The sequence below is a fragment of the Enterobacter sp. CFEC122 genome, from assembly GCF_052983755.1.
Window position 1 is genome coordinate 1 of sequence record NZ_JBRIQR010000004.1, and the last position, 55,316, is coordinate 55,316.

Here is a 55,316-nt window from a genome sequence, read left to right on the forward strand (position 1 = left end):
CGGCCAATGACTAATACGTCGCCGCCTTCTAAGGTGGCGTGGTCGTAATTAATATTCTCGTCGCCGAAATACTTAATAAAATCGCCGTCGGCAAACGCCGGGTGCCAGCGATATATTGCCCGCAGGTTATTGGTTTCACGCTGACGCGCCGGTTTGGCCATTGGGTTAATAGAGACGCCGTTATAGATCCAGCAGGAGGTATCGCGGGTAAATAAATGGTTCGGCAGTGGCTTCATAATAAAATCATTCGCCGTGTGGGTATCCACCACCATATTTTTAATGGCTGCCGGAATTTCACCGTAGGTTAATCCGCCGCTCAGCCTGCGCGCCAGTTCCCGGTGCGGCATATCCGCCAGCCAGCCGCGCACGTCGCCAGCAAAGGTTGGGCCGAGGCGGTAGTCAGAGATTTGCGTCTCCAGCAGCCAGGCTTTCGCCTCAGCGATATCAAGGGTTTGTGTCAGCAGGTCGGTCAGCAGCAGGACTTCCACCCCCTGCTCACGCAGCGTGTTGGCGAAGATGTCATGCTCCTCACCCGCCCGCTCAACCGAGAGCACGTCATCAAATAGCAGCTCCTGACAGTTTGAGGGGGTTAACCGTTTCAGACTTAAATTTGGGCGGTGCAGCATAACGCTACGCAATTGACCAATTTCAGAACCGACGTAATGCTTTTCCATAATTATTCCTTTAACTGTTTTTCAGAATAAAAAGGGCATGCGCCATGTCATGTATTTAATTGCATGGCGGCTAAGCTCAATTGATTTCGTGGTTCATACTAGGCAGTTAAATAATCCGTATTGTGATATTGCTCACGCGAAAATGGATATTAAGCGGTTTGTTTTCATTTGCATGATTCGCATCAGATAATGATTAATTGGCTATTCTGGCGAGGTGAATAGCTAAGCACTATCCGTTGTCATTATTTGCAGTTGTTAGTGTTTTGTAGAATTTAATGCTTTGAAATATTTTGTTAAGATATTGATTTTAAATGTCTTTGTGGTTTTCGTGGAATGACTATGCAATATTGCTAATTAACTATTTTTGGCTTAAGGAAAATCAATAAATATTTATTGAATTTAATAGCAAATTATCAAAGTGCTAAAATGTGAAGCGGTAGCCAGTTTTGTTGTTAAGGCCTGACGATCAATGAGTTAGCGCAAGGGCGGGATAACGAAGAGCTGAAGATATGCATAATGACTGCATAAATGCCTGCGAGGGCTTAACAGCAAATTAACACCATTCCCGATAAACATGCGTTCGCGCAAAACCCGTCTAAAAAGCGCTGGTATGGCAGTCGGGATTCTCGTATAAAAGATAAAAATGAAACGATGTTTTATATCGAGGGTTTTCTGATGATTATCGGCAACATCCACCATCTGCACTCCTGGCTGCCTGACGAGCTGCGACAGGCCATTGAGCACGTTAAAACTCACGTCACCGACACCACGCCGCTCGGCAAGCACGACGTCAACGACAGCAGCCTGTTTTATCTGGTCTCTGAAGATACAACCCAGCCGTTCGCCGAGCGTCGCGCCGAGTACCACGCGCGCTATCTGGATATTCAGATCGTGATGAAGGGACAGGAAGGGATGACATTCAGCACCCTGCCGCCCGGCACGCCGGACACCGACTGGCTGGCGGACAAAGACATCGCGTTCCTGCCGGAAGGCGAGCAGGAGAAAACCGTGGTGCTGAGCGAAGGGGATTTTGTGGTGTTCTGGCCGGGTGAGGTGCACAAGCCGCTGTGCGCGGTGGGGGCACCTGCTAAGGTCAGGAAAGTGGTGGTGAAGATGCTTGTAGAGTAACCCCTCTCCCAAGGGGAGAGGGTGTAAAAGTCCCCTCTCCCTGTGGGAGAGGGTTAGGGTGAGGGCATCAGGCCGCACCTTCCAATTTGTGATCCAGCTTAAATTTCCCGCACTCCCTCTCCATCTCTCATTTACCTGCGCTTTTCCTGCGTCATAGTATGATCGTTAATTTAACGAACACAGTTCTATAATGTAGAACAAAATGATTCAGCAAGGAGATCTCATGCCGCAGTCCGCGTTGTTCACGGGAATCATTCCCCCTGTCTCCACCATTTTTACCGCCGACGGCCAGCTCGATAAGCCGGGCACCGCCGCGCTGATCGACGATCTCATCAAAGCAGGCGTTGACGGCCTGTTCTTCCTGGGCAGCGGCGGCGAGTTCTCCCAGCTCGGCGCCGAAGAGCGTAAAACCATTGCCCAATTTGCGATCGATTATGTCGATCGTCGCGTGCCGGTCCTGATCGGCACCGGCGGCACCAACGCCCGTGAAACCATTGCGCTCAGCCAGCACGCGCAGCAGGCGGGGGCGGACGGCATCGTGGTGATCAACCCTTACTACTGGAAAGTGTCGGAAGCGAACCTGATCCGCTATTTCGAGCAGGTGGCGGACAGCGTCACGCTGCCGGTGATGCTCTATAACTTCCCGGCGCTGACCGGGCAGGATCTGACCCCGGCGCTGGTGAAAACCCTGGCCGATTCGCGCAGCAACATCGTCGGCATTAAAGACACTATCGACTCCGTCGCCCACCTGCGCAGCATGATCCACACCGTCAAAGCCGCCCATCCGCACTTCACCGTGCTGTGTGGCTACGACGATCATCTGTTTAATACCCTGCTGCTCGGCGGCGACGGGGCGATTTCGGCGAGCGGCAACTTTGCCCCGCAGGTGTCGGTGAATCTTCTGAAAGCCTGGCGGGATAAAGACGTGGCGAAAGCGGCTGAGTATCATCAGACCTTACTGCAAATACCGCAGATGTATCAGCTGGATACGCCGTTTGTGAACGTTATTAAAGAGGCGATTGTGCTCTGCGGCCGCCCGATTTCCACGCACGTGCTGCCGCCCGCCTCTGCGCTGGACGAACCGCGTAAGGCGCAGCTGAAAACCCTGCTGCAACAGCTCAAGCTCTGCTGAGCCGGACGATAACCATGACCATCGAGAAAATTTTCACCCCGCAGGACGAGGCGTTTTATGCCGTCATCACCCACGCGGCGGGGCCGCAGGGCGCGCTGCCGCTGACCCCGCAGATGCTGATGGAATCCCCCAGCGGCAACCTGTTCGGCATGACGCAGAACGCCGGAATGGGCTGGGATGCCAACAAGCTGACCGGCAAAGAGGTGCTGATTATCGGCACCCAGGGCGGCATTCGCGCCGGGGACGGACGCCCGGTTGCGCTGGGCTACCACACCGGCCACTGGGAGATCGGCATGCAGATGCAGGCGGCGGCGAAGGAGATCACCCGCAACGGCGGGATCCCGTTTGCGGCCTTCGTCAGCGATCCCTGCGACGGCCGTTCTCAGGGCACGCACGGCATGTTCGACTCCCTGCCGTACCGCAACGACGCGGCGATCGTGTTTCGCCGTCTGATCCGTTCCCTCCCGACGCGCCGGGCGGTAATAGGCGTGGCAACCTGCGATAAAGGGCTGCCCGCCACCATGATTGCCCTGGCCGCGATGCACGACCTGCCGACCATTCTGGTGCCGGGCGGGGCGACGCTGCCGCCGACCGTGGGGGAAGATGCGGGCAAGGTGCAGACCATCGGCGCGCGCTTTGCCAACCACGAACTCTCCCTGCAGGAGGCCGCCGAGCTGGGCTGTCGCGCCTGCGCCTCGCCGGGCGGCGGGTGTCAGTTCCTCGGCACGGCGGGCACCTCGCAGGTGGTCGCGGAAGCGCTGGGCCTGGCGCTGCCGCACTCCGCGCTGGCGCCGTCCGGGCAGGCGGTGTGGCTGGAGATCGCCCGCCAGTCGGCGCGGGCGGTGAGCGAGCTGGATAACCGGGGCATCACCACGCGCGACATCCTGACTGACAAAGCCATCGAAAACGCCATGGTGATCCACGCGGCGTTCGGCGGCTCGACGAATTTACTGCTGCACATTCCGGCCATCGCCCACGCGGCGGGCTGCACGATCCCGGACGTTGAACACTGGACGCGCGTCAACCGCAGGGTGCCGCGCCTGGTCAGCGTGCTGCCCAACGGCCCGGACTATCACCCGACCGTGCGCGCCTTCCTCGCGGGCGGCGTGCCGGAGGTGATGCTCCACCTGCGCGATCTCGGTCTGCTGCACCTGGACGCCATGACCGTCACCGGCCAGACGGTGGGCGAGAACCTCGACTGGTGGCAGGCCTCCGAGCGCCGTGAGCGCTTCCGCCAGTGCCTGCGCGAGCAGGATGGCGTGGATCCGGATGACGTGATCCTGCCGCCGGAGAAGGCAAAAGCGAAAGGGCTGACCTCAACGGTTTGCTTCCCGACGGGCAACATCGCGCCGGAAGGCTCGGTGATCAAGGCCACGGCGATCGACCCGTCGGTCGTCGGTGAAGATGGCGTTTACCGCCACACCGGCCGGGCGCGGGTGTTTGTCTCGGAAGCGCAAGCGATCAAGGCCATCAAGCGGGAAGAGATCAAGCAGGGCGATATCATGGTGGTGATCGGCGGCGGGCCGTCCGGCACCGGCATGGAAGAGACCTACCAGCTCACCTCCGCGCTGAAGCATATCTCGTGGGGCAAGACGGTGTCGCTCATCACCGATGCGCGCTTCTCGGGCGTGTCGACGGGCGCCTGCTTCGGCCACGTGTCGCCGGAGGCGCTGGCGGGCGGGCCGATTGGCAAGCTGCGCGATAACGACATCATCGAGATAGCCGTCGACCGACTGACATTAACGGGCAGCGTGAACTTTATCGGCACCGCGGATAACCCGCTGACGCCGGAGGAGGGGGCACGCGAGCTGGCAATGCGGCAGACGCACCCGGACCTGCACGCCCACGACTTTTTGCCGGACGATACCCGGCTGTGGGCAGCATTACAGTCCGTCAGCGGCGGCACCTGGAAAGGCTGTATTTATGACACCGATAAAATTATCGAGGTAATTAACGCCGGTAAAAAAGCGCTCGGCATTTAATTATTTTCTGAGATAAAACCGTCTGCGGGAAATATTCCGCGGGCGGTTTTTGCGTGTCTTTATTTTATCAATTTAAACAATAAGTTGCGATATATCGTTGGCGTCACAAAAGCAAAATAACGTAATTCGGAAATAAGATATGACCATTGCTGGTTAATTGAACAGCTCATTACACTCCATTAACACGATGTTGTAATTCAGCACACTACATAAGGGTGTAATTCTGATGACGCAATTAACCATGAAAGACAAAATTGGCTACGGGCTGGGTGACACCGCCTGCGGCTTCGTCTGGCAGGCTACCATGTTCCTGCTGGCCTACTTCTACACCGACGTCTTCGGCCTGTCGGCGGGCATTATGGGGACGCTGTTTTTAATCTCCCGCGTGCTCGACGCCGTGACCGACCCGCTGATGGGGCTGCTGGTCGACCGCACCCGCACGCGGCACGGCCAGTTCCGCCCGTTCCTGCGGTGGGGCGCCATCCCGTTTGGCATCGTCTGCGTGCTTACCTTCTACACGCCGGACTTCTCCGCGCAGGGCAAAATCATCTACGCCTGCGTGACCTACATTCTCCTGACCCTGGTCTACACCTTCGTTAACGTGCCGTACTGTGCCATGCCGGGCGTCATTACCGCCGACCCGAAAGAGCGTCACGCCCTGCAGTCGTGGCGTTTCTTCCTGGCGGCGGCGGGATCGCTCGCCATCAGCGGCATTGCCCTGCCGCTGGTAAGCATCATCGGCAAAGGGGACGAGCAGGTGGGCTATTTCGGCGCCATGTGCGTGCTGGGCCTGACCGGCGTGGTGCTGCTCTACGTCTGCTTCTTTACCACCAAAGAGCGCTACACCTTTGAGGTGCAGCCGGGCTCGTCGGTGGCGAAAGATCTCAAGCTGCTGCTCGGCAACGGCCAGTGGCGGATCATGTGCGCGTTCAAGATGATGGCGACCTGTTCCAACGTGGTGCGCGGCGGGGCGACGCTCTACTTCGTCAAATACGTGATGGATCACCCGGAGATGGCGACCCAGTTTTTACTCTACGGCAGCCTCGCCACCATGTTTGGCTCGCTCTGCTCGTCTCGTCTGCTGGGCCGCTTCGACCGCGTCACCGCCTTCAAGTGGATCATCGTCGCCTACTCGCTCATCAGCCTGCTGATTTTCGTCACCCCGGCGGAGCACATCGCGCTGATTTTCGCCCTCAACATCCTGTTCCTGTTCGTCTTTAACACCACCACGCCGCTGCAGTGGCTGATGGCCTCTGACGTGGTGGACTACGAGGAGAGCCGCAGCGGGCGACGCCTGGACGGGCTGGTGTTCTCCACCTACCTGTTCAGCCTGAAGATTGGCCTGGCGATTGGCGGGGCGGTGGTGGGCTGGATCCTGGCGTACGTCAACTACTCCGCCAGCAGCAGCGTGCAGCCGGTAGAGGTGCTGACCACCATCAAAATTCTGTTCTGCGTGGTGCCGGTGGTGCTCTACGCGGGCATGTTCATCATGCTGTCGTTCTACAATCTCACCGACGCGCGCGTGGAGGCCATCAGCCAGCAGCTGATCAAGCACCGCGCGGCGCAGGGCGAGGCCGTTCCTGACGCTGCGACAGCCGCATCCCATTAACCGGAGGCACTATGCAAATCACCAACCCGATACTCACCGGCTTTAACCCGGATCCGTCCCTGTGCCGCCAGGGCGAGGACTACTACATCGCCACCTCGACCTTCGAGTGGTTCCCGGGCGTGCGCATCTACCACTCCCGCGACCTGAAAAACTGGTCGCTGGTCAGCACGCCGCTGGACCGCGTGTCGATGCTGGACATGAAGGGCAACCCGGACTCCGGCGGCATCTGGGCGCCGTGCCTGAGCTACGCCGACGGCAGGTTCTGGCTGCTCTACACCGACGTGAAGATTGTCGACTCGCCGTGGAAAAACGGCCGCAACTTCCTGGTTACCGCGCCGTCCATCGAAGGGCCGTGGAGCGAGCCGATCCCGATGGGCAACGGCGGGTTTGACCCGTCCCTGTTCCATGACGACGATGGCCGCAAGTATTACCTCTACCGCCCGTGGGGGCCGCGCCACCACAGCAACCCGCACAACACCATCGTCATGCAGGCGTTTGACCCGCAGACCGGCACGCTCTCGCCCGAGCGTAAAGCCCTGTTTACCGGCACGCCGCTCTGCTACACCGAGGGCGCGCACCTGTATCGCCACGCGGGATGGTACTACCTGATGGTTGCCGAGGGCGGCACCAGCTACGAGCACGCCGTCGTGGTGCTGCGTTCAAAAACAATCGACGGGCCGTACGAGCTGCACCCGGACGTGACGATGATGACCAGCTGGCACCTGCCGGAGAACCCGCTGCAGAAGAGCGGCCACGGCTCGCTGCTGCAGACCCACACCGGGGAGTGGTACATGGCCTACCTCACCAGCCGCCCGCTGCGTCTGCCCGGCGTGCCGCTGCTGGCCTCCGGCGGACGCGGCTACTGCCCGCTGGGACGCGAGACTGGCATCGCCCGCATTGAGTGGCGCGACGGCTGGCCGTACGTGGAAGGCGGCAAGCACGCGCAGCTGACCGTGAAAGGCCCGCAGGTGGCCGAGCAGCCTCGCGCCGCTCAGGGTAGCTGGCGAGAGGACTTCGACGGCAGCACGCTTGACCCTGAATTGCAGACCCTGCGCATTCCGTTCGACGACACCCTCGGCTCGCTCACCGCGCGCCCTGGCTACTTACGGCTCTATGGCAACGACTCGCTCAACTCGACATTCACCCAGTCGACCGTGGCGCGCCGCTGGCAGCACTTTGCCTTCCGGGCGGAGACGCGGATGCAGTTCTCGCCGGTCCACTTCCAGCAGAGCGCGGGGCTGACCTGCTACTACAACAGTAAAAACTGGAGCTACTGCTTTGTGGACTACGAGGAGGAACAGGGGAGAACCATCAAGGTTATTCAGCTCGACCACAACGTGCCGTCATGGCCGCTGCATGAGCAGCCGATTCCGGTGCCGGAACATGCAGAGAGCGTCTGGCTGCGGGTGGACGTGGATACGCTGGTCTACCGCTACAGCTATTCGTTCGACGGCGAGACGTGGCACGCCGTGCCGGTCACCTATGAAGCGTGGAAGCTGTCGGATGACTACATCGGCGGGCGCGGCTTCTTCACCGGCGCGTTTGTGGGGCTGCACTGCGAGGACATCAGCGGCGACGGCTGCCACGCGGACTTCGACTACTTCACCTACGAGCCGGCCTAACGGCTCAGGCCGGGTAGCCCAGCGCGCGTGAGAGCTGGAGCCCGGCCTGCTGAAGCTGCTCGCGGAAATCAGCCAGTTCTGCGTCGTCCACGCGGGAGGTCAGGGTCGACAGGCTCAGGGCGGCTATGACGCGGGATTCATGGTTCCACACCGGCACCGCCACGCAGCGCACGCCCTGCTCGTTCTCTTCGCTATCCAGGGCATAGCCCTGCTCGCGGGTCTGCGCCAGGGCGGCCATTAATGCTTCGCGAGAGGCGAGGGTGGAAGGGGTGTAGGTGGTGTAGTGATAGCCCTCCAGCAGGGCATTCAGCTCGGCTTCGCCCAGCCAGGCAATCAACACCTTGCCGATGGCGGTGGCGTGAACCGGCAGACGGCGGCCAATGCGCGAATAGGCGATGGCGGCCAGCTTGCCTTCAATCTTCTCGATATAGACCCCTTCACGCCCGTCCAGGATCCCCAGATGGGTGGTCTGCCCGGTACGCTGGGACAGCTCCGTCAGCCAGCCTTTCGCCTTCTGCCGAATATCCATCGAGCCCACGACAAAATGGCCGCGCTCGACCAGCTTCATGCCGAGGCGATATTTGCCGTTCTCCGGGTTCTGATCGATATAGCCGTGTAGCTGCAGGGTTTTCAGCAGCGAGTGGAGGGTACTCTTGCTCAGCCCCATCAGTTTGCTGATGTCGGTGATCTTAAGCTCGGTGGCCTGCTCGTTGAACAGGTCGAGGATCTGCAACGCACGTTCAACAGACTGAATAATCGGCATAATGCTGGCATGTCCACGCTGGAATTAAGGCGAAAACGTACCTTTTTCGGGGTGAAAAATCAATGAAATGGAGCTGGCCTGATTCGCCCGGCGGCGCTACGCTTGCACGGGCCTACGGGTTGTGTAGGCCGGGTCAGCGCAGCGCCACCCGGCAAGAAGAGCGCGCAGTATCAATATCATTGCCGGTACGTCGTTTGGCTCAGTTCGGTATAGTCAGGTTTCTTGAAAATTCAACAGCAGAAACTGACTGTACCTTCCATAAGTTGTCTTCTTTAACCATGCAGTCTATGACTATGTGGTCCTGCTTTTTACCGAATGCAATGTATACGTTGACACAGACTGGATCGGTATCCCCGGCTATGGCTGTTACATTCTGCGGCCAGTCATCGCCGATGTATTGCGCTTTTAAAAATATATCGGCCTCGTAAAACTCTTCGTCTGCATAGTGAGGATCCTGCGCGTGACGGAGTTTTTTCATTGTTGATGCTGTGACATATTTATCTATTTCGTTTCCATCAGTAATGGGAAATACGTCTTTGTTGATTTGATTTACGTACCAGCTGTTAAATTTTACAGCACGCTCAATCGGGTCAGAATGGCCGGCCATAGCAGAGAAAGAAAACAGGCAGCAAAGAAGTAAGGTGCTTTTCATATTAGTAGTGCCTGTAAAAGGTGATTTTTGGCTGTATCTTCCGATATCTCTGGCCGGGATAAAGACTATTCTGTTTAAAATCTGAATACCAGGTACCCGAACCGTCATAGATGCATGCATGCCCGTTCTGATGCGCACCAGGCAATGCGTCAATGACTGCAACATCACCCTCAATGAGGGTGCCGTACACCTTGCTGAATCCTGCTTTCTCAAGAGAGCGCCAGAAGTTTTTTGCATCAGCGCCATTAATTTCTAATCCTCCGGCGCGGATAGCCGCGGCTACGGCGCGAGCGCAGTAACCCGTGCTGTAATGGTGCGCGTGGCTGCGAGCATAAGACACAGCCTCGTGCTTATTCCATGACATAAAATCATCCTTATTAATGAAATGAAGTAATAAGGAAATATTACGCCGATAATATACGGTGTTTTGTAATTGATAATGACCTGATATTAACCATTATCTACTCAGTAAATAATGGTTAATAAAAATATAAATATCTATTATGGTTAATGCGTATCTGAGAAAACATCACTAAAATGAATTTTTCTGCCCGACGATAACGCTGTTGTCGTTTTTAGGGTTTTCTCCCTCTCCCCGTGGGAGAGGGCACCAGACCGCAGAGGAGTCAATCACTCCCCAAGCGTCGCCACCATCACCGCCTTAATCGTATGCATCCGGTTTTCAGCCTGGTCGAACACGATGCTCGCCGCCGACTCAAACACCTCGTCCGTCACTTCCATCCCGCCGTGCAGATCGAACTCTTTCGCCATCTGCTTGCCGAGCGTGGTCTGGTCGTCATGAAACGCCGGCAGACAGTGCAGGAACTTCACGTCCGGATTCCCGGTGAGCGCCATCATCTGCGCGTTCACCTGGTACCCGCGCAGCAGCGCAATCCGCTCCGCCCACTTCTCTTTGGCTTCGCCCATCGACACCCACACGTCGGTATAGATAAAGTCCGCCCCCTTCACGCCCGCCGCCACGTCTTCCGTCAGGGTGATTTTCCCGCCGTGCTTTTCCGCCAGCGCGCTGCACTCTGCCACCAGGCTCTCTTCCGGCCAGCAGGCCTTCGGGGCCACCAGGCGCAGATCCAGCCCGGTCAGCGCCGCCGCTTCCAGCATCGAGTTGCCCATGTTGTTGCGCGCGTCGCCCGCGTAGACCAGCGTCATCTCGTTAAACGCCTTGCCCGGCAGGTGCTCCTGCATGGTCAGCAGGTCCGCCAGCAGCTGCGTCGGGTGGAAATCGTTGGTCAGCCCGTTCCACACCGGCACGCCCGCGTACTGCGCCAGCGTCTCGACCACTTCCTGGCCGTGGCCGCGATACTGAATGCCGTCGTACATCCGCCCGAGCACGCGCGCGGTGTCCTTAATTGATTCTTTATGCCCAATCTGGCTGCCGCTCGGCCCTAAATAGGTAACGCGCGCACCCTGGTCAAATGCGGCAACTTCGAAAGAGCAACGGGTACGGGTCGAGTCTTTTTCGAAGATGAGCGCGATGTTTTTACCGGTAAGCTTTTGTACTTCCTTGCCCTTTTTTTTATCGGCCTTGAGCTGTGCGGCAAGGGTCAGCAGAGAAGTGAACTGTGCAGGGGTAAAGTCGAGCAATTTCAGAAAGTGTTTCTTGTACAGATCAGACATTTTATCCTCACATGGTGAACGCCACTTATTGAATTAAAATTCACTTTATATGTGTAATTATTCATTTGCAACCCCGTTTCACAAATCTTTCCAACAAAGGTGGAGGCAAACCCGTCCGTGTGTGAAAATAGAAGTATCTGCCGCACTTTAAAGAGGATTGAGCCATGGCAAACCCGGAATTACTGGAAGAGCAACGCGAAGAGACGCGTCTGATTATTGAAGAGCTGCTGGAAGACGGTAGCGATCCGGACGCGCTGTACACCATCGAGCACCATTTCTCTGCGGATGATTTCGACGCGCTGGAAAAAATGGCCGTGGAAGCCTTCAAGCTGGGCTACGAAGTGACCGAGCCGGAAGAGCTGGAAGTGGAAGAGGGCGACACCGTCATCTGCTGCGACATCCTGAGCGAAGGCGCGCTGAAGGCGGAGCTGATCGACGCGCAGGTCGAACAGCTGATGAACCTGGCCGAGAAGTTTGATGTGGAATACGACGGCTGGGGAACCTACTTCGAAGATCCGAACGGTGAAGACGGCGAAGAAGGTGACGACGAAGATTACGTCGACGAAGACGACGACGGCGTGCGTCACTAAGCGTTTCAGGCGGTGGCGCGCGCCACCGCTTTTTCAAGGCAGAACCATGGATTACCCGCAGATACTCGCCCCCGTACTCAACTTCCTCCAGTGCCCGACCCCGCAAGCATGGATTGATAAAGCCCGCGACCCGGCAAACCTGCCGCTGCTGCTCACCGACCACATGGTGTGCGAGCTCAAGGCCGCCCAGACCGCGCTGCTGCTGGTGCGTAAATACGTCGCCGACGAAAGCGGTGCCGACGCGCTGCTCGACTGGCTCAAACCCTACGAACAGTTCACCTTCCGCGACGGCCCGGAGCCTGACTTCATCGCCCTGCACAGGCAGATTGGCAAAAGCGTGATGCCCAAAACCGACGACCCGTGGGGCCAGGCGCTCATCGACAGCATGGTGCTGCTGATTAAAGAGGAGCTGCACCACTTCTGGCAGGTGCGCGAGGCGATGCTGGCCCGCAACATTCCGTACGTCAAAATCACCGCCAGCCGCTACGCCAAAGGGATGCTGAAGGAAGTGCGCACCCACGAACCGCTGACGCTGATCGACAAGCTCATCTGCGGCGCCTACATCGAAGCCCGCTCCTGCGAACGCTTCGCCGCGCTGGCCCCGTTCCTCGACGACGACCTGCAGAAGTTTTATCTCTCGCTGCTGCGCTCGGAAGCGCGCCACTATCAGGACTACCTGACGCTGGCCCAGCAGGTGAGCGACGACGATATCTCACCGCGCATACAGCTTTTTGGCGAAATTGAAGCCACACTTATCTCGACACCGGACAACGAGTTTCGCTTCCACAGCGGCGTGCCGGTATAAACCGGCATAACTCAAGGATAAGGATGCGAGATGAATAAAACGTGGACCCGTATTGTGATTGTCGTCGTCGCGGCCGCCGCCGTGGCGTTCTGGGTATTCTTCGATAAGCAGCGTGCCCCCGAACACCAGATTGATACCACCCTCAACGCGATGCCCGCCTGGCAGGTGATTAAGGAGCAGGAGCCCGCGCTGCATCAGCGCATCCTCGACCAGATGGCCGCCCTGCAAAAAGCGGGCGAGCCGGAGCAGCACATTATCGACACCATCCAGCCGCAGATCCTGCATCTGCAGATGACGCGCCTGCAGAACGCCCCGGACGCCAACGTGGTGAACTACATGACCATCAATATGGAGCAGACCGCCGCCATCCAGAAGGTGAGCGACGACGCCTGCTTCCGCTTCCTTTACCCGATGGTGAAGGGTGGCATCAACCCGATGCGTATGCTGGATAAAGACCTGATGGCGCGGCGCATGCAGGCCGACGCCGACATGATGCGCGCGGCCTACGGAAAAAATCGCCACACCGTGACCCCGGCCGAACGCGAGGCGGCTGTCGAAGACGTGCGGCCGATTATGAAGGAACTTGCCGATAAGTACGGCGAGGACATCCAGCTGCTGCAGATGCCGGAAAAGGCGGCGGGCAAAGAGAAGCTCTCCTGCGATATGGTGCAGGAGATGTGGGCCAAGGTGCTGGCGCTGCCGGAGCAGAAGGCGGCGAGGGTGATTCGGCTGGCGGTGTCTGAGCTGGACTGACGAAGGGCGCTGGTTTTTTGGGCACTTAGCGCGGGTTTCGCGCGTCGTCGCTTGCATGGCGGCGCGCGACAGGTATAATCCACAACGTTTCCGCATCCCCTTCAGTGCCGAAGTGGCGAAATCGGTAGACGCAGTTGATTCAAAATCAACCGTAGAAATACGTGCCGGTTCGAGTCCGGCCTTCGGCACCATTAGTACTTCCCAGACCATCCGAGAAAGTCCATCAAACCCTTTAAAATCAACGTTTGCAGCGATTTTACGTCCTGAGTTGTCCGAGGTAGTCCGTTGAAATCCGGATGTCATTGGGGGCATAATTGGGGGCATCTTAACTTCGATAAAAAATGTGCCCCCAGATGAAGCTCAACGCCAGACAGGTCGAGACCGCAAAGCCAAAAGACAAAACCTACAAAATGGCCGATGGCGGCGGTTTGTATCTTGAGGTTTCGGCCAAGGGTTCTAAATACTGGCGCATGAAATACAGACGCCCCTCTGACAAAAAAGAGGATCGCCTTGCCTTTGGTGTTTGGCCTACGGTGACGCTTGCTCAGGCAAGAGCAAAGCGTGACGAGGCTAAAAAGCTCTTAGTACAGGGCATTGACCCAAAAGCCGAACAGAAAGAAGCTCAGGCTGAGAATTCGGGGGCATACACTTTCGAAACAATTGCTCGTGAATGGCATGCCAGTAACAAGCGCTGGAGTGAAGACCATCGATCACGCGTTCTACGCTATCTTGAGCTTTATATCTTCCCTCATATCGGTTCGTCCGACATTCGGCAGCTTAAAACTAGCCACCTGTTAGCCCCGATTAAAAAAGTTGATGCCAGTGGCAAACACGATGTCGCTCAGCGCCTGCAACAGCGCGTCACGGCCACTATGCGTTATGCCGTACAGAACGATTACATCGACTCAAATCCAGCAAGTGATATGGCCGGTGCGCTATCGACAACCAAAGCGCTACATTACCCCGCTTTACCTTCAAGCCGGTTCCCTGAGTTTCTTGCTCGTCTTGCTGCATATCGCGGTCGGGTAATGACGCGGATCGCGGTCGAGCTTTCCTTACTAACTTTTGTGCGTTCCAGTGAGCTACGTTTCGCGCGTTGGGATGAGTTCGACTTCGATAAATCTCTCTGGCGAGTACCTGCAAAACGAGAAGAAATTAAAGGCGTGCGTTACTCGTACCGTGGCATGAAGATGAAAGAGGAGCATATCGTTCCGCTTAGTCGGCAGGCGATGATTTTGTTAGACCAGTTAAAGCAGATTAGTGATGATAAAGAACTGCTGTTTCCGGGGGATCATGACGCAACTAAGGTTATGAGTGAAAACACGGTGAACAGCGCATTACGTGCGATGGGATATGACACGAAAACTGAGGTCTGCGGGCATGGATTTAGAACAATGGCGCGTGGTGCATTGGGTGAGTCGGGGTTATGGAGTGATGATGCTATAGAGCGACAATTGAGCCATTCAGAGCGAAATAAAGTACGTGCAGCTTATATTCATACATCTGAGCATTTGGATGAACGTCGTATGATGGTGCAATGGTGGTCAGATTACCTTGATGCAAATAAATCGAGCGAAGTGAGTCCATACGATTATGCTAACAATAAAAGGGAGTAAACTATTAAGAGGTTATTTTTTTAGTTAATGTGAGTATATTGAAGTATCAATGGTCAAACGATGCCTTAATATACTCACTGTTTTTATTTCTATTCTTCTGTCATTTCATCTTCTAAATTTTTGAGTATTTCGTCTAAGGCATCATGTGGTAAAGTACTTGTATCTGATATGTATTTTATTTCTACCTGTTGAAATCGACTACGCCAATTATCAATTGTCCTAGGTGTTTTGGTTTTCCAGTTAATGTCATTGGTGAAATATTTAATATCATTATCATCTAAATATGCCAGCCATATCCCTCCTTCTGAAGAGAGCATTATTATCCCTTCCATATAGGTATACATTCCTCTAACGCCGCCATAAAAAACTTTGGCCTCAAAAGTATCTAGATTTTCGCCTTCACCGATACCTTCCATTCTTTTTTTAAAATCAAAATAATATGATCCTAAAACATTGTATATTCTTTGTAAGTCAAGTTCGTTTAAAAATCCTAGTTCAAAAAGGTTATCACTGGACCATTGGAATTCACCACTAAATATTACGCCCATACCTCTATGGCTTGAACAATCAGCTGTTTCATCTATAGATAGAAATTTTTTCCCATCAACTATGTTGCGTCTGAAACTGATTTCACCATATTCACCATTCTGGTTTTGTATTTTTGCATACGCCATATCTCTTGAGACAAAGACAGCTTGTGATGTTATTTTACCAGAATGAGAACCACTATAAACTGATAGGTCAAATAAAAAACCAGCTGAGGATGTTTCTCTTATGAATAAATGTCCTCCATAGCTTCTATTATGATTGTAATTAATCCATTCGCCCCACCATACAGGGGCACTTGAACCGCTTTGTAACGAACCGACGCTTGAGTCTTTCAGTGCATATTTTAAAGCATGTTCAAGTCTGCCTTGTAATATACCTCTTACTTCAGACTTGGTATCATCTTGTGGATCGTAACTATAAGTGACAACTCTGCGCCCGCGTAAATCAAAAGGTAATTCTTCTGGCCCACCAAAAAATGTGTTTTGTATAAGAATTATTCTATCCCACCCTAATTGAGAAATAGCGAATCCTAGCTCAATTAAAACATTTGGGTTTGAAGTTTTTTTGCTACTCTCAGAAGCATTAATAATCGAAACGTCTGCTATAAAAACATCTGATGTCGATATTTTTTTAAAAATCGTATCGCTTATTGATGGCGAGCCAGGGGTTCCAACAGTATCTCGATCCAGCACAGGTTCAACGGTTTCACTTGCATCTTTTTTTATCGCAGATAAAGCTTTTTTTAAAGCGCCCTCAATTATATTTCTATTCGATTTTGACGGTAAATCGGATTGCCAAGAGTAAAATATTATTCTTTTCATTTTTAACTCCTCAATATTAATGTTCTGATTGAATTGGTGGTTATAGTATTACCAGTTTACCATTGCTTCTGTTTTTTTCATCTCATCGAGTTCTGTTTAACATCTAAGAAGAAGAACTCTACGGGTGTCAATTTTAAATTTCTCAAACTTACTTTTACTAATTTCATCTATATAGAATAAAGCCTTGCCATTGTTGCATTGTCTCAAGATAAATTTGTCTTGGTATCGTCCAACTACAACTTTTTCATCATCTGTTTGCCAAATTCCACCAGGAAAAAAACTATGGTAATTAAGTCCGAAGAAATAGGAGAAACTAAGGAAGGCTAGGACTGCCAACATACATGGCTTAGCATTCAATGAGTAATATACAGTTTCTTGCTTAATAGCTTTTGGAATTAAGAATAACAAGCATATAAAAAGAATATGACTAGAGCCAAGATTTATTACAGCCATGACATTTAAGGGCTGGTGATGGCTTAAGACAGCAATTCTTATGAATTTTGTGATAAGTGCTACAGCAACAAATAAAATAAAAAATTTGGTGGGGATGCGTATAAATAGAGTTAGTGTGATAAGCGTTATTATTACAACTGATAGTTTAAGTAAGGTGTTAATGACCTCATTTGTATCTAAATAAATATAATATGACGGATAGCCAAAAAACATAGCTTCGCCACTTTTGAAAGCATAAACTGAAATGAACATCATTGTTGAAAGGATTGTGGCTGCTGAGATCTCATTCTTAATTTTCATGATTACCCTGTAATTTAATATTTAATCTCTCTAATGATGAAAATTTAAGATTCATCATTTTGTTGCTTAAATTTCGAATCAGCTCAATGTAATTGTATTACAAGTGTTATAAGGCTACATCATTTATGATTGAAAGGTCATCAATTTCTAATAATGCTTCTGATGTTGGCGCGCAATGCTCTCCCCGCCCCGCCTGCCCGCTTAAGGGGGCGCTTTTAATGCAGATGCATTAGCGGCCTCAGGGCGCGCCAGTGCTGGATCTGGTGGGGGATTCAGTGTCGGTAAAACGCATGCAAAACCATGCACCTTATGCATGCATGGCTTTTTTACGTAAAAATGGCGGGATTTTCGGGGATTTTTGAAAGGACTACTGCGCAGCCAGTTCTGCACGGCGGCGGGTGTAAATCAGGTTCTGTGCAGGTGTGAATTTTTCACGACTCTCATCGCGCGAAGCCGCGTCAGGCCTGAATCCGATGGCCGTTAAAATGTCATTATCCTGCACCGAATAATTAATTTTTTCACCGGCGACCAGCCAGAGCTGTAGCGCCTCACGCAGACAGTCGAGTGAGTGCTGCATGGCACAGTGCTGAACGGCGGGGTGTTGCCCGGGATAATTCATCAGCTCCGGGGTAAGTGCGGCGGCCAGCTCCGCGCCGTTCGCCTGCATAAAATCATTCAGATAGCTACGTATGCTGATGCGATGCACCTCTTCATGCGAACGGATATAGCGACCAATACCCTGATTAACTTTCCTGATTTTTACCTTGCGGTCCTTGGTCTTCAGATGAGGTTGTTACAGAAGTATCTTTGATAGCATCGTTATCCGGAGGATTGTTTGAAAGCCAAGCTTCGAATATATACCCGAATTTAGAACCAAGATAGATATCTTCAGTTTGGGATATAATATATCCTACAACAGCAATAATGGCGGATGTGTAGATGATTAAAAATAATAAAAATAAGCCTATTTCCTTGCTTTCCCAGAAAGATGATATAGAGTCCCATCCTGCATAAACAAATATAGCAACTGAAAATAAACCGAATAAAATGGATATCGAATAGGACCTGCGCACTGCCTTATCGTTTACACTAAAACCTTTTTTCGGATAATTCCCAATAGTTGTGTTTTTAAGAAAGCCTCGTAGACGTACATCCAATGAGCTAATATTTTCATAAGCCATAAATGAAACTAGCTGATGGCAATGCCATACAGGTAAATAGATTCCAAGTTGTTCATATAAAAGTTTCATCTGAACAAGGGTATGTGGTGTAGATACTTTTTCCTTTAAGGTGTCTATCTGCGATAGGAATTCAACTTTTTTATCAGCAGGGATTTTATCAAATTGGTACTTCCTCTTAGGTTGAGGAGGGCCAAATCTTTTGCCTGCCCAGTCAATGATTTTTTTAATCAAATACAGTGCTACCGGTATGATTAATCCCTTTATAATATCACCCTCAGATGCCAAAGACATTATTAAACTCCTTGAGAATTTAGATTGCCAATTAAGTTTGCTTGCTCAATATATAGGGTTATAAATCCAAATGAATTATCAGTGGATTAAAAGCACCTTCAATTCGTTCTTAATCATTTAATGTTGGTCCTATAACTGTTAACCTTCCCGTTGATAAAAATAGGGCGATGTAGATTCATTATTGCCGCTTCCATGGCAACTTCATAAAGAGGCATATTTAATTAATATCCCATTCAGCCATGTCTCATCTCTGTCCGGGCGGTTATCCTGAGTCGCCCACAGCGAAGCGATCTCCATCCCCGAAACAGCCTTCAGCAACTCCCGCAACCCCTCTTCATCCAGATCCGTAAACCGCCTTTCACCCTGCACGCGCTCACCGTTGCCGTACTTAAAGGACACATACCAGACGCCGCCAGGCTTAAGCGCATCCGCAAGCTTCTGCATCACCGCAGGCAACTCAGAAGAGGGGACATGCAGCAAAGATGCACAACACCAGATCCCATCGTACTGCGCTTTACCGTCGATCTCTGAAAACGTCATCAACTGCACGGGTAACCCGGTATGTTGCCTTGCCAGTTCCACCATCGCGGAAGAGGCATCAAAAGCATCCACCTCATAACCCATCTCATGAAAGGCTTTTGCGTCCCGGCCTGAACCGCAACCCGCATCCAGAACCCGGGCACCATGAGGCAGATGCTGGGTAAAGGCCTCGTAAAGCGGGGTCATATCGACATTGACCGTGCCATCGAAGAAATCCTGTGCGTGGTTCTGATAATAGTGAAGAGTCATTAAAACGTTGCCTCGCCTTCCGCGTTGGGTTTCCAGGTATGGATAAGTTTGTCCAGCGCAGCCTGCCAGTTGCGCTGAAGAAAGCTTTTTCGTGCTTCAGGACGTTGCCCCGTCTGTAGAACAATCGTCTCATGTAACGGCAGTTTGCTCTGAATAAAATACTCATTGCGGGTGTGTAACCGCTGCAGGAGCCTGAGCTCGGGAATGCGTGCAGATTTGCCTTCAACGCCACGGTTACAACATCGACAGGCCAGCACTAAGTTCCATACGCCGTTAATATTGCTCACTTCATGGCGGGCAGCCCAGGGAATAAAGTGGTCGACGTCCGCCAGTTCTGCGTCTCCCGGTACCAGGCTAATGGGTTTGAAGCAGTAAAAACATCGTCCTTTCTGATAACCATTCAGGCTGTCGCGGCAGCTGGTGATGTCTACGCGACGCTTATTCACCCTTGTGAACAACAGCTGATTATCTTCGTCGAACTCTACGCCCACAAGGTTACGCGAAATCCCCATCGACCAGGCCTGTTCCACCAGGTTCCAGCGGGCATTGGTTTCAAAGGCGAGGTTTTTATACTGGAGGCGTTCGCCCAGTAAAAAGAAGTTATGCGTCAGGCGGATCCCGTTGTTGGTTTTGCGTTCATCAAGGAAAAAACGTTTATCGATCTCGCCCTGGTTCACGTAATGAAAGGCATCAATCACGTTGTTAAAGCCAAGGCGCACCGTCGCTTCAATGAGCTGGGCGTGGGTGATTTCACCTCTGTTGAACTTCAGGCAGGTTTCCAAAAATTGACTACTGCGGGAGGTGATCTGTTTTGGCGCATGTTTCAGGTGCTCGCAAAGATAACGGCTGAACGGCACAGCAAGCTGGTCGAGCGTAATCAAATCGCTGCCTGTCTTATCCACTTCATACAACGCTGACGCCAGCGCAAATTTGTAAGATGCGACGTTCCTTCCAAAGAGGATCACACCACGCCAGTAGTTCTCAAGCGTCGGATCGGCCTGATAAAATTCCATCAATGAAGTCCTGTTACGGTTGGCTGGGCAGGGCGTTACTAAAGCCTGTAACAGGATCACATAACAAAATCAGGGTGATGTAAATCGTTAATCTATAGGTTTGATCAATTTTTGTGGGATCTGAGAAGAGGGGCTGGATGCGATGAATTTGTCGTCTAAGGTACTTTAGCGAATGAATAGATTTCTGGATGAGGAAAATAAGACTGATTTTCAAGCCAGCGATTTACCAGTATCCCCCAAACCCATTTCCTGAATCCCCCTCGTATTTCCCAATTTTACCTGTCGCAAAACCGCTGTATTTATCTTCAGTTCTGTATAATAGGCAGCAGTAATTACGCCAGTCGGAAAAACGCCTCTTCATGGGGATGTCCTCATGTGGCTTATGAAGACATTACTAACATCAGGGAGCAGGTCACTCTGCCAGCGGTTCGGTCTTGCCCCTGAGGCTACATGGTCAACTTGATAAACTTAGCTTCCTGACTCACCTCTGATGTTACCGCCTAACGGCCTTACACGTTGTCTTACCACCAACGGGCTATTGTCTGAAAATCAGAGGACTCTCGGAAGAAAACCTTCTTATGTCCGATTGCGTAGGAGTACGATAAGCCAATAAATCATTATAGATAAAAGGGTTATCTATGGCTCTACATGGAAAGTTCGTAATTAATGATGCGTACTACTCCCCGTTATCGTTTCCTGGTATAGGCACGTTTTTAGCTTTCTCTGGTAATGGTGCTTACCGTAATCGTGGGGCATGTGGAATGATCCCCAAAGAGGGGCCAGTACCAGCGGGTAAATACTGGATTGTTGACCGCCCTCAGGGTGGACTCAAGTCACAGCTAAACACAGTGGGAAGAGACATTTATAATCACTTCGCCAATGGTGCAACGTTCAAACATTCTGAATGGTTCGCATTATGGCGTGATGATTGGGGGATCGACGATTACACATGGATTGAGAGCGTTCAGCGTGGCAATTTCCGTTTGCACCCAGGCGTACTATCAGAAGGTTGTATCACTCTCCCACATGATTCTGATTTTGCCATGTTGCGTAATGCTCTGTTGAGAAGCCAAAAAATAGATGTTCCTTGCATGAGGAAGCTACAGGCATACGGCACGATTGAGGTGATCTCCAATGGCAAAACATGCCCTTAGTTTATTCATCAAGATAGTGCTGTTCGCTGTTGTTGTGCTGATCGTTGCTGAAATGGTTCCGTATGATGGATTAGTTAATTCTATTACGGGGCTTTTTGATTTCCAGAGCGCCGACAAGTTTACCCGCTTCATTTTGGGTGAACCTGATTTAGAAGTTTGGGAATCGTTAGACGGCTATTTTAGCATCTTAATCAATACATTAATCAGCGTACCTGTCATGAGCGCCATAACCACGGCGTACAGTGGCGCGACACACAAAGTTAGTCCAGCTGGCATCCCCAGAGAGTGGTTCAGTTCCACACTGCGACGGTTAGCTAAAATCTTCGGGTTTACCTTCCTGTTTTGGGCGTTATTTCGCTTGCTGCCTTATCAGTCTTTATTCCCGGATCAAACGTATTCAAATTTCACAATGGCGGCGATTGTGGGCTTTCAGTTGCTCTTAACGATTGTTTGCTACTGGTTCATCACGAAGAAAATCACAACTAAAAGGAGTTTGTAAAATGCCTATTCCGGCTTACATGTGGCTTAAGGACGATGGCGGCGCAGACATTAAAGGAGCCGTAGACGTTCAGGATCGTGAGGGGAGTATAGAGATTGTTGGCTTTAGCCATGGTCTGAACATTCCAGTAGACAGTGCCAACGGGAAGATTACTGGCAAGCGTTCACATTCTCCGATGATGATTGAAAAGGAGTTTGATAGCTCCAGCCCGTACCTATACAAAGCCGTTGCCACCGGTCAAACGTTGAAAAGTGCGGAGATTCGCTGGTATCGCATTAACCATGCAGGACAAGAAGAGTGCTACTTCGTCATGACCATTGAGGGTGTGAAAGTGACGGGCATTAACCCAGGGATGCCAAACGCTAAAATGGCAGGAAACTCGCAGATCAACCACATGGAATCTGTTTCCCTGATGTATGACAAAATCACCTGGCGTTATGTTGATGGTAATGTCCAGTATACGGACGATTGGAACGTAAGAGCGTAACAAATAGAAAGGAGGCATTGAGTGCCTCCTCTTTATTAACGCTTATCCTCTCAAAGGAGCCTGTCCGTAATGCTGTGTAACTGCCATCGTATTAAAGGTGATCGCTCAGTCGGTCACCGAACTTGATAATAAAACGACGCATTGCCAGCCCGCAGATCGGCGAATGGTTGCTCTGAGGTTCATGCGGACGCTCACCTTATATTCTGATAGTCCTCGCTGCTAATTTCTCTGACCCAACCCTTTTCCTGAATCCTCCTCGCAAAATTCAAATTTACCACCTCCAAAACCGCTGTGTTTATATTCAGCTCTGTATAATGAGCACCAGAAATTACGCCGAACGGCAAAGGAAGTATCAAAGAAAATTTAACGAGGAATTCGCGATATGAAGGTGCTGCAACACCCCCATACCGCTAACCACAACAACTACTGAGGAGTTGAAAATGGCTGCGACGAATTTTAAGCCAGAGTTTACCGTTTGCAAAACAGAATCAGACGCTTTCACCGGCATGAATGAAAACCGCGAGCTGGTACGCAAAAACAGCGCCCGCCGTCTTCACGGCAACCAGACCAACGCGGCACCCGTCCATCCCCGTGCCGAAACGCCGCAGGACAGTGCCGCCTGCTGCGAACTCTATGCTCGCATAGACATGAAATATCTTCTCCTGGGCGGCGACTGGCTAACCCGGGCAGGTTTTATCAACGGCATGCCCGTAAAAATCCGCGCCATGAAAGACTGCATTGTAATTACGCCGCAGCATACAAGAGAATTATGGGGATGCCTGGAAGGTATGAGCGTGGTGAATATAAATAAGCAGAAAGTCGCGCAGTGGTTAAAAACATTTCCAGGAGCGTTGAACGACACCGGCGATATTCCGGTAATTAAGCGCAACGCCTGATAAATATCCCGGCCCTGCGCCGGGATTATTATTTAAGCTGCGTTTCAAAACACCGGCACCCCCAGCCCAACCTTCACCTCCCTCAACGTCTCCTGCGTCACCCCCTGCGCCCGTTCGGTCCCGCGCTTCAGCATCGCCATCAATTCCCCCTTGTCCTGCATATACATCGCCCTCCGCTCCCGCATCGGCGCAATCAGCTCCTGCAAACACGCCTCCAGCTCGTTCTTACAAACCCGGTCACCCAGCCCGCCCGCCTGATAGTGCGCCTTCATCGCCGCCACTTTCTCCTTGTCCGGATGAAACGCGTCGAGGTACGTAAACACCACGTTCCCCTCAATCTGCCCCGGGTCGCTCACCTTCAGGTGGTTCGGGTCGGTGTACATGGCGCTTACCGCGCGATGGATGGTCTCTTCGCTGGCAGAAAGGTGCAGCGTGTTGCCCAGCGATTTCGACATCTTGGCGCTGCCGTCGATGCCGGGCAGGCGGCTGGTGTCGCTCAGCATCGCCTTACAGTGGCGCAGCACCGGGGCGGGCAGCAGGCTATTCATCTTGTGCACAATCTCGTTGGTCTGCTCAATCATCGGCAGCTGGTCGTCGCCCACGGGCACGCACTCGGCCTTAAACGCGGTGATGTCCGCCGCCTGGCTGATGGGGTAGGCCATAAACCCGACCGGCAGCGAGCGGGCGAAGCCTTTCTGTGCAATCTCGTTTTTCACCGTCGGGTTACGCTCCACGCGGGCGACGGTGACGATGTTCATATACAGCATCGTCAGCTCGGCGAGGGCGGGCAGGGCGGACTGCAGGCAGATGGTGGTCAGGTTCAGGTCGATGCCGGCGGCGAGGTAGTCGGCCAGCACTTCGGGGATGTTGTCGCGGATCTTCTGCGGGTTGCTGCCGTTGTCGGTCAGCCCCTGAAGGTCAGCAATCAGCACAAACTGGTTGTGCGTCTGCTGGAGCGCCACGCGCTGGCGCAGCGATCCGACGTAGTGGCCAAGATGCAGCGGGCCGGTTGGGCGGTCGCCGGTGAGGATGGTTTGCGTGTTCATAAAGACTCCTTAACGTTGTAATGCCGAAAGGGGTCTGAGATGTGAGAAAGCCGCCTTTCGGCGGCTATCTGAAAATGGGGAAAACTACTCCGTGCCGCCTTTAAGAAGGCAGCCACCAGCGGTTTACGGTGAGCACGGCGTGGTTTATGTTCATCTCTTTACCGTACCACGTCCGGCGCGAAAAACAAAAGGGCACGTCATGCTGCAATCACTCAATCACCTGACCCTCGCGGTCAGCGACCTGCAAAAAAGCGTCACCTTCTGGCACGAACTGCTGGGGCTTACGCTGCACGCCCGCTGGAATACCGGGGCCTATCTTACCTGCGGCGATCTGTGGGTCTGCCTGTCGTTCGACGAGGCGCGCCAGTACGTGCCGCCGCAGGAGAGCGATTACACCCACTACGCGTTTACCGTGGCGGAAGCGGATTTTGAACCGTTCTCGCACAGGCTGGAGCAGGCGGGCGTCACCGTCTGGAAGCAGAACAAAAGCGAGGGGGCGTCGTTCTATTTTCTCGACCCGGACGGGCACAAGCTGGAGCTGCACGTGGGCTGCCTCGCCGCGCGGCTGGCGGCGTGCCGCGAGAAGCCCTACGCGGGGATGGTGTTTACCTCAGACGGGGCTTGAGGCGCGTACCTTCAGCCTGCCCGCCAGCGTCACGTGCGTGGCGGCATCTTCCTGATTGCACAGGTACTCCACCGCCAGCCGTCCCAGCTCGCTGTAGGGCAGTTGGATACTGGTCAGCGGCGGGGTGAGCTGCTCGGAAATCTTCTGGTCGTCGTAGCCCGCCAGCAGCATGTCCTGCGGGATGCGCACGCCGTTCACCGCCAGCGCCTGATAGCAGCCAATCGCCAGCCAGTCGCTGGCGCAGAAGATGGCGTCCGGGCGCTCGGCCAGTTCCAGCAGGGAAGCCGTCGCGGTAAAGGACTCGCTGAACTGCCAGTTGGTCTGGCGCACCAGGCCGTCGTCGCACGCCAGTCCGGCCTGCTGTAATGCCGCCTGGTAGCCCGCCAGGCGCTGGCGCGAGGCCTCCATCCAGCTCTCGCCGGTGATGTGGGCGATGCGCGTCGCCCCGCAGGCGATGAGGTGTTTAGTCACCTGAAAAGCGTTGGCGTAGTCGTCCGGGATAAACGACGGCAGCAGCGGCGAGCCAGGGTCGCGCTGGTTGAGCAGCACCAGCGGGATGCGGGTGCAGTCCTGGAAGGCCGTCATGTCCACCAGCGTGGTGACCGGTGAGGCGAGGACAATCCCGATGCAGTTGCGCTTCTCCAGCTGGCGGATGATGTTCAGCGCCAGCTCGATGTCGTCGCCGTAGTCGTAGACGGTGAGCAGGGTCTCGTTGCGCCACGCGGCTTCCCGCGCCTGGCTGATGGCGTCGATAAACGGGTCAAAGCTCTGCAGCGAGCTGACCAGCAGGGCGATCTCTTCCTGGTTGCGCGGGGCGTGAACGGCGGGGAGGCGGTCGTAGCCGAGCTCGGTGGCGACGCCAATGACCCGCTGGCGGGTGTCGTCGCTGAGCTTGATGTTGCGGGACTGGTTAAGCACCAGCGATACCGTCGCCTGCGACACCCCTGCCGCCCGCGCAATATCGTTCATCGTCACTTTTGTTTTTCGCTTCATCCGTCCTCTCCCTTTCGCGAATTCGCATCATACCCTAACCGCACGCTTTAGCGCCGTCGATCACGTTTCTCATTCATCGAAGCGCGAACTTTGTGAGGGGCATCGCTTTTCTTCGTGCGAGAAATTGCGCATTTATCCCGCAACTAATATTTATTAGCTAAATATTATCAGTAAGAGGACGCGTAATGAAAGAGCAGTGGAGCAGGGAGCAGGCACAGGCGTGGTATCAGCAGAAGGGCTGGCTGTGCGGGTTTAACTATCTGCCGTCGACGGCGGTGAACTGGACCGATATCTGGCAGGCAGAGACCTTCGATGCCGCCACCATCGAGCGCGAGCTGGGCTGGGCGGCGGAGGCGGGCTACAACACCCTGCGCATCAACCTGCCGTTTATCGTCTGGGAGCACGACCGCGACGGGCTGATGGCGCGCATCGACCGCTTTTTGACGATTGCTGACGGCCACGGGTTCAGCACCATGCTGACCCTGATGGACGACTGCGGTTTCTCCGGCGACGAGCCGTACCTCGGCCCGCAAAAGCCGCCGGTGCCGGGCAAGCACAACAGCCAGGCGGCGGCGAGCCCGGGGCGCGACAAGGTGTGCGATCCCGACTGCTGGGCAGACATTGAGCGCTACATCCGCGACGTTGTGCGCCAGTTCCGCGACGACAGGCGCGTGCTGTTGTGGGATCTCTACAACGAGCCGGGCAACCGCGGTATTTTCGCGACGGGCACGCAGGAGGTGCAGTACGACGCGAAGCTGGAGACCTGCGCGCACGAGTTGATGAAGCTGGCGTTCCAGTGGGTGCGTGAAGAAGACCCGACCCAGCCGCTCACCGTCTGCGCGTGGCGTCTGCCGCCGGAAGAGGAGGGCGAGACGTTCTTCCGGCATCCGCTGGACCAGACCGCGCTGGCGCTCTCGGACGTGGTGAGCTTCCACGCCTACACCCACACCGGCCGGATGACGGCGATTATCCAGCAGCTGCAAAAGCTTGGTCGCCCGCTGTTCTGCACCGAATGGCTGGCGCGGCACGTGGGCAGCACCATCGAAGAGCAGCTTCCGCTGATGTACGCGGCGAAGGTCGCGCCGTACCAGTGGGGGCTGGTGCGCGGCAAAACCCAGACGTGGCTGCCGTGGCCGGTGGTGATGAAGGAGTCCACGGACTACTGCCGCCTCTGGTTCCACGACGTGTTCGAGGAGAACGGCATTCCGTTCTCGCGCCGTGAAATCGCCCTGATGCAGCAGCTGCGCAAGATCGCCCCGCAGGCGCAGGACTAATAATATCGACCCGGCGGCCGACCGCCGGGCAACCAGGCAGGCATATAACAATGGCAATGACAATGAAAATACCGTCTCGCGAGCTGTGGTCTTATTTTGGCTATGGTTTAGGTCAGTGTTTTAGCTTTGGTTTAGTGGGTTCGTTTATTAACTATTTTTACACCGACGTGCTGGGGATCTCGGCGCTGGCGGCCAGTACCATCTTCCTGATTGCCCGCGCGTGGGACGCGGTTCACGATCCGCTGTTTGCCAGCATTATGGACACCATTAACAGCCGGTTCGGCAAGTTTCGCCACTTTTTACTGATCGCGCCGCTGCTGATCACCGGCGTCACGCTGCTGTCGTTCTATAAAATCGAAGCGGACATGACCACCAAAATCCTCTACGCCGGGGTGACCTACATCCTGTGGGGGACGCTGTACGCCATCTCCGATATCCCGTTCTGGTCGATGTCGTCAGTGATGACCAACGACTCCGGGCAGCGCACCCGCGCGGTGACGGCGGCGATGCTCGGGGTGAACGCCGGGATTGCCTGCGCCAACATCTTCTTCCCGAAGCTGGCGGCGTTCTTCGCCCAGTACAGCAATGACAAAGGCTACTTTATGGCGGCGCTGGTGATGATGCTGGTGGGCCTGCCGCTGATGCTCAACGGCTTTATGCAGATCAAAGAGCGCGTGCCGCCGAGCCCGGAAAAGGTGACCATCCGCGACACCTTCCACAACCTGCGCCAGAACAAGCCGCTGTTTATCGTCCTGCTGTCGTTCTTCTTCTGCGTGTTCCACAACGTGGCGGGTGGGCTCTACATCTACTTCTTTATCAACAATCTGGGCGACGGCAGCCTGCAGATGGCGATTGGCGTGATGGGGATCGTGGCGGCGGTGCTGTGCCTGGTCGCGCCGATGCTGACGCGCCGAATGCAGAAGCGGAAGCTGTTTATGATCCTCTGCGGGCTGGACGTGGCGGTGCGCGTGGTGATGTGGTTTGTCGGGTATCAGCAGGTGACGATGCTGTTTATTCTGCTTGGCCTGAGCACGCTGTTCGTGATGATGACCAACATCCTCACCTCGTCGATGATTGCCGACACCATCGAGTACGCGGAGTACCACACCCACAAGCGCTGCGCGGCGATCACCTTCTCCGGGCAGACCTTCACCGGCAAGATGTCGGTGGCGGTGGGCGGTGGGTTAATCGGCGTGTTTCTGACGATGATCGGCTACGTGCCGCAGGCGCAAATCCAGAGCCAAGGCGTGCTGTCGGGGCTGTTCTTCGGGATTTGTCTGCTGCCGGCAATAGGGTCGCTGATCCGCATGGGCTTTATGTCGCGCTTTACCTTTACCGAGGAGAAGCACGCGGAGATTTGTCGGCTGCTGGCGGAGCGCAACGCGTCTGCGAAAGCGCCGGGTGGCGGCTGCGCCTTACCCGGCCTACAGGACCAGCCCTTGTAGGCCTGATAAGCGAAGCGCCATCAGGCTTCGCTTTTAAAGACTTACAGCGACTTCACAAACGCCAGCAGATCTTCGTTAAGCTGGTCCTGGTGGGTCAGCGCGAAGCCGTGCGGCGCGTTGTCGTACACCTTCAGCGTGGCGTTTTTGATCATCTCTGCCGCCAGCTTGCCGGTGCTTTCAAACGGCACGATCTGGTCGTTACTGCCGTGAATAACCAGCGTCGGCACGTCGATTTTCGCCATATCCGGGCGGAAGTCGGTTTCGCCGAACGCGGTCACGCAGTCGATGGTGCCCTTCAGGGACGCCAGCAGGGCGATGTTCAGCGTCTGGGTCAGGGCACCGGCGGAAACGGTCTGCCCGGCGTTGATGCCGTAGAACGGGGTGGCGAAGTCGCTGATGAACTGGGCGCGATCTTTGCGCAGCCCGTCGCGAATGCCGTCGAACACGCTCTGATCCACGCCCTGCGGGAAGGTATCGGATTTACCAAAGATCGGCGTGACCGCGCCCAGCAGCGCCAGACCGGCCACGCGCGCGCTGCCGTAGTTGTTGATGTAGCGGGTCACGTCGCCGCCGCCCATGGAGAAGCCCACCAGCGTCACGTCCTGGAGGTCCAGGGTGGTGATCAGGTCGTTGATGTCGGACGCAAAGGTGTCATAGTCGTAACCGTTCCACGGCTGATCCGAGCGGCCAAAGCCGCGGCGGTCAAAGGCGATGGCGCGGAAGCCGCGCTCGGCCAGGTAGTTCAGCTGGCTGTCCCACATGTCGCCGTCCAGCGGCCAGCCGTGGCTGAAGAGAACCGGTTTGCCCGCGCCGCCGTCCTTGTAGTAAATCTGCGTGCCGTCTTTTGCCTTAAACGTTGCCATAGTGTGTTCCTGTACAGGTGATGGTTAGGGTTATACCGGCGCGACCAGATAGCGAATAGCCGGTGATGTTGTGCCCTGATGAAAAGCCAGAACGCGGCTCTGCAGCAGGAGGTCATTCATGGTGTGGCGCTCCTGCTGGCGCAGATGCTCAATCCACGAGCCCATCAGGAAGGTCTCGATAAACAGGCCGGGGCGCTCAATATCCTCGTACACCGCCCAGCTCATCGCCCCGGCGCGGCGGCGCACCCGGCGCAGCTCGTGTACCGCCTCCAGGAAGGCTTTTGCGTTGTGCGGGTCGATGATGTACTCGTGCGAGACCAGCACCGGGCCGCGCTCGTTGGGCAGGTCGATCTCCACGCCGTCCAGCGGCTGGCCGCTCAGGTCGAGGTTCAGGTCCGGGTCTTTCTCCAGCTTCCAGCGGAACACGGTGGCGCTCGCCAGCACCATCCCCAGCGTGGCGACCACCAGCGCGGTCGGGGTGCCGAACTGCGACGCGATTTGCCCCCAGATGGCGCTGCCCGTGGTCATTGAGCCGAAGAACACCGTCAGGTAGACCGCCAGCGCGCGGGCCTTCACCCAGCGGGCGGCGCTGCGCTGGGCGCCGAGGTTCAGCGTCGAGAGCACCGCAATCCACGCGAAGCCGGTGAAGAACTCAAACAGGTTGAGCAGCCAGACGTGGCGCACAAACGCCAGCGCCAGCATGGTGAGGGCAAAGACCAGGCTCGCGGCCACCATCAGGCGGTCGGCGTTCAGCCGCTGGCGCAGGCGCGGCAGCAGAATGGCCCCCGCAATCGCCCCCAGGCCAATGCACGCCAGCATTACGCCGTAGCCTGCCGGGCCTAAGCCCAGCTCGCGGCGCGCCACCAGCGGCAGCAGGGCCCAGCCCGCGCTGCCGAAAACGAAGAACGCCACGGTACGCACCAGCACGTTGCGCAGCACCGGGGCGGCGTGCACGTAGCGGATGCCGGTGCGCACCGCAGAGAAGAAGTGCTCCGGCGGCAGACGCTGAATGGACGGGGCCGGACGCCAGCGCCACAGCACCCACGCCACGCCGACCACGGAGAGCGCGTTCAGGGCAAACACCATCCACGGCCCGGCGAGCGACAGCAGGAAACCACCCAGCGCGGGGCCAATCGCCCGGCTGATGTTCACCCCGAGCGAGTTCAGCGCCACGGCGGCGCCCAGCTCCGGCTTGCTCACCAGATCGGGCACCACGGCCTGGAACGGCGGCGAGCTCATCGCCGCCCCCACGCTCAGCAGAAACGTCGCCACCAGCAGCACGGTAGGGGTGACGTGTCCGGTGAAGGAGAGCACCGTCAGCCCGGCTGCGGCGATGAACACCCACAGCTGGGAGAAGAGCAGGTATTTACGCCGGTCAACGATGTCCGCCATCACCCCGGACGGCAGGGCGAAGAGGAACATCGGCAGGCTGCTCGCCGCCTTCACCAGCGCGATATCCAGCGGATCGGCGCTCAGGGTCAGCATGCTCCAGTTGATGCCGACGTCGCTCATCCATGAGCCGACGTTAGAGACCACCGTGGCGATCCACAGCATGCGGAACACCGGCTGGCTCAGCGGCTGCCACGGCGAAACCGCCTGCGCGGGCGTCGTCTCGACGTGTGCGTCGCGAACGTCGTTAACCTGAGTCATGCGAACCTCTCCGCTGCCTTACGCTGCAGCCGCCACTGGCCCGGCCCGGTGAGAGCAAGGGTGGTGAAGATAATCAGCAGCAGCCAGCCAAACTGCCCTTCGGCAATCGACCAGTTCGGGTGGACCGCGAGCATTGCCACCAGCAGCACGGCGATAATCGGCAGGCACGCCAGGCGGGTGTAAACGCCCGCAATGATCAACAGCGGGCAGATCACCTCGGCGACAATCGCCGGGATCAGGCTGGCGTAAGGCCCGAAGCCGAACGGATCTTCAATGCGCGTCAGCTCTTCGCTGAAGTGCAGCACCTTCGGCAGGCCGTGCACGTACAGCAGCAGCAGGCTGCCGGTCAGGCGCAGGAAGAACAGCCCCAGGTCGACCCGGGGCGGGGTAAAGGTGTTTTTCATCAGAATGCAAAGCAGCTGCAGCCCAGCGCCCCCCAGAAAGCGTTATCGTCGGACACCGGCATCGCTGACGTGCGGGCGAAATCGTGCTGGTGGCTGTGAACCCCGCACGGGCCGCTGCAGTGGTGAGCCACACTCATGCCCACGCGGGCGGCCTGCGGCGGCGCGCTGCGGTAGTGGCACGGCACCTTCACCACCGGTGACCACTCGGGCAGGACCGGGATGGCCGGCGGCGCGAGCGGGCCAAAGCTGCTCGCGGCGTAGACGATGTCGCCGTTCACCACCGTGAGAACGGACTCGATGCCCTTGATCTCCTCTTCCGGCACGCGGAAGTAGTCTTTGCTCAGCACCGCCAGGTCCGCGAGCTGGCCGACCTTGATCTGCCCCTTCTGGTTCTGCTCGCTGGAGAACCACGCGCTGCCCTGGGTCCAGAGCATCAGGGCCGTATCGCGGTCCAGACGGGCGCTGTGATCGTACATCTGCATCCCGCCGACGGTGCGGCCGGAGACCAGCCAGTAGAGCGCGGTCCACGGGTTGTAGCTCGCCACGCGGGTGGCATCGGTGCCTAAGCCCACCGGCACGCCGGTCTCCAGCATTTTCGCCACCGGCGGCGTGTGGCGGGTGGCTTCGATGCCGTAACGCTCGGCGAAGTATTCGCCCTGGAAGGCCATGCGGTGCTGCACGGCAATGCCGCCGCCGAGCGCTTTGATGCGGTCGATGTTGGCCTGGGTGACGGTTTCCGCGTGGTCGAAGAACCAGTGCAGGCCGTTGAACGGAATGTCGCGGTTCACCTTCTCGAAGACGTCCAGCATGCGGCTGATGGATTCGTTATAGGTGGCGTGCAGGCGGAACGGCCAGCGGTGTTCCACCAGATGGCGCACCACGCGCTCCAGCTCGTCCTCCATGCCCGGCGCGAGGTCCGGGCGCGGCTCGAGGAAATCTTCAAAATCGGCGGCAGAGAAGACCAGCATCTCGCCCGCGCCGTTGTGGCGGAAGAAGTCGCTGCCCTGGCCCGGCGTGAGCATGTCGGTCCATTTTTCAAAGTCTTCCAGCTCGTGGCCCGGACGCTGGGTAAACAGGTTGTAGGCGATGCGGATGGTCATCTGCTTCTTCTCGTGCAGCTCGGCAATCACCTCGTAATCTTCCGGGTAGTTCTGGAAGCCGCCGCCCGCGTCGATGGCGCTGGTCAGCCCCAGGCGGTTGAGCTCGCGCATGAACTGGCGGGTGGAGTTCACCTGCTGCTCCAGCGGCAGCTTCGGCCCTTTGGCCAGCGTGGCGTAGAGGATCATGGCGTTCGGACGGGCAATCAGCATCCCGGTCGGGTTGCCGTTGGCGTCGCGTTGGATCTCGCCGCCCGGCGGGTTTGGCGTGTCTTTGGTGTAGCCGACCACCTTCAGCGCGGCGCGGTTGAGCAGGGCGCGGTCGTAGAGGTGCAGGATGAAGACCGGGGTGTCCGGCGCGGCGTCGTTAATTTCGTCCAGGGTTGGCATGCGGCGCTCGGCAAACTGGAACTCGGTCCAGCCGCCCACCACGCGCACCCACTGCGGCGACGGGGTGCGCAGGGCCTGCTCTTTCAGCATCCGCAGGGCGTCGGCCAGGGAGGGCACGCCTTCCCAGCGCAGCTCGAGGTTGTAGTTCAGCCCGCCGCGGATCAGGTGCAGATGCGAGTCGTTGAGGCCGGGGATGGCGGTGTGGCCTTTCAGATCGACCACTTTGGTGCCGTCGCCGTGGTGCTGCATCACCTCGGCGACGGTACCCACTTCCAGAAATTTTCCGTCGCGCACGGCAACGGCTTCCGCGACGGGATTCTCGCGATCGACGGTGTGAAACTGGCCATTAACCAGAATGAGATCGGCTTTACCGAGGGTAACCATAACTGCTCCTGACTGAGAGGGGAATGGTCAGGATTATGGGAACCGGTTTCGGCAAAGATCCAGTTATACAATAGGATAGGTATACCAAAGTATAACTATACCTAAGGTTAACTATACGAAGAGATAATTACGCGCGGAGGCGGAAAACCGCAGGATAAAGGTGATTTTATCGTCGCGGCGCTCGCGGCGATTTCTACCCTTAACCACTGGAAAATGCTATGACCTCTTCAAAGCTCGAAGTGTTAACCCCTGCGAACTGTCAGATCATCTTTATCGATCACCAGCCACAGATGGCGTTTGGCGTGCAGTCGATTGACCGTCAGGTGCTGAAAAACAACACCGTGGCGCTGGCGAAAGCGGCTAAGGTGTTCAACATCCCGACCATCATCACCACCGTTGAGACCGAAAGCTTCTCCGGTAACACCTATCCGGAGCTGCTGGACGTGTTCCCGGGCCAGGACATTCTGGAGCGTACCTCCATGAACTCCTGGGACGACCAGAAGGTGCGCGACGCGCTGAAGGCCAACGGCAAGAAGAAGGTCGTGGTTGCCGGCCTGTGGACCGAAGTGTGCAACAACAGCTTTGCCCTGTGCGCGATGCTGGAAGGCGACTACGAAATTTATATGGTGGCGGACGCGTCCGGCGGCACCTCCAAAGAAGCCCACGACTACGCGATGCAGCGCATGATCCAGGCGGGCGTGATCCCGGTGACCTGGCAGCAGGTAATGCTGGAGTGGCAGCGCGACTGGGCGCGTAAAGAGACCTACACCGCGGTGATGGACATCGTGCGCGAGCACTCCGGCGCGTACGGCATGGGCGTGGATTACGCCTACACCATGGTGCACAAAGCGCCGTCTCGCCAGAAGAGCGAGCACCGCACCTTAGCGCCGGTTCCGGCTCGCTAAGTCCCGTCGGCGGGCTGGTCCCTCATCCGGCTCGCCGCTGCCTCTTTCTCTGGAGTTCATGATGAGTACTGGGCTGATATCCCTTGCGGCAGGCGTGTTGATTGGCCTGATGTATGCCGTGCTGAAGGTGCGCTCCCCCGCGCCGCCCGCGCTGGCGCTGATTGGCCTGCTGGGGATGCTGGCGGGTGAACAGGCGACGCGCCATCTCTTATCCCGCGACGGCGCGCCGCCGCCTCAGGCGATCGTTCCGCAGGCCAGTTCGCAGACGGGAGCGTCGTCATGAAAGCATGGATAATTTCGCTGGTGTGCGGCGTGGGTGCTGGGGTAATTTACGCTCTGCTCGACGTCCATTCCCCGGCGCCGCCGGTTGTCGCCCTGCTTGGCCTGTTTGGCATGCTGGTGGGTGAACAGCTCATCCCGGTGGGACGGCGTTTACTGAGTCGCGAACCGCTCACCCTCGCCTGGTTTCGTCACGAATGCGTACCGAAAATCAGCGGCACGGCGCCCCCTGCGCCCGCGAAGGATACCCGCGACGTTAAATGACTGGTTAGAGGAATAACAGCATGACGCTGCCGTGGCGCATTGCCATCATTGATGACGAACGTTCCGTCCGCAGCGGGTTGAGTAATCTCCTGGAGTCGGAAGGCTATTCGACCGATACGTTTGATTCGGCAGAGGTATTTCTGAGCCATCCGCTCGCCCTGTCCGGCGCGGCGCTGGTGATCACCGATATCAAGCTGCGGGGCATGAGCGGCCTTGAGCTGTTTGACAAGCTGCGGCTGCTGGCCGTACCGCCGCCGCCCGTGCTCTTTATCTCCGGTCATGCTGATGAAAATATGCAGCGGTACGCTCTCGGTCTGGGCGCCGCTGCTTTTTTGCGTAAGCCCATTAACATCGATATTCTGCTGGATCATATCCAGCGGGAGCTGGCCCGCCGACAATAAGGATCGCGGATGAACGAAAACGAGCAGCCTGCATTCTGGCCCGCCCAGGGGAATCTTCACCAGGGGCGGGTTTTTGTCCTTAAAGAGGATGTGATTTTTACCGTGCTGGCGCAGGAGGGCGGAATCGCCTGGATGCACGCGCGACATCCTCATTCCGGCGGCTCGTTCATTATCGCCACCACGGTCAGCGACGAAGAGGAAGAGCGGGCCACCCGGCTGCTCAAAAACGAGTTTGCGCTGCGCGATATGCTGCAGGACAGCTGGGCCATTCGCGCCGTCGCCTCCACCCAGTACCGGGGACGCTTCGCGCTGGTGTACGCCCCGTTTTCCTTTGAGCTACTGGCGCGGCGCGCGGGCAGGGCGATCTCGGGGATCGCGCGCTTTATCGAGCTGGCGATCCAGATCTGCGTCCCTCTGCGCCAGATGCATCTGCAAAACCTGATCCACGGCGATATCAAGCCCGGCAGCATTTTTGTTCAGCACGATGCCACCTGCCGTCTGGGCAGCTTTGGCCTCTCCTGCACGCTCTCCGATGCTTTCTCCCAGACCCGGCTTGCCGTTTCGGGCGGTACGCCTGCGTGGATGTCGCCGGAACACACCTCCCGCACCCAGCGTCCCGTGGATAACCGCAGCGATCTCTACAGCCTCGGCATGGTGCTGTATGAACTCCTGACCGGCCGCCTGCCGTTTGAGCTGGGAGAGGACGACCAGACCAACTGGGCGCATTACCACATCGCCTCGGCGCCGCTGGCCCCGGACGCGATACGCCCGGACGTGCCGGGGATGCTGTCGACCATCATCCTGAAGCTGCTGGAGAAGCACCCCGATAACCGCTACCAGACGGTCGACGGGCTGATTGCCGACCTTCGCCGCTGCCAGGCGACGTTGACCTGCGAGGGCGACATCGTCGCCTTTACCCCCGGCCAGCAGGACCGCACCCCGGCGATCCATCTGGCGGACTCCCTGTTCGCGACCCATCCGCAGGCGAACGACGTCATTGCCGCGTTTGAGCGGGTGGGGCAGAGCCGCGTGCCGGAGCTGGTGACCATCGGCGGGCCGTCGGGGATCGGCAAATCCTCGATCATTGCGACGGCGCTCAAAACGCTGCAGCAGCGCACGGTGCTGCTGGCGGTGGGCAAGGTCGATCAGTTTTCACCGTCGCTGCCCTACGGCGTATTAAGCTCCGCGTTCCGCACCCTGACGCTCCACCTGCTGGGGCTGCCGGCAGACGAGGTGGCGAAGTGGAAAATCCGCCTCTCGCGCGCCCTTGAAGGCTATGAAGAACTGGCCGTCAGCCTGGTGCCCGAGCTGGGCCTGCTGCTTGAGAGCAAGCCGCGCTTCTCGGCGGATACGTTTTCAATTGATGCCCGGGCGCGCTTCAGCCATATGGTGCTGGCGCTGGTGAAAACCTTTGCCTCGCAGGGCTGCCCGCTGGTGCTGGTGCTGGACGATCTTCAGTGGAGCGACGCCGCCAGCCTGCAAACGCTCAACGCGCTGCTGGTGAACTGCGGCGCCATCCCGCTGCTGGTGGCTGTCGCCCACCGCGATATCGGCTCGTTGTCCGACCCCACGCTGCAACAGCAGCTGGCGAGCCTGCCGGAGGCGGCACAGCACGCGAGCGAGATTGTCCCGCAGGCGCTCTCGGTTAAAGCCGTGGCGCGCTGGCTGGCAACGGTGTTTCGCACCCGCAGCGCGGCGACGACCGACCTCGCCACCCTGATCCACGAGAAGACGGGCGGCAACCCGCTTTTTGTGCATGAATTTTTCCGCCGCATCGTCGACGACGGGCTGGTGGTGCATAACAAATACCAGGACAAGTGGCATTACGATCTGCAGGCGATCCGCGCCCGGCATTACACCGAAAACGTGGTCACCCTGGTGCTGGAGCAGCTCGAAGAACTGCCCGACGAGACGCGCCGCCTGCTGGGCAGCATCGCCTGTCTCGGCGGCACGGGCGAGATGGAGATGATGTGCCGCGTGGTCGGCATGTCGATGGCGGAAATGCGCTATGCGCTGCACCCGGCGGTGATGGCGCAGCTTATCGTGCTGACGGAGAAAGCGTACTCCTTCACCCACGACCGGGTGCAGGAGGCCGCCTTTGCGCTGCTGGATCGGCATGAGAAAAGCCATCTTCACCTGACCACCGCCAGCCTGCTGGCCGACGCCGCGCGCCAGGCGGCGGGGAATGAGCTGCTGTTCCGCGCCGTACATCACGTCACGGCCGCACTGGACAGCATCCAGCCCGCCCCGCAGCGCCAGCGGTTCCGCGAGCTGAGCCTGCTGGCCGCGCGACGCGCGAAGCGTTCGGGAGATTATCTTTCGGCGCTGAGCTATATCCAGACCGCCAGAGCGCTGGGCAACGCCGGGACGGTGTCGGACTTTATGCTCGATATCGAAGAGGCGGGCTGCGAGTTTGCGCTGGGGCACCTGGAGCGGACCCGCGAGCTGTGTGACGCCATCCTCGGCTGCCCCGGCGGGCTGACCGAAAAGGCGCTGGCGGCCAACCTGCTGGTGGAAGTCTACATTCGCCAGTCGGACAGCCGTCTGGCGCTGGAGGCGGCGCTCTGCTGGCTGGGGGTGTTTGGCATCCAGATTGGCCGCTATCCGGAAGATGCCGACTGCGACGAGGCCTGGGAACGCTTTTGCAACCGCGCAAATGACGCGCCGCAACATCTCTTTGCCCCGCTCTCGCGGATGGAGAACCCGGAAACGGAAGCGGTGATGAATCTGCTCTACAGCGCCAGCATTTGCGCCAGCTTCATCTGCCCGCGCCTGCATTTCTTACTGCTCTGCCGCATGATGCACCTGACCCTTGACCACGGCATCACCGGCGCCTCCACCACGGCGATGGCCTGGTTTGGCGTGCTGATGGGCCACCGCTACGCCGAGTATCGCCTCGGGTTTCAGTACGGCACGCTGGCCCGCGAGCTGGTGACCCGCCACGGCTACGATGCCTTTGAAGCCAAGACCCTGCTGCCGCTCGACCAGCTCAGCGTCTGGACCCAGCCTTTGTCGTTCACCATCGAGTGCGCGAAAGCCTGCTTCAGCGCGGCGGTCACCCACGGGGATATGACGATGGCCTGCTTTGCGGCCTGCCACCAGGTGATCAACTTCCTCTCGCGGGGCGATCACCTGGACGGGGTGCTGACCAGCATCGATCGCGGCCTGGCGTTCGTGCGTAAAACCCACTTCCAGGACGTGGAAAGTATTTTGATGGTGCAGCGCGGCTACGTTGAGTTCCTGCGCACGCCGGTCATCGGCACCTGGACCGCGTCGCAGGTCTTGCCCGAGGCGCTGCTTCCCGCGTCGCCGGAGCAGGCCCCGGAGCAGACCTCCACCATGCTGTTCTGGTACTGGCTCTATCGCGGCATGTCGCACTTTACCTGCGGCGAGTACGCCGACGCGCAGGCGGATCTGGAGATGGCGGGGTGGTACGCGTGGTCCGCGCCGGGGCACATCCATCTGCTGGATTACCATCTCTACAGCGCGCTGGCGCTTTCGCGTCAGCTGACGCCGGAGACCTTCTCGGCGAACCACCGCCGCAGCATTCACGCCCACTACGACAAAATCGCCCTCTGGGCGCGCATTAATCCCGGCACGTTCGCGGATAAAGAGGCGCTGATCTACGCCGAAATCGTGCGTCTGGACGGGATGAACAGCATCGCGCTTGAGCAGTACGAGAAGGCGGTCCGGCTCTCCCGCGAGGGTGGGTTTAATCCGATTAACGCCCTGGCCCACGAGCTGGCGGGCCGCTTTGCGCTGGCCTGCGGCTATCCAACCGCCTCGGACGCACACTTCCGCGGGGCCATCTCCGCCTGGGGCCGCGCGGGCGCGCAGGCCAAGGTGCGCCAGCTGGAGCAGGATTTCCCGCACCTGCTGGCCTCCGGGCAGGCGAGCGCCTATGACACGGTAGCGTTCGCCCAGAACGAGACCATCCGCGATCTGCAGAGCGTGATCAAAGCCTCCCGCGCGCTGTCGGAAGAGATCAACCTTGAGCGCTTAATCGAAAACCTGATGACGATCCTCCTCGAACGCGCCGGGGCGCAGCGCGGGCTGCTGCTTCGCGTGAGCGATAGCCTGATTCCGGAGATCGAGGCCAGCGCCTGGACCAGCACCGACGGCGTGCGGGTGCGGATCCTGAAAGACGTGCCGACTGCGACCGACCTGCCGCTGTCGGTGCTCGCGGCGGTGATCCGCACCGGGCAGGAGATCCGCACCGGCAGGCCGGAGGAGTTTCATCCCTTCAGTCAGGACCCCTATCTGGTGACCTCGGGGGCGGCGGTGATGTGCGTCCCGATGTTCAAACAGGCGCGGCTGGTGGGCGTGCTGTACCTGGAAAACCGGCTGATGCCGGAAGTGTTTACCGCCGAGCACTCGCGCGTGGTCAGCCTGCTGGGCGCGCAGGCGGCGGTCTCCCTGGAGACGGCGCGGCTGTACGCCGAGCTGCTGGCGGAGAACATCCAGCGCCGCCGGGTGGAGAAAGAGCTGCGCGCCAGCCAGACCTCGCTGATGCTGGGCGAGCAGATCAGCCACACCGGCAGCTGGCGCTGGGAGCTGGAGCAGGATCTGATGTTTGTCTCGGACGAGTACGCCCGCATTCTCGGCCTGCCCGAGCAGCAAAAGACGATCTCCATGGCGGAGTTTTTGACCTTCGTCCATGAGGACGATTACGCCCGCATCAGCGCCATTGTTACCCAAAGCGTGCGCGACGGGCTCTCGATGCGCGCGGAGTTTCGCGTTAAGCGTCCCGACGGCTCAACGCGCTACATCCTTGGCATTGGCGATCCGGTGGGCGTGGGCAGCGAGGTGAACGAGTATTACGGCATCATCACCGATATCACCAGCCAGCGCGCCGCGGAGGATGCCATGCGGGTGGCGCAGGCGGATCTGGCGCGGGTGTCCCGGGCCACCACCGTCGGACAGCTGACCTCCTCCATCGCCCATGAGATCAACCAGCCGCTGATGTCGATCGTCTCGAACGCCGGAGCGAGCCTGCGCTGGCTCAACCGCGAGCCCGCCCGGCTGGATAAAGTGCGGGAAGGGCTGGAGGAGATCGCCGCCGAAGGCGCGCGGGCGGGGGAGATCATTCGCAGCATTCAGTCCCTGACGCGCAAGCAGGATCCCACTTTCTCGCGTATCGACATGCACTCCCTGATCCACCATATCATCACGCTTTCGCGCAGCGAGCTGGAGCAGCGACACATAAGCGTTGATTATCTGTTGAACGCCAGCGACAGCTTTATCACCGGCGATAGCGTGCAGATCCAGCAGGTGCTGTTGAATCTGGTGATGAACGCGGTTGAGGCGATGGCCGAGGTGAAGGAGCGTGCCAGCACCATCACCCTCAGCACCAGCAACGCGGACGGGAAGGTGATCGTTGAGATCGCCGACACCGGCAGCGGCATTGAGCCCGAGCGGCTGGAGCAGATTTTTGACTCGTTCTATTCCACCAAGCCGCAGGGAATGGGGATGGGGCTGACCATCAGCGCCAGCATTATCGAGCGCCACTGCGGGAAGCTGAGCGCGCGCCGCCGGGAGCCGCACGGCACGGTATTTGCCTTCGCGCTGCCGCTGGCCGCGCAGGAAGCGTAAACGTTACTCCGCAGGCTGGCTATTGGTCAGGCGCTCAACGGCCCTGACCAGCTCGGCCACGGAGCGCACCTGCATTTTCTCCATCACGCGGCGGCGGTGCACCTTCACCGTGATCTCGCTGACGCCCAGCTCGGCGGCAATTTGCTTGTTCAGCATGCCGCTTATCGCCAGCGTCAGCACCTCGTGCTCGCGCGGCGTGAGGGACATGTGGCGCTGCTTCAGGGCGTAGTGCTCTTTATTGCGCACGGCGTTGTTTTCCGCCAGCTGCAGTGCGGATTCGATGGCGTCGATCAGCGCGTTAGATTCGACGGGCTTGGTGAGGAATTCGTACGCGCCACCTTTGATGGCGCGCACCGACATCGGGATGGTGCCGTGGCCGGTGAGGAAAATAATCGGGATTTCGCGCCCGCTTTCCTTGAGGGCGTCTGCTACCTCAAAACCCGAAATGGCGGGCATTTGCATATCGAGGATCACGCACGACGGCAGATCCTCAAAGCGGTATTGCAGAAACGCTTCTGCCGATGAAAAGCCGATGGCGTTCAGGCCTGCCGATTCCAGCAGCCCGATCACGGACTGCCTGACGGCGTCATCGTCATCTACCACATACACAATGTGTTCCATTCACCGCCCCGGTGCTGATTGACATGTCGAGGATGCAAACAGTCACTACGGCGACGTAAGAGACTGTTTATGCTGCCTTTCATCTTAACACATTAACTATCATTATCATTTAACAATATGATAACCGTATGAAGTATAGCGAGCCGGGGCGGGGGCGGTGAAGGAACGAAACGCTGTTTTTATGCACCGACAAGCTCAATGCGGTTGCCGTCCGGGTCCGCGATCACCGCCTCATAAAAGCCGTCTCCGGTCAGGCGCGGAGCGCTGAGCAGCGTGCCGTTGGCCTGGGCTTGCTCGGCCATGCTGTCCACTTTTGCCTTGCTGCCGACGTTGATGGCGATATGCGCCCAGCCGATAAACTCCGGGTGCAGCGGGGCGTCGGGCAGCTCCGGCAGCGTCATGAGCTCGATGGTCGGACCATCATCCAGCGTAATAAAATGTGATTCAAACCCCGGACGATTTTTACTGACGTAGCGTTCGTTACTGCGGCCATTAAAAACCCTTTCCCAGAACTGAACCTGGGCGTTCAGGCTGCGGGTCCAGAGTGCAACATGGGCAATATGCATAAGTTCCCTCGTGATGTGTCGGTGAGGACTTTCACCGGTAAAACAGGCTACACTCTGGTTTTGAGCGCGACAAGCTGAGGAAAAGACAATGCACTACACACTGAAAGAAAGCGACAAGGATAAAGCGGAAGGGTCAAACGGCGCGGGCGCTCTGCAGCAAAAACTGCTGGAGTCCCGTTCGATTGTGATCTCCGGTGAGATCAACCAGGAGCTGGCGCAGAAAGTGATCACCCAGATGATCCTGCTGCAAAGCGTCAGCAACGATCCGATCAAACTGTACATCAACAGCCAGGGCGGCCATGTGGAAGCGGGCGACACCATCCACGACTTCATCAAATTCATTCGCCCGGAAGTGCACGTGATCGGCACCGGCTGGGTGGCGAGCGCCGGAATCACCATCTTCCTGGCCGCGAAAAAAGAGCACCGCTACTCGCTGCCAAATACCCGCTTTATGATCCACCAGCCGCTGGGCGGCGTGCGCGGCCAGGCGACGGATATTGAGATCGAAGCGCGCGAGATCATCCGCATGCTGGATCGCGTGAACAAGCTGATCGCTGACGCCACCGGCCAGCCGCTGGAAAAAGTGAAAAAAGACACCGACCGCAACTTCTGGATGTCCCCGGCGGAAGCGCTGGACTACGGCATCGTGGGCAAGCTGATCACCCATTATGACGAGCTGAAGCTGGACTAAGTTTTTACCGCCGTGTACGTGTCGGGTGGCGGCTAGCCTTACCCGACCTACACGCCCTCGTTTGACCCATGACAAGTTCCCCCTCTGCCTTCTTGCCTATAATCGCGCCTGTTTCCCCTCTCACTGGTGCTACCCATGGCGTATCAACTGAACCTGAACTGGCCGGAATTTCTTGAGAAATACTGGCAAAAACAACCCGTTGTGCTGAAAAATGCCTTCCCGAATTTTGTCGATCCGATTACCCCGGACGAGCTGGCAGGGCTGGCGATGGAGCCGGAGGTCGATAGCCGTCTGGTGAGCCATTTCAACGGTAAATGGCAGGCAAGCAATGGCCCGTTTGAGCACTTCGACGATCTGGGCGAAACCGGCTGGTCGCTACTGGCGCAGGCGGTGAACCACTGGCATATGCCCGCCGCGGAGCTGGTGCGTCCGTTCCGCGTTCTGCCGGACTGGCGTCTGGACGATCTGATGATCTCCTTCTCCGTGCCGGGCGGCGGCGTGGGTCCGCATATCGATCAGTACGACGTGTTTATCATTCAGGGGATGGGCAGCCGCCGCTGGCGCGTGGGCGACAAGCTGCCGATGCGTCAGTTCTGCCCGCATCCGGCGCTGCTGCATGTGGATCCGTTTGAGCCGATTATTGACGAAGATCTGGCCCCGGGCGATATCCTCTACATCCCGCCAGGATTCCCGCACGACGGATTTACCCATGAAACGGCGCTCAACTACTCCGTCGGCTTCCGCGGGCCGAACGGCCGCGATCTGATCAGCAGCTTCGCCGATTATGCGCTGGAAAACGATCTGGGCGGCGAGCACTACAGCGATCCGGATCTGACCTGCCGCGAACACCCGGGCCGCGTGGAGCAGTACGAGCTCGATCGCATTCGTCAGATGATGATCGACATGATCGGCAAGCCGGACGATTTCACAAAATGGTTCGGCAGCTTTGTCTCCACGCCGCGCCACGAGCTGGATATCGCCGCCGCCGAGCCGCCGTACGCGCCGGAAGAGGTGCTGGATGCGCTACAGGGCGGCGAAACGCTGTCTCGCCTGAGCGGGCTGCGCGTGCTGAACGTTAACGGCAGCTTCTTCATCAACAGCGAACAGCTGGAGACGGCAGACGCGAAGGCGGCGGATGCGCTGTGCCGCTACACCGAACTCGGTCAGGCCGAGCTGGGCGATGCGCTGAAAAACCCGGCGTTTGTAGAAGAGCTCACCGGGCTGATTAACCAGGGGTACTGGTACTTCGACGAGTAGTGCGGCCTGTTGCCCGGTGGCGCTGCGCTTACCGGGCCTACAACGGCAAGAACGTAGGCCGGGTAAGGCGAAGCCGCCATCCGGCAAAAACTACTCCTCCATCGCAATCACAATCGCTTCACCCATCTTCTTCAACGCCTCGCGATGTTTCTCCGTTGGCGGCAGCGCCACGTTGATCCGCAGGCAGTTGCGGTACTTCCCGGAGGCGGAAAACAGCGACCCGGCCGCGGCCTGGATTTTCAGCCGGCACAGCTGCTTGCTGACGCACACCATATCGACCGTCTCCGGCAGCTCAACCCACAGCAGGAAGCTGCCCTGCGGGCGCGTGACGCAAATCTCTGCCGGAAAATACTGCCGCACCCAGCAGGTGTAGGTTTCCATATTCTGCTGATAAATCTGGCGCATACGGCGCACGTGGCGATGGTAATGGCCGTCGCGGATAAACGCCGCCACCGCCATCTGCGTGCCCGGCACGTTAAACCCGCCCGCGGCGTATTTCATGTGCATCACCCGGTCGTAGTAGCGCCCCGGCACAATCCAGCCGACGCGCAGGCCCGGCGCCACGGTTTTGGTAAACGAGCTGCAGAGGATCACGCGGCCGTCGATATCCATGGAATGAATGGTGCGCGGGCGCGGGTACTCCGCCGCCAGCTCGCCGTAAATATCATCCTCGACAATCACGATATCGTGCCGCTGGGCGAGGGCCAGCACCTGCTTTTTCCGCGCCTCCGGCATGATAAACCCGAGCGGGTTATTGCAGTTGGGCACCAGGATCACCGCCTTGATCGGCCACTGCTCCATTGCCAGCTCTAGCGCTTCGATGCTGATCCCGGTTTCAGAGTCGGTGGGAATTTCAATCGCCTTGATGTCAAACCCGCGCAGCATCTGCATGGTGCCGTGAAACGACGGTGATTCCACCGCCACGATATCCCCCGGTTTGCACACCGACAGCAGGGCGATCGACAGCGCGCCGTGGCAGCCGTTGGTGATCACAATGTCGCTTGCCGAGACGGTGGAGCCGCCGTCCAGCATCAGGCGGGCGATCTGCTCGCGCAGCTCCAGGCGCCCGTCAAGCACGTCATAGCTCAGCATCTCGCCGGGGTTATGCTGCGCGATGCGGCTCATCTCGCGCCACAGGGGCTTCAGGCTCGGCTGGTTAATGTCCGGCGAACCGCCGCCAAAGGAGATCATCTCTTTGTCGGCGCGGGCGTCCAGCAGCATCATCACCTCATCCCACTGGGTAACGTCCACCGGGCGCTGCACCGGGCGCGTCATTGCCGGTACGGGCGGCTGGGCCTTGCGCGGCGAGACAAAATAGCCGGAGCGCGGCTGAGGCGTGATCAGCTGGAGGTTCTCGAGGATCTGATAGGCCTGCTGTATGGTGCTGATGCTCACGCCGTGCTCCTGGCTCAGCGCGCGCACCGACGGCAGACGTTCGCCGCTGCGATACAGCCCTTGCTCAATGCGTTCAGCCAGAAGATTGGCCAGATGTTGGTAGCGCGTCATGCTGTATCCTTTGTTTTCACCATACAGATTATAAAACCAGTACAGATTGCTGCGAAAATTGCCATGCAGATACTGTTTTAGCGGATCTGTATGTTAAACAAAAGTTGTTTTTGCATCTGTATTGCACAGGCCGATTTCCGGGATGATAACCCCACTGACACAGTGAGGAGAGCATCATGGAATTCTACGAGAATCGTTCAAAACGTCCGTTTGTTGTGTTTGTCTGGATCGCGAAAACGCTGCGTAACTGGTATCGCATCAACCGCACCCGCCGCATCCTGAGCCAGATGAGCGACGAGCAACTCAAGGACGTTGGGTTATCGCGTTATGATGTGTGAGCCGTATCATCGCCCGGTGGCGCTACGCTTACCGGGCCTACGGGATCGAGTAGGCCGGGTAAGGCGAAGCCGCCACCCGGCGATGGTTAGCGCAACAGCGCAAACGTCTGCCGCTTCGGCCTTTCCAGTAAATTCAGCGCCTCCTGATACGACCGCACGTTGTTATAGCCCATCACCAGCCCGTAGCGTTTGCCCGACCCGCGATACCATTCCGAGAGCGCATTGACCTGCAGCTGATGTTCCTGCCAGCAGCGCGCCACTTCCCGGTCACGGCTTCCTTTGGTCAGGAACGCCACGATATGCATCCCACCGTCGTTTTGCTCGGTGAAAAACAGATCGCCATATACCTCCTGCAGGGCGGCAATCATCCAGTCGCGGCGGGTCTGATACAGCGCGCACATCTTTTTCAGGTGACGGAAAAAATGCCCTTCGTTGAGAAACGCGGTGAGGATCTTTTGCGTCAGCACCGGCTGGCCGCTGGTGGTGATGTCCGCGCAGTCGGTAAAGGCCCCGACGGTGCTGGCGGGCATCACCACGTAGCCCATGCGCAGCGACGGCATAATGGTTTTACTGAAGGAGCCCATAAAAATCACCCGATCGCGCTGGTCGAGGCTTTTCAGCGACGGCAGCACCTTGCGCGTATAGTGAAACTCTCCGTCGTAATCGTCTTCGATAATCCACGCCTCGTTCTGGCTGGCCCAGTCGAGCAGCTGCTGTTTACGCGGCAGCGAGAGCGTGACCGCCAGCGGACTCTGGTGCGACGGGGTGACGATGGCAAAACGCGCGTCGCGATGGTGACGGAGCAGGTACTCGGTATCGATACCCGAACGATCGACCGGCACCGTGTGCAGGCGTGGCACGATCCGCTTCAGCAACTGCTGGCCCATAAAATAGCCCGGATCCTCAAACACCACCTTGTCGCTGCGGCTGGCGAGGGTATCGAGGATCAGCCGCAGGCTGCCGCTGTAGCCGCTGGTGATCAACACCTGTTCAGCGGTGCAGGACAAGCCGCGCGAGATATTGAGGTAGCTGGCGATGGCCTGGCGCAGCGGATACCAGCCCAGAACGGGCGGGTTGAGCATCTCCTCCTGACGCATGGCCCGCGTCGCCTGGCCCGCCAGCAGCAGCCACTTTTTATACGGGAAGCTGTCGAGGGCGGGGATGCCGGGGCGCAGAAACCCCGCCCGCTCGCGCTGGCTGATGAGCGAGGCCGGAAGCGTACCGGTGGGCTGCTCCGCCGGGGCATGCTTGTCCGGCAGCAGGAGGTCCGGGTTAACCCGCGTGCCGCGCGCCCCCTGGCTCACCAGATACCCTTCACCCGTCAGAATGGCATACGCCGTTTCGACGGTTTTACGCGCCACCTTCAGCTCTTCCGCCAGCACGCGGATGGCAGGTACCCTGTCGCCCGGCTTCAGCACGCCGCGCATAATGTTGTCGCGATAGCGGGAATAAATCTCGTGATAGCCCGGCTTCATGTCCTACCTCGTTTCACGCTTTTTGTATCTTTTTACTATGTCATGAACGGCGTAGATTTGCCTCATCGCATGACACATGCCGCACAAAAAGAGGAAAGACCATGAGCACTCGCGTAAACCACCATAAAGCTACACCTGCCCTCGCCAACGCGCTGTCTGCCCTGAGCATGGAGGTGGCAAAAACCTCCATCGATCCGGCGCTGAAGCACCTGATCGACATTCGCGTGTCGCAGCTGAACGGCTGTACGTTCTGTCTGGATATGCACTCAAAAGAGGCGAAAATCGCCGGCGAGCGCGAGCTGCGCCTGTATCATCTGGCGGCCTGGCGCGAGTCCCCGCTGTTCAGCGCCCGTGAAAAAGCGGCGCTGGCCTTCACCGAAGCGCTGACCCAGATTGGCGTTCACGGTGTCAGCGATGCGCTCTACCGCAGCGTGGCGGAACATTTCTCCGACGTGGAGATTTCAGAGCTGAACTTCGCCATCGTGGCGATCAATGCCTGGAACCGTCTGGGGATCACCTCCCGCATGGCGCCGGGCTCGCTGGACGCGGCGTACGGGCTGAATAAGGCTAACCTGGAATAATCCCGCGCTCGCGGATCATCGCCACCAGCGCCCGCAACCCCGGCGGGACGTGGCGATGGCCAGGGTAGTACAGGCGCAGCCCGGCAAACGGCTGCGCCCAGTCGTTTAAGACGCTCACCAGCTCCCCGCTTTTCAGCTCGTCCTGAATATAGAGTTCCGGTAAAAATCCCACCCCTAACCCCGCTTTTACGGCGCGGATCGAGGCAAAAAGATCGGACGTCGCAAAGCGCGGCGGCACGGCAAGCGCGTACGTTTCACCCCGACGGGCCAGCTCCCAGCGGTAGATCCCGCCGTGGGCCATACGCATGCCGATCCCCTGATGTGAAAGCAGATCGTCCGGCGTCTCGGGTATGCCGTGACGGGCGAAATAGTCCGGCGTGGCGGTGACGAGCTGGCGGATCTCACCGGTCAGCGGCACGGCGATCATGTCCTGCGGGACGGACTCTTCGAGACGGATCCCCGCGTCATAGCCTTCGGCGACGATGTCGATCATCCTCGCTTCGCTCACCGTTTCCACGCGCATTTTCGGGTAGCGGATCATGAAGTCGATCAGCAGCTGGTCCAGAAACAGCGTGCCGATATGGTTCGGCACGTTGAGGCGCAGCGTGCCGGCGGGTTCCCCGGTGTCGCTGTGGATCTCCTCCCCGGCGAGACGGATCTCCTGTAGCGCCGGGCCGATACGCGCCACGTAGCGCTGCCCGGCGTCGGTGAGCGCCACGCTGCGGGTCGTGCGGTTGAAAAGTCGCGTCTGAAGGCGGCTCTCCAGCCCGGCGATGGCGTTGCTGACCGCCGTGGCGGACATCCCCAGCTCCTGCGCCGCACCGCGAAAGCTGCCGCGCCGCACCACCGCCATCACCACTTCCAGCTCTGTCAGACCTGAACGATGCATAGATTATCCTGAAAATCGAAACAACCCTTGCAGCATAGCGTGGATTATCGCAACGGAGAAGCCGTGACAGACTGGGCTCACACAGCCTGAGGAGGTTTATATGCACACCATCGAACAGATCTTTATTAACGGCGAATTTGTTACCCCGCACGGCACCGAGTGGTTTGATTTGTATAACCCGGCGACGGCGCAGGTTATGGGTCAGGTTCGCCTGGCGGATGAGGTTGACGCAGAGCGCGCTATCGCGGCGGCGATAGCGGCGTTTCCGGCGTGGTCCCGGACCACAAAGCAGGAACGCATCGCCGCGCTGAAGCGCATGCACGCCGCCGTGGCCGCCCGTCACGATGCGCTGCTGGATGCGATTGTTGAGGAGTACGGCGCGCCCGCCTCGCGCTCGGCATGGATGGCAAGCTATCCGGCAGAGGTGATTGCGCAGGCCATCGAGGCGCTGGAGGCGTTTGAGTTTGTCACCTCCGCAGGTGCCGCAACGGTGCAGATGACGCCGCTCGGCGTGGCCGGGTTGATTACCCCGTGGAACAGCGATGCCGGGTTTATCTGCGGCAAACTGGCGGCCGCGCTGGCGGCGGGCTGCACGGCGGTCATCAAGCCGAGCGAAATGAGCGCCCTGCAAACGCAGATTGTCACCGAAGCGCTGCGCGACGCCGCGCTGCCGCCGGGCGTGTTTAACATCGTCACCGGACGCGGCGAGACGGTGGGCGAGACCCTCAGCCGCCATCCGGACGTCGCGAAAATCTCGTTCACCGGTTCCACGAATACCGGCAAGGCGATCCTGCGCAACGCGGCGGAAAGCTTTAAGCGCGTCACGCTGGAGTTGGGCGGTAAATCGCCGACGATCCTGCTGGATGATGTGGATCTCGCGCAGGCGATCCCGCTGGTGATCCAGGCCGGGTTTATGAACAGCGGGCAGGCGTGCGTGGCCGGAACGCGCATTCTGGTGCCGCAGGCGCGTAAGGCGGAGATCGAAGCCGCGCTGGCGCAGGCCGTGGCGGCGGTGAACTCCGGCGACCCGCGCAACAGTGCGACAGACGTCGGCCCGATGGTCAGCGAGAAGCAGTGGCTGCGGGTGCAGGGCTATATCCGTAAAGGCCTCGAAGAGGGGGCACGCCTGCTGGCGGGCGGTGAAGGACGACCGGACGGGACGCGAGACGGCTGGTTTGTGCGCCCGACGCTGTTTGCCGACGTGAACAACCGGATGACCATTGCCCGCGACGAGATTTTCGGCCCGGTGCTGTGCGTGATCCCCTATCGTGACGAGGCGGAGGCGATCGCCATTGCCAACGATACCGAGTACGGCCTGAGCGCGATGGTGCTGGGCGGCGATGTGGACCGCGCGCGACGCGTGGCACAGCAGATTGTTTCCGGTCGCGTGCTGGTGAACACCCTGGCTCATGAACCGAAAGCGCCATTTGGTGGCTTCAAACACTCCGGCGTGGGGCGCGAGATGGGCGAGTGGGGAATTCGGGCGTTTATGGAGCCGAGGTCGATGGTGGGCTAAAACCCGCCCGGTGGCGCTGCGCTTACCGGGCCTACATGAGCCGTAGGCTGGATAAGCGCAGCGCCATCCGGCACAACGCTTCGCTCCTTGCCGAAGCATTGTATCTCTCCATTCTGCATTCTCTCCCCAACATCACAACGGAGAGAAAACCATGATCGCAGTCCTTTTCGAAGCCAAAGCCGCGCCTGCCCATCAGGCGCGCTATCTTCAGCTTGCCGCAGAGCTTAAGCCTTTACTGGCCGACATCGACGGCTTTATTGATATCGAACGGTTCCAGAGCCTGACCACCGACGGCAAAATCCTCTCCCTTTCCTGGTGGCGGGATGAAGAGGCCGTCCGCCGCTGGAAGCAGAACGTCTTTCATCAGGCGGCGCAGGCCGAAGGGCGGGCGTCGATTTTTTCTTTCTACCGTATTCGGGTGGCGCAGCTGGTGCGGGAATACAGTTCCGAAACCGGAGGGCACGCGGCGTGTCTATCCTGACTCAGTACAGCGACCATGCGAATCACCTTATTCTGCTGACGGATGATGATAAGCTGGCCGCAGAGATCACCGAACCCTGGGCGGCCTATGCTTAAGACGAGTTTACCCTCCGATAACAGCGCGATGCTGGAAAAGGCGATTGCCGCGGTGGCGGCTGCCATGGCCGATCCGTCGCGCGTGAAGATGCTCTGTGCGCTAATGGACGGGCGTGCGTGGACGGCCACTGAACTGAGCGCGGCGGCAGACGTTGCGCCGTCGACCGCCAGCGGGCATCTTGCCCGGCTGGTTGAAGGACAGCTAATAACCTGCCTGTCGCAAGGGCGGCATCGCTATTATCGTCTTGCCGGGCACGACGTGGCGGCGCTGGTGGAACAGATGATGGGGCTTTCGTGGAGCCGCATTACCCCGCCGGAAACCAGCGCGCCGAAAGCCATGCGTGAAGCCCGGACCTGCTACGACCACCTCGCAGGCGCCGTGGCGGTGCAGATCTATGATTTCATGCAGGCGGAAGGCTGGCTGGAGGCTGACGGTTCCGCATTGACACTCTATGGCCGGGAGCAGTTCCTGGCGCTCGGCATTTCGTTAAGCGCGCATCCCCGCCGGAAGGCCTGCTGCGCCTGCCTGGACTGGAGCGAGCGGCGGTTTCACCTGGGCGGAGAAGCCGGTGCGTTGTTGCTCGACCATCTGGAAAGTAAAGGCTGGATCCAGCGGGTGGCGGGGTATCGGGAGGTGGTGGTGACGGCGTCGGGAAAGGCTGCTGTTAAGAGGCTTTTTAGCCGCTAAAAACCCCCGGTGGCGCTGCGCTTACCGGGCCTACGTGTACATCGCCTCCAGTAACACCTTTCGCAATTCCTGCGCTTTAACTTCCCGTTTCTTGATAGTTACCCTGATAACTATTATCTTGACCGCGTGTGACGAGAGGTTCCCCATGAGTGAAGAAGAACTGTTCTGCCGCAGGCCGATGGGCATGCGGATGGCGATGATCGTGCGCCAGTGGCGTGCCGTCATCGACGACGCCATTCTCGATACCGGGTTAACCCAGTCGAGCTGGACGGTGATGATGCAGCTTCATCAGCTCGGGGATAACGTCTCAATGAGTGAGCTTGCGGAGGTGCAGGGCATTGAACTGCCGCCGCTGATGCGCACCCTCACACAGCTGGAAAAACAGGGTTACCTGCTGCGCACCACATCGCCTTATGACAAGCGCATCCGGCTTCTGACGCTGACGCCTGAGGGAAAAGCCATATTAAAAAGGCTCACTCAGGTGATTGAGACGTATCAGGCGCGCGTATCGCAAAACATCGCGCCGGAACATCTCGACATTTTCAGCGCCACGTTGAATCAAATCGCCTGCAATTTGCGGACAATCCGCGAAGAAGATAACAAGACCGAAAAATAATGACCCCTGAACAAAAGTTTGCCCGCTGGGTAAGGGTGAGTATTGCCTCTTTCCTGCTGATGTTTGTCTACTTTATCGTCGCGGATATCTGGATCCCGCTGACGCCGGACTCCACTGTGATGCGCGTGGTGACGCCGGTGTCTCCGCGCGTTTCCGGCTACGTGGCGGCGGTACATGTCCATAACAACAGCCAGGTGAAGAAAGGCGATCTGCTGTTTGAACTCGACGACACGCCGTTTCGCAATAAAGTAGAAGCGGCGCAAATCGCGCTCGAGCAGGCACGCCTGTCCAACGAACAGCTGGATGCGCAGATCGCTGCCGCGCAGGCCAGCCTGAAAACCGCCGTGCTGACCGCGCGTAACGACAAAGTGACCTTTGATCGCTACCAGAAGCTGAGCACCCTGCAGAACGTCTCGCAGGCGGATCTGGATAAGGTTCGCACCACCTGGCAGAGCAGCGAGCAGTCCGTCAGCACGATTCAGGCCAACATCCGCAACCTGCGCATCCAGCGTGGTGAGCGCGAAGAACACCGCAACGTGACGCTGCAAAAATACCGCAACGCGCTGGATGACGCTGAGCTGAACCTCGGCTGGACGAAGGTCTACGCCCAGGCGGACGGCACGGTCAGTAACCTGCAGCTGAGCCCGGGCTTCTACGCTTCCTCCGGTTCGGCCGCGCTGGCGCTGGTAAACAACCAGACCGATATCGTGGCCGATTTCCGTGAGAAGAGTCTGCGCCATACCCATCAGGGCACCGATGCGGCCGTGGTGTTTGACGCCTTCCCGGGACACGTTTTCCGCGCCCACGTCACCAGCAGCGACGCGGGGATCCTGGCAGGTCAGGAGGCCGTTAATGGCCAGCTCTCCGAGCCGGAAACCTCCAACCGCTGGGTACGCGATGCCCAGCGCATGCGCATTCACGTCTCGCTGGACGAGCCGCTGCCGAAGCATCTGCCGACCGGCGCCCGCGCGACCGTACAGCTCTACAACAGCGAAGGGCCGTTTGCGCGCTTCTTCTCCGGGATGCAGATCCACCTGGTGAGCCTGCTTCACTATGTCTATTAGTACCCTGGCGCGGGTCTTTACTCCGCACGGTAACATCGTCTACACGGCAAACGACTTTCGCCAGACCCTGCGCATCGTCTTTGCCGGGATGATTGCGCTGAGCATCTCGAGCTTCTACAACACCCGCTACGGCGTGTTTTTCGTGGTCTACCCGATCATGCTGCTGTCGCTGGTGCCGGTGTTTAACCGCCACGTGGCGAAGCAGTTTATCTTCAGCGCATCGCTTAACTGCGTCGAAATGGTGATTATCATCGGCTATCTGTCGCAATGGCCGGCGATCATGACGCTGGTGGTCTTCGCCCTCTACGTGATGCGTTTTCGCTTTATGAGTAAAGGGCCGCTGTTTTTGTTCGGGTCCATGGGCGTGGTGTGCCAGAGCGTGATGCTCAACTTTATGAGCTACCCCACCACCAACTGGCATACGCTTTTGTTCTCGAACATCGAAGCCAGCGTGATGGCGGTGTGCCTGAGCGCGCTGATGAACTACCTCCTGCCGGACGTGGAGCCCCGCAAGCCGCCGCCGCTGATTGAGAAAGACGACGCCCGCGTGCGCCACGAGTCGCTGCTCTCCGGCACCGTCGCGACGATGATTTTCGTGGTGTTTCAGATCAGCGACTTAAGCGATTCGCTCTCGGCGCTGATGGCAGGGATTCTGATCCTGTTCCCGATGCACTATCGCGGCGCGGTGATGAGCTCCATCTGGCGCGTGGTCGGCGTGGTGCTGGGCTGCCTCTATATTCTGGTGGTGCAGCTGATCCTCTACGATCACAGCAGCCATATGCTGTTGATGATGCCGCTGATCGGCCTTGGGCTGGCGTTTGGCGCGCGACTCCACGTGATGGAGAAGGTCGGGGCGGGCGTAGGCTTCTCCAGCATCACCACCATCGGGATAATGTTCGGGCAGAACATGCACCCGGATACCGACCTGGTGTTCAGCGATCTGTACCGCATCACCTCCGTCACCTTTTCGCTGGTGGCGACGCTGACGATGGTCTTTCTGATGCACCTGATCCTCAACCGCTTCGAGGCAACGCGCTACGTCATCGCGCCGCCCAAAGCGGATTAATGTCCCAGCACGGCAGGCAGCTGCGAGAGTAAAAACAGGATCAGGCCAATCGTCCCGCCCACCAGCGTACCGTTGACGCGGATGAACTGAAGATCTTTTCCGATGTTGAGCTCAATCTGGCGGGACATGTCTTTGGCGTCCCAGCTTTTCACCGTGTCGCTGATGTGGCGGGTCAGGAACGCGGCAAAATCCGGCGCGACGCGGTGCGCCGCCTGCTCCAGATGCTCGTTCAGAGATGCCCGCAGGCTGGCGTCGTTAGACAGCGTTTCGCCAAACCACAGTCCGGCGTTGGCGATGCGTTGCTTCACGCGCGAATCCTCGCTCTGCATATCCGCCTTCAGCCACTGGCGCAGGTCGGCCCACATCTCCCCCAGATAGCGGTTAAACGCCTCGTCGTTTTTCAGGTAGTGCTTAATGTTGTCGGCTTTTGCCGCCATCTCCGGATCGTTTTTCAGGTTGTCGATAAGCTTCAGCGTGGCGCGGTCAAACGCCTGGCGGATCTGGTGCGTGCGGTCGTGGCTGATATCGTCCAGCAGCGTGTTGACCGCGTTCGATACCATCTCCGCGCTTTGATCGCCCAGCCACTCGGTGGGCAGCACCATCGCCTTGCGGGGATGCTCGGTCTTGAGCCAGTGGACAATCTGGTCGGCAATAAAGTCCCGCGTGCTTTCCCGCTGAATCAGGGTAATCAACCGGTTGATGATGGCGTCCAGCAGCACCTGGTGGCGGTTGTTTTTGGTCATGCTCTCCAGCATCACGGCGCTGGTTTCGGTGAAGTCGACCTTGTCGATGGCCTTATGTACCGCCCGTTTGAGCAGGCGCTGAATGCGCCCGTCGTCGGTCAGTTCGAGAAAACCGCT

53 protein-coding genes, 1 tRNA gene and 3 pseudogenes (1 of these 57 running past the window's edge) are annotated in these 55,316 nt (G+C 57.8%); 33 read left to right on the forward strand and 24 right to left on the reverse strand.

The genetic code is table 11. The features are described 5' to 3' along the window. Positions 1–674 (reverse strand): arginine deiminase family protein (locus tag ACVCAM_RS04305; RefSeq protein ID WP_447093538.1); only part of this gene is annotated, 674 nt, incomplete at its 3' end. A 675-nt stretch (positions 675–1,349) separates the two neighbouring features. Between ACVCAM_RS04305 and ACVCAM_RS04310 the strand changes: the two genes are divergently transcribed. From ACVCAM_RS04310 to ACVCAM_RS04330, 5 genes are all read left to right on the forward strand, one after another. Beyond that, positions 1,350–1,802 carry a YhcH/YjgK/YiaL family protein gene (locus ACVCAM_RS04310; RefSeq protein ID WP_407223777.1) on the forward strand — a complete coding sequence of 151 codons (453 nt, stop codon included), beginning with the start codon at positions 1,350–1,352 and terminating at the stop codon, positions 1,800–1,802. Between the two features lie 223 nt (positions 1,803–2,025). Beyond that, positions 2,026–2,934, forward strand: coding sequence for a 2-keto-3-deoxygluconate aldolase (gene yagE, locus ACVCAM_RS04315; RefSeq protein WP_407223017.1), 909 nt, complete (start codon positions 2,026–2,028; stop codon positions 2,932–2,934). Positions 2,935–2,948: 14 nt separating this feature from the next. Then, the gene (gene yagF, locus ACVCAM_RS04320; RefSeq protein ID WP_248211870.1) at positions 2,949–4,916 is read left to right on the forward strand and encodes a YjhG/YagF family D-xylonate dehydratase; all 1,968 of its coding nucleotides are present in this window, start codon (positions 2,949–2,951) and stop codon (positions 4,914–4,916) included. A gap of 226 nt (positions 4,917–5,142) precedes the next feature. Further along, positions 5,143–6,525 (forward strand): MFS transporter, encoded by a 1,383-nt coding sequence (locus tag ACVCAM_RS04325; RefSeq protein WP_248211871.1) that lies wholly within the window; start codon positions 5,143–5,145, stop codon positions 6,523–6,525. An 11-nt stretch (positions 6,526–6,536) separates the two neighbouring features. Then, the gene (locus ACVCAM_RS04330; RefSeq protein WP_407223018.1) at positions 6,537–8,147 is read left to right on the forward strand and encodes a glycoside hydrolase family 43 protein; all 1,611 of its coding nucleotides are present in this window, start codon (positions 6,537–6,539) and stop codon (positions 8,145–8,147) included. Positions 8,148–8,151: 4 nt separating this feature from the next. Here the strand turns inward: ACVCAM_RS04330 and xynR are convergent, their stop codons facing one another. The 5 genes from xynR to argL all read right to left on the reverse strand — a co-directional run bounded on the left by xynR (position 8,152) and on the right by argL (position 11,262). Beyond that, positions 8,152–8,910, reverse strand: coding sequence for an IclR family transcriptional regulator (xynR, locus tag ACVCAM_RS04335; RefSeq protein ID WP_248211873.1), 759 nt, complete (start codon positions 8,908–8,910; stop codon positions 8,152–8,154). A gap of 199 nt (positions 8,911–9,109) precedes the next feature. Continuing rightward, positions 9,110–9,562: a DUF3828 domain-containing protein gene (locus tag ACVCAM_RS04340; protein WP_155023642.1), complete on the reverse strand. Its 453-nt coding sequence runs from the start codon at positions 9,560–9,562 to the stop codon at positions 9,110–9,112. A gap of 1 nt (position 9,563) precedes the next feature. Beyond that, complete coding sequence (locus ACVCAM_RS04345) at positions 9,564–9,926, reverse strand: hypothetical protein (protein ID WP_003862937.1); 363 nt, start codon at positions 9,924–9,926, stop codon at positions 9,564–9,566. A 266-nt stretch (positions 9,927–10,192) separates the two neighbouring features. Continuing rightward, positions 10,193–11,197 carry an ornithine carbamoyltransferase gene (gene argF, locus ACVCAM_RS04350; protein ID WP_407223019.1) on the reverse strand — a complete coding sequence of 335 codons (1,005 nt, stop codon included), beginning with the start codon at positions 11,195–11,197 and terminating at the stop codon, positions 10,193–10,195. Beyond that, positions 11,167–11,262, reverse strand: a complete 96-nt coding sequence (gene argL / locus ACVCAM_RS04355) for a putative translational regulatory protein ArgL (RefSeq protein WP_216293074.1) — start codon at positions 11,260–11,262, stop codon at positions 11,167–11,169. Before argL ends, argF begins: the two co-directional genes overlap by 31 nt. A 99-nt stretch (positions 11,263–11,361) precedes the next feature. Here argL and rraB point away from each other — a divergent pair, with 99 nt between their 5' ends. From rraB to ACVCAM_RS04380, 5 genes are all read left to right on the forward strand, one after another. After that, complete coding sequence (gene rraB, locus ACVCAM_RS04360) at positions 11,362–11,787, forward strand: ribonuclease E inhibitor RraB (RefSeq protein WP_008501374.1); 426 nt, start codon at positions 11,362–11,364, stop codon at positions 11,785–11,787. Positions 11,788–11,833: 46 nt separating this feature from the next. After that, positions 11,834–12,592, forward strand: coding sequence for a tRNA isopentenyl-2-thiomethyl-A-37 hydroxylase MiaE (gene miaE / locus ACVCAM_RS04365; protein ID WP_126766021.1), 759 nt, complete (start codon positions 11,834–11,836; stop codon positions 12,590–12,592). Between the two features lie 30 nt (positions 12,593–12,622). Next, entirely contained in the window at positions 12,623–13,345 is a 723-nt protein-coding gene (locus ACVCAM_RS04370; RefSeq protein WP_407223020.1) for a topoisomerase II, read from the forward strand. Between the two features lie 106 nt (positions 13,346–13,451). After that, positions 13,452–13,536 (forward strand) — tRNA-Leu (locus ACVCAM_RS04375). Between the two features lie 162 nt (positions 13,537–13,698). Continuing rightward, entirely contained in the window at positions 13,699–14,961 is a 1,263-nt protein-coding gene (locus ACVCAM_RS04380) for a tyrosine-type recombinase/integrase (protein ID WP_407223021.1), read from the forward strand. A gap of 89 nt (positions 14,962–15,050) precedes the next feature. Here ACVCAM_RS04380 and ACVCAM_RS04385 read toward each other — a convergent pair whose 3' ends face one another. The 6 genes and pseudogenes from ACVCAM_RS04385 to ACVCAM_RS04410 all read right to left on the reverse strand — a co-directional run bounded on the left by ACVCAM_RS04385 (position 15,051) and on the right by ACVCAM_RS04410 (position 20,358). Further along, positions 15,051–16,331 (reverse strand): hypothetical protein, encoded by a 1,281-nt coding sequence (locus tag ACVCAM_RS04385; RefSeq protein ID WP_407223022.1) that lies wholly within the window; start codon positions 16,329–16,331, stop codon positions 15,051–15,053. Between the two features lie 96 nt (positions 16,332–16,427). Next, the gene (locus tag ACVCAM_RS04390) at positions 16,428–17,084 is read right to left on the reverse strand and encodes a hypothetical protein (RefSeq protein ID WP_407223023.1); all 657 of its coding nucleotides are present in this window, start codon (positions 17,082–17,084) and stop codon (positions 16,428–16,430) included. A 367-nt stretch (positions 17,085–17,451) separates the two neighbouring features. Next, positions 17,452–17,829, reverse strand: a pseudogene (locus tag ACVCAM_RS04395) (phage polarity suppression protein); the annotation flags it as partial. Next, on the reverse strand, positions 17,828–18,556 hold the full coding sequence (locus tag ACVCAM_RS04400; protein ID WP_407223024.1) for a hypothetical protein: 729 nt from the start codon (positions 18,554–18,556) through the stop codon (positions 17,828–17,830). The gene ACVCAM_RS04400 and the pseudogene ACVCAM_RS04395, both read right to left, overlap by 2 nt. A 201-nt stretch (positions 18,557–18,757) precedes the next feature. Continuing rightward, on the reverse strand, positions 18,758–19,345 hold the full coding sequence (locus ACVCAM_RS04405) for a class I SAM-dependent methyltransferase (protein ID WP_407223025.1): 588 nt from the start codon (positions 19,343–19,345) through the stop codon (positions 18,758–18,760). Further along, positions 19,345–20,358, reverse strand: coding sequence for an HNH endonuclease (locus tag ACVCAM_RS04410; protein ID WP_407223026.1), 1,014 nt, complete (start codon positions 20,356–20,358; stop codon positions 19,345–19,347). Before ACVCAM_RS04410 ends, ACVCAM_RS04405 begins: the two co-directional genes overlap by 1 nt. Positions 20,359–20,996: 638 nt before the next feature. Here ACVCAM_RS04410 and ACVCAM_RS04415 point away from each other — a divergent pair. The 4 genes from ACVCAM_RS04415 (at position 20,997) to ACVCAM_RS04430 (ending at position 23,394) form a co-directional block, all read left to right on the forward strand. Beyond that, positions 20,997–21,512, forward strand: coding sequence for a DUF2778 domain-containing protein (locus ACVCAM_RS04415; RefSeq protein ID WP_008501362.1), 516 nt, complete (start codon positions 20,997–20,999; stop codon positions 21,510–21,512). Further along, positions 21,493–22,011, forward strand: a complete 519-nt coding sequence (locus ACVCAM_RS04420; protein WP_023293388.1) for a hypothetical protein — start codon at positions 21,493–21,495, stop codon at positions 22,009–22,011. The genes ACVCAM_RS04415 and ACVCAM_RS04420 overlap by 20 nt, the downstream gene beginning before the upstream one ends. A gap of 1 nt (position 22,012) precedes the next feature. After that, the gene (locus tag ACVCAM_RS04425; protein ID WP_008501360.1) at positions 22,013–22,498 is read left to right on the forward strand and encodes an Hcp family type VI secretion system effector; all 486 of its coding nucleotides are present in this window, start codon (positions 22,013–22,015) and stop codon (positions 22,496–22,498) included. 440 nt (positions 22,499–22,938) lie between these two features. After that, on the forward strand, positions 22,939–23,394 hold the full coding sequence (locus tag ACVCAM_RS04430) for a SymE family type I addiction module toxin (protein ID WP_320737366.1): 456 nt from the start codon (positions 22,939–22,941) through the stop codon (positions 23,392–23,394). A gap of 44 nt (positions 23,395–23,438) precedes the next feature. On the opposite strand, the gene trpS is transcribed toward ACVCAM_RS04430, so the two are convergent. Beyond that, positions 23,439–24,440: a tryptophan--tRNA ligase gene (gene trpS, locus ACVCAM_RS04435; RefSeq protein ID WP_407223027.1), complete on the reverse strand. Its 1,002-nt coding sequence runs from the start codon at positions 24,438–24,440 to the stop codon at positions 23,439–23,441. A 199-nt stretch (positions 24,441–24,639) separates the two neighbouring features. On the opposite strand from trpS, the gene fosA reads away from it, so the two are divergent. Further along, positions 24,640–25,065 (forward strand): FosA/FosA2 family fosfomycin resistance glutathione transferase, encoded by a 426-nt coding sequence (fosA, locus tag ACVCAM_RS04440; RefSeq protein ID WP_100122292.1) that lies wholly within the window; start codon positions 24,640–24,642, stop codon positions 25,063–25,065. Here the strand turns inward: fosA and ACVCAM_RS04445 are convergent. Next, complete coding sequence (locus tag ACVCAM_RS04445; RefSeq protein ID WP_407223028.1) at positions 25,051–26,058, reverse strand: LacI family DNA-binding transcriptional regulator; 1,008 nt, start codon at positions 26,056–26,058, stop codon at positions 25,051–25,053. The two genes, fosA and ACVCAM_RS04445, sit on opposite strands and share 15 nt — an antisense overlap. Before the next feature lie 185 nt (positions 26,059–26,243). Between ACVCAM_RS04445 and ACVCAM_RS04450 the strand changes: the two genes are divergently transcribed. Continuing rightward, positions 26,244–27,332, forward strand: coding sequence for a cellulase family glycosylhydrolase (locus tag ACVCAM_RS04450; protein WP_227879981.1), 1,089 nt, complete (start codon positions 26,244–26,246; stop codon positions 27,330–27,332). Between the two features lie 50 nt (positions 27,333–27,382). Next, positions 27,383–28,777 (forward strand): MFS transporter, encoded by a 1,395-nt coding sequence (locus tag ACVCAM_RS04455; protein ID WP_045409318.1) that lies wholly within the window; start codon positions 27,383–27,385, stop codon positions 28,775–28,777. Positions 28,778–28,818: 41 nt separating this feature from the next. Here ACVCAM_RS04455 and ACVCAM_RS04460 read toward each other — a convergent pair whose 3' ends face one another. Genes ACVCAM_RS04460 through ACVCAM_RS04475 form a run of 4 tightly spaced genes read right to left on the reverse strand, consistent with a single transcriptional unit; the run spans position 28,819 to position 33,565 of the window. Continuing rightward, on the reverse strand, positions 28,819–29,640 hold the full coding sequence (locus tag ACVCAM_RS04460; protein ID WP_227879979.1) for an alpha/beta fold hydrolase: 822 nt from the start codon (positions 29,638–29,640) through the stop codon (positions 28,819–28,821). Between the two features lie 30 nt (positions 29,641–29,670). Then, positions 29,671–31,290 (reverse strand): MFS transporter, encoded by a 1,620-nt coding sequence (locus ACVCAM_RS04465; RefSeq protein WP_447093539.1) that lies wholly within the window; start codon positions 31,288–31,290, stop codon positions 29,671–29,673. Next, on the reverse strand, positions 31,287–31,694 hold the full coding sequence (locus ACVCAM_RS04470; protein WP_039023956.1) for a DoxX family protein: 408 nt from the start codon (positions 31,692–31,694) through the stop codon (positions 31,287–31,289). Before ACVCAM_RS04470 ends, ACVCAM_RS04465 begins: the two co-directional genes overlap by 4 nt. Beyond that, positions 31,694–33,565 carry an amidohydrolase gene (locus tag ACVCAM_RS04475; RefSeq protein ID WP_407223030.1) on the reverse strand — a complete coding sequence of 624 codons (1,872 nt, stop codon included), beginning with the start codon at positions 33,563–33,565 and terminating at the stop codon, positions 31,694–31,696. The genes ACVCAM_RS04470 and ACVCAM_RS04475 overlap by 1 nt, the downstream gene beginning before the upstream one ends. A gap of 218 nt (positions 33,566–33,783) precedes the next feature. Between ACVCAM_RS04475 and ACVCAM_RS04480 the strand changes: the two genes are divergently transcribed. The 5 genes from ACVCAM_RS04480 (at position 33,784) to ACVCAM_RS04500 (ending at position 41,006) form a co-directional block, all read left to right on the forward strand. Further along, positions 33,784–34,470, forward strand: coding sequence for a hydrolase (locus ACVCAM_RS04480; RefSeq protein ID WP_008501349.1), 687 nt, complete (start codon positions 33,784–33,786; stop codon positions 34,468–34,470). A 61-nt stretch (positions 34,471–34,531) separates the two neighbouring features. Next, entirely contained in the window at positions 34,532–34,753 is a 222-nt protein-coding gene (locus ACVCAM_RS04485) for a DUF1427 family protein (protein ID WP_008501348.1), read from the forward strand. Then, positions 34,750–35,013 (forward strand): XapX domain-containing protein, encoded by a 264-nt coding sequence (locus ACVCAM_RS04490; RefSeq protein WP_008501347.1) that lies wholly within the window; start codon positions 34,750–34,752, stop codon positions 35,011–35,013. The genes ACVCAM_RS04485 and ACVCAM_RS04490 overlap by 4 nt, the downstream gene beginning before the upstream one ends. 20 nt (positions 35,014–35,033) lie before the next feature. Next, the gene (locus ACVCAM_RS04495; protein ID WP_008501346.1) at positions 35,034–35,414 is read left to right on the forward strand and encodes a response regulator transcription factor; all 381 of its coding nucleotides are present in this window, start codon (positions 35,034–35,036) and stop codon (positions 35,412–35,414) included. Between the two features lie 9 nt (positions 35,415–35,423). Further along, positions 35,424–41,006, forward strand: coding sequence for an ATP-binding sensor histidine kinase (locus ACVCAM_RS04500; protein ID WP_407223031.1), 5,583 nt, complete (start codon positions 35,424–35,426; stop codon positions 41,004–41,006). 3 nt (positions 41,007–41,009) lie between these two features. On the opposite strand, the gene ACVCAM_RS04505 is transcribed toward ACVCAM_RS04500, so the two are convergent. Then, entirely contained in the window at positions 41,010–41,627 is a 618-nt protein-coding gene (locus tag ACVCAM_RS04505) for a response regulator transcription factor (RefSeq protein WP_059363226.1), read from the reverse strand. Between the two features lie 179 nt (positions 41,628–41,806). Then, a complete protein-coding gene (locus ACVCAM_RS04510) occupies positions 41,807–42,193 on the reverse strand; it encodes a VOC family protein (RefSeq protein ID WP_063617493.1) in 387 nt (128 codons plus the stop codon). 82 nt (positions 42,194–42,275) lie between these two features. On the opposite strand from ACVCAM_RS04510, the pseudogene ACVCAM_RS04515 reads away from it, so the two are divergent. Both ACVCAM_RS04515 and ACVCAM_RS04520 read left to right on the forward strand, forming a co-directional pair. Continuing rightward, positions 42,276–42,884, forward strand: a pseudogene (locus ACVCAM_RS04515) (ATP-dependent Clp protease proteolytic subunit); the annotation flags it as partial. 135 nt (positions 42,885–43,019) lie between these two features. After that, positions 43,020–44,141 (forward strand): ribosomal protein uL16 3-hydroxylase, encoded by a 1,122-nt coding sequence (locus ACVCAM_RS04520; RefSeq protein WP_447093540.1) that lies wholly within the window; start codon positions 43,020–43,022, stop codon positions 44,139–44,141. Positions 44,142–44,231: 90 nt separating this feature from the next. Here ACVCAM_RS04520 and ACVCAM_RS04525 read toward each other — a convergent pair whose 3' ends face one another. After that, positions 44,232–45,647, reverse strand: coding sequence for an aminotransferase-like domain-containing protein (locus ACVCAM_RS04525; protein ID WP_023293369.1), 1,416 nt, complete (start codon positions 45,645–45,647; stop codon positions 44,232–44,234). Between the two features lie 176 nt (positions 45,648–45,823). Between ACVCAM_RS04525 and ACVCAM_RS04530 the strand changes: the two genes are divergently transcribed. Further along, positions 45,824–45,985, forward strand: coding sequence for a DUF1127 domain-containing protein (locus ACVCAM_RS04530; RefSeq protein WP_008501333.1), 162 nt, complete (start codon positions 45,824–45,826; stop codon positions 45,983–45,985). 86 nt (positions 45,986–46,071) lie between these two features. On the opposite strand, the gene pdxR is transcribed toward ACVCAM_RS04530, so the two are convergent. Continuing rightward, positions 46,072–47,460, reverse strand: a complete 1,389-nt coding sequence (pdxR, locus tag ACVCAM_RS04535; RefSeq protein ID WP_447093541.1) for a MocR-like pyridoxine biosynthesis transcription factor PdxR — start codon at positions 47,458–47,460, stop codon at positions 46,072–46,074. A gap of 101 nt (positions 47,461–47,561) precedes the next feature. Between pdxR and ACVCAM_RS04540 the strand changes: the two genes are divergently transcribed. Further along, entirely contained in the window at positions 47,562–48,041 is a 480-nt protein-coding gene (locus ACVCAM_RS04540; protein WP_008501331.1) for a carboxymuconolactone decarboxylase family protein, read from the forward strand. Here ACVCAM_RS04540 and ACVCAM_RS04545 read toward each other — a convergent pair. Beyond that, complete coding sequence (locus ACVCAM_RS04545) at positions 48,028–48,930, reverse strand: LysR family transcriptional regulator (protein WP_023345373.1); 903 nt, start codon at positions 48,928–48,930, stop codon at positions 48,028–48,030. The genes ACVCAM_RS04540 and ACVCAM_RS04545 overlap by 14 nt on opposite strands. A 100-nt stretch (positions 48,931–49,030) precedes the next feature. Here ACVCAM_RS04545 and ACVCAM_RS04550 point away from each other — a divergent pair, with 100 nt between their 5' ends. The 7 genes and pseudogenes from ACVCAM_RS04550 (at position 49,031) to ACVCAM_RS04580 (ending at position 54,456) form a co-directional block, all read left to right on the forward strand. Continuing rightward, positions 49,031–50,446, forward strand: a complete 1,416-nt coding sequence (locus ACVCAM_RS04550) for an aldehyde dehydrogenase family protein (protein ID WP_407223033.1) — start codon at positions 49,031–49,033, stop codon at positions 50,444–50,446. A 151-nt stretch (positions 50,447–50,597) separates the two neighbouring features. Next, positions 50,598–50,927 carry an antibiotic biosynthesis monooxygenase family protein gene (locus ACVCAM_RS04555; RefSeq protein WP_008501327.1) on the forward strand — a complete coding sequence of 110 codons (330 nt, stop codon included), beginning with the start codon at positions 50,598–50,600 and terminating at the stop codon, positions 50,925–50,927. Next, a pseudogene (locus ACVCAM_RS04560) lies at positions 50,906–51,022 on the forward strand (amino acid-binding protein); the annotation flags it as partial. The gene ACVCAM_RS04555 and the pseudogene ACVCAM_RS04560, both read left to right, overlap by 22 nt. After that, the gene (locus tag ACVCAM_RS04565) at positions 51,015–51,710 is read left to right on the forward strand and encodes an ArsR/SmtB family transcription factor (protein WP_407223034.1); all 696 of its coding nucleotides are present in this window, start codon (positions 51,015–51,017) and stop codon (positions 51,708–51,710) included. The pseudogene ACVCAM_RS04560 and the gene ACVCAM_RS04565, both read left to right, overlap by 8 nt. Before the next feature lie 145 nt (positions 51,711–51,855). After that, positions 51,856–52,326: a MarR family winged helix-turn-helix transcriptional regulator gene (locus ACVCAM_RS04570; RefSeq protein ID WP_008501325.1), complete on the forward strand. Its 471-nt coding sequence runs from the start codon at positions 51,856–51,858 to the stop codon at positions 52,324–52,326. After that, positions 52,323–53,390 (forward strand): HlyD family secretion protein, encoded by a 1,068-nt coding sequence (locus ACVCAM_RS04575; protein WP_025912094.1) that lies wholly within the window; start codon positions 52,323–52,325, stop codon positions 53,388–53,390. The genes ACVCAM_RS04570 and ACVCAM_RS04575 overlap by 4 nt, the downstream gene beginning before the upstream one ends. Continuing rightward, positions 53,380–54,456 (forward strand): DUF2955 domain-containing protein, encoded by a 1,077-nt coding sequence (locus ACVCAM_RS04580; RefSeq protein WP_347004100.1) that lies wholly within the window; start codon positions 53,380–53,382, stop codon positions 54,454–54,456. The genes ACVCAM_RS04575 and ACVCAM_RS04580 overlap by 11 nt, the downstream gene beginning before the upstream one ends. Here ACVCAM_RS04580 and ACVCAM_RS04585 read toward each other — a convergent pair. Further along, on the reverse strand, positions 54,453–55,316 hold the 3' portion of the coding sequence (locus tag ACVCAM_RS04585) for a DUF445 domain-containing protein (RefSeq protein ID WP_126348752.1). The gene runs 408 nt beyond the window's last position; only the last 864 of its 1,272 coding nucleotides appear in the window; the start codon falls outside the window, past its right edge; the stop codon is at positions 54,453–54,455. The genes ACVCAM_RS04580 and ACVCAM_RS04585 overlap by 4 nt on opposite strands.

Excerpts from the sequence above, each read along its gene's own strand:
- ACVCAM_RS04310 (WP_407223777.1), top strand. The coding sequence starts at position 1,350 with ATGATTATCGGCAACATCCACCATCTGCACTCCTGGCTGCCTGACGAG.
- yagE (WP_407223017.1), top strand. The coding sequence starts at position 2,026 with ATGCCGCAGTCCGCGTTGTTCACGGGAATCATTCCCCCTGTCTCCACC.
- yagF (WP_248211870.1), top strand. The coding sequence starts at position 2,949 with ATGACCATCGAGAAAATTTTCACCCCGCAGGACGAGGCGTTTTATGCC.
- ACVCAM_RS04325 (WP_248211871.1), top strand. The coding sequence starts at position 5,143 with ATGACGCAATTAACCATGAAAGACAAAATTGGCTACGGGCTGGGTGAC.
- ACVCAM_RS04330 (WP_407223018.1), top strand. The coding sequence starts at position 6,537 with ATGCAAATCACCAACCCGATACTCACCGGCTTTAACCCGGATCCGTCC.
- xynR (WP_248211873.1), bottom strand. The coding sequence starts at position 8,910 with ATGCCGATTATTCAGTCTGTTGAACGTGCGTTGCAGATCCTCGACCTG.
- ACVCAM_RS04340 (WP_155023642.1), bottom strand. The coding sequence starts at position 9,562 with ATGAAAAGCACCTTACTTCTTTGCTGCCTGTTTTCTTTCTCTGCTATG.
- ACVCAM_RS04345 (WP_003862937.1), bottom strand. The coding sequence starts at position 9,926 with ATGTCATGGAATAAGCACGAGGCTGTGTCTTATGCTCGCAGCCACGCG.
- argF (WP_407223019.1), bottom strand. The coding sequence starts at position 11,197 with ATGTCTGATCTGTACAAGAAACACTTTCTGAAATTGCTCGACTTTACC.
- argL (WP_216293074.1), bottom strand. The coding sequence starts at position 11,262 with ATGAATAATTACACATATAAAGTGAATTTTAATTCAATAAGTGGCGTT.
- rraB (WP_008501374.1), top strand. The coding sequence starts at position 11,362 with ATGGCAAACCCGGAATTACTGGAAGAGCAACGCGAAGAGACGCGTCTG.
- miaE (WP_126766021.1), top strand. The coding sequence starts at position 11,834 with ATGGATTACCCGCAGATACTCGCCCCCGTACTCAACTTCCTCCAGTGC.
- ACVCAM_RS04370 (WP_407223020.1), top strand. The coding sequence starts at position 12,623 with ATGAATAAAACGTGGACCCGTATTGTGATTGTCGTCGTCGCGGCCGCC.
- ACVCAM_RS04380 (WP_407223021.1), top strand. The coding sequence starts at position 13,699 with ATGAAGCTCAACGCCAGACAGGTCGAGACCGCAAAGCCAAAAGACAAA.
- ACVCAM_RS04385 (WP_407223022.1), bottom strand. The coding sequence starts at position 16,331 with ATGAAAAGAATAATATTTTACTCTTGGCAATCCGATTTACCGTCAAAA.
- ACVCAM_RS04390 (WP_407223023.1), bottom strand. The coding sequence starts at position 17,084 with ATGAAAATTAAGAATGAGATCTCAGCAGCCACAATCCTTTCAACAATG.
- ACVCAM_RS04400 (WP_407223024.1), bottom strand. The coding sequence starts at position 18,556 with ATGTCTTTGGCATCTGAGGGTGATATTATAAAGGGATTAATCATACCG.
- ACVCAM_RS04405 (WP_407223025.1), bottom strand. The coding sequence starts at position 19,345 with ATGACTCTTCACTATTATCAGAACCACGCACAGGATTTCTTCGATGGC.
- ACVCAM_RS04410 (WP_407223026.1), bottom strand. The coding sequence starts at position 20,358 with ATGGAATTTTATCAGGCCGATCCGACGCTTGAGAACTACTGGCGTGGT.
- ACVCAM_RS04415 (WP_008501362.1), top strand. The coding sequence starts at position 20,997 with ATGGCTCTACATGGAAAGTTCGTAATTAATGATGCGTACTACTCCCCG.
- ACVCAM_RS04420 (WP_023293388.1), top strand. The coding sequence starts at position 21,493 with ATGGCAAAACATGCCCTTAGTTTATTCATCAAGATAGTGCTGTTCGCT.
- ACVCAM_RS04425 (WP_008501360.1), top strand. The coding sequence starts at position 22,013 with ATGCCTATTCCGGCTTACATGTGGCTTAAGGACGATGGCGGCGCAGAC.
- ACVCAM_RS04430 (WP_320737366.1), top strand. The coding sequence starts at position 22,939 with ATGGCTGCGACGAATTTTAAGCCAGAGTTTACCGTTTGCAAAACAGAA.
- trpS (WP_407223027.1), bottom strand. The coding sequence starts at position 24,440 with ATGAACACGCAAACCATCCTCACCGGCGACCGCCCAACCGGCCCGCTG.
- fosA (WP_100122292.1), top strand. The coding sequence starts at position 24,640 with ATGCTGCAATCACTCAATCACCTGACCCTCGCGGTCAGCGACCTGCAA.
- ACVCAM_RS04445 (WP_407223028.1), bottom strand. The coding sequence starts at position 26,058 with ATGAAGCGAAAAACAAAAGTGACGATGAACGATATTGCGCGGGCGGCA.
- ACVCAM_RS04450 (WP_227879981.1), top strand. The coding sequence starts at position 26,244 with ATGAAAGAGCAGTGGAGCAGGGAGCAGGCACAGGCGTGGTATCAGCAG.
- ACVCAM_RS04455 (WP_045409318.1), top strand. The coding sequence starts at position 27,383 with ATGGCAATGACAATGAAAATACCGTCTCGCGAGCTGTGGTCTTATTTT.
- ACVCAM_RS04460 (WP_227879979.1), bottom strand. The coding sequence starts at position 29,640 with ATGGCAACGTTTAAGGCAAAAGACGGCACGCAGATTTACTACAAGGAC.
- ACVCAM_RS04465 (WP_447093539.1), bottom strand. The coding sequence starts at position 31,290 with ATGACTCAGGTTAACGACGTTCGCGACGCACACGTCGAGACGACGCCC.
- ACVCAM_RS04470 (WP_039023956.1), bottom strand. The coding sequence starts at position 31,694 with ATGAAAAACACCTTTACCCCGCCCCGGGTCGACCTGGGGCTGTTCTTC.
- ACVCAM_RS04475 (WP_407223030.1), bottom strand. The coding sequence starts at position 33,565 with ATGGTTACCCTCGGTAAAGCCGATCTCATTCTGGTTAATGGCCAGTTT.
- ACVCAM_RS04480 (WP_008501349.1), top strand. The coding sequence starts at position 33,784 with ATGACCTCTTCAAAGCTCGAAGTGTTAACCCCTGCGAACTGTCAGATC.
- ACVCAM_RS04485 (WP_008501348.1), top strand. The coding sequence starts at position 34,532 with ATGAGTACTGGGCTGATATCCCTTGCGGCAGGCGTGTTGATTGGCCTG.
- ACVCAM_RS04490 (WP_008501347.1), top strand. The coding sequence starts at position 34,750 with ATGAAAGCATGGATAATTTCGCTGGTGTGCGGCGTGGGTGCTGGGGTA.
- ACVCAM_RS04495 (WP_008501346.1), top strand. The coding sequence starts at position 35,034 with ATGACGCTGCCGTGGCGCATTGCCATCATTGATGACGAACGTTCCGTC.
- ACVCAM_RS04500 (WP_407223031.1), top strand. The coding sequence starts at position 35,424 with ATGAACGAAAACGAGCAGCCTGCATTCTGGCCCGCCCAGGGGAATCTT.
- ACVCAM_RS04505 (WP_059363226.1), bottom strand. The coding sequence starts at position 41,627 with ATGGAACACATTGTGTATGTGGTAGATGACGATGACGCCGTCAGGCAG.
- ACVCAM_RS04510 (WP_063617493.1), bottom strand. The coding sequence starts at position 42,193 with ATGCATATTGCCCATGTTGCACTCTGGACCCGCAGCCTGAACGCCCAG.
- ACVCAM_RS04520 (WP_447093540.1), top strand. The coding sequence starts at position 43,020 with ATGGCGTATCAACTGAACCTGAACTGGCCGGAATTTCTTGAGAAATAC.
- ACVCAM_RS04525 (WP_023293369.1), bottom strand. The coding sequence starts at position 45,647 with ATGACGCGCTACCAACATCTGGCCAATCTTCTGGCTGAACGCATTGAG.
- ACVCAM_RS04530 (WP_008501333.1), top strand. The coding sequence starts at position 45,824 with ATGGAATTCTACGAGAATCGTTCAAAACGTCCGTTTGTTGTGTTTGTC.
- pdxR (WP_447093541.1), bottom strand. The coding sequence starts at position 47,460 with ATGAAGCCGGGCTATCACGAGATTTATTCCCGCTATCGCGACAACATT.
- ACVCAM_RS04540 (WP_008501331.1), top strand. The coding sequence starts at position 47,562 with ATGAGCACTCGCGTAAACCACCATAAAGCTACACCTGCCCTCGCCAAC.
- ACVCAM_RS04545 (WP_023345373.1), bottom strand. The coding sequence starts at position 48,930 with ATGCATCGTTCAGGTCTGACAGAGCTGGAAGTGGTGATGGCGGTGGTG.
- ACVCAM_RS04550 (WP_407223033.1), top strand. The coding sequence starts at position 49,031 with ATGCACACCATCGAACAGATCTTTATTAACGGCGAATTTGTTACCCCG.
- ACVCAM_RS04555 (WP_008501327.1), top strand. The coding sequence starts at position 50,598 with ATGATCGCAGTCCTTTTCGAAGCCAAAGCCGCGCCTGCCCATCAGGCG.
- ACVCAM_RS04565 (WP_407223034.1), top strand. The coding sequence starts at position 51,015 with ATGCTTAAGACGAGTTTACCCTCCGATAACAGCGCGATGCTGGAAAAG.
- ACVCAM_RS04570 (WP_008501325.1), top strand. The coding sequence starts at position 51,856 with ATGAGTGAAGAAGAACTGTTCTGCCGCAGGCCGATGGGCATGCGGATG.
- ACVCAM_RS04580 (WP_347004100.1), top strand. The coding sequence starts at position 53,380 with ATGTCTATTAGTACCCTGGCGCGGGTCTTTACTCCGCACGGTAACATC.